Source organism: Roseivirga seohaensis subsp. aquiponti (genome assembly GCF_001267955.1).
Classification (GTDB): Bacteria; Bacteroidota; Bacteroidia; order Cytophagales; family Cyclobacteriaceae; genus Roseivirga; species Roseivirga seohaensis.
This window is the reverse complement of sequence record NZ_JSVA01000007.1, coordinates 227,273-273,456: the sequence shown is the minus strand read 5'-3', so window position 1 is coordinate 273,456 and position 46,184 is coordinate 227,273. Positions and strand designations below refer to the sequence as shown.

Annotated in this window: 38 protein-coding genes and 4 tRNA genes (1 of these 42 cut by a window edge); 27 read left to right on the top strand and 15 right to left on the bottom strand. The window is 38.6% G+C overall.

The window, feature by feature from the left end; genetic code table 11:
• The 4 genes from OB69_RS06915 to OB69_RS06900 form a co-directional block, all read right to left on the bottom strand.
• On the bottom strand, positions 1-491 hold a 491-nt coding region (locus OB69_RS06915; RefSeq protein WP_185096875.1), incomplete at its 3' end, for a RagB/SusD family nutrient uptake outer membrane protein.
• Positions 492-501: 10 nt separating this feature from the next.
• On the bottom strand, positions 502-3,660 hold the full coding sequence (locus OB69_RS06910) for a SusC/RagA family TonB-linked outer membrane protein (RefSeq protein ID WP_053222969.1): 3,159 nt from the start codon (positions 3,658-3,660) through the stop codon (positions 502-504).
• A gap of 453 nt (positions 3,661-4,113) precedes the next feature.
• Positions 4,114-6,798, bottom strand: coding sequence for a valine--tRNA ligase (locus OB69_RS06905; RefSeq protein ID WP_053222968.1), 2,685 nt, complete (start codon positions 6,796-6,798; stop codon positions 4,114-4,116).
• 296 nt (positions 6,799-7,094) lie between these two features.
• Positions 7,095-8,870 carry a hypothetical protein gene (locus OB69_RS06900; RefSeq protein WP_053222967.1) on the bottom strand — a complete coding sequence of 592 codons (1,776 nt, stop codon included), beginning with the start codon at positions 8,868-8,870 and terminating at the stop codon, positions 7,095-7,097.
• A 356-nt stretch (positions 8,871-9,226) separates the two neighbouring features.
• On the opposite strand from OB69_RS06900, the gene OB69_RS06895 reads away from it, so the two are divergent.
• A complete protein-coding gene (locus OB69_RS06895) occupies positions 9,227-9,460 on the top strand; it encodes a hypothetical protein (protein ID WP_053222982.1) in 234 nt (77 codons plus the stop codon).
• Positions 9,457-9,747: a type II toxin-antitoxin system RelE/ParE family toxin gene (locus tag OB69_RS06890; protein ID WP_053222966.1), complete on the top strand. Its 291-nt coding sequence runs from the start codon at positions 9,457-9,459 to the stop codon at positions 9,745-9,747. Before OB69_RS06895 ends, OB69_RS06890 begins: the two co-directional genes overlap by 4 nt.
• Positions 9,748-9,789: 42 nt before the next feature.
• On the opposite strand, the gene OB69_RS06885 is transcribed toward OB69_RS06890, so the two are convergent.
• Positions 9,790-10,182: a DUF4260 domain-containing protein gene (locus tag OB69_RS06885; RefSeq protein ID WP_053222965.1), complete on the bottom strand. Its 393-nt coding sequence runs from the start codon at positions 10,180-10,182 to the stop codon at positions 9,790-9,792.
• A 233-nt stretch (positions 10,183-10,415) separates the two neighbouring features.
• Between OB69_RS06885 and ccoN the strand changes: the two genes are divergently transcribed.
• From ccoN to OB69_RS06855, 6 genes are read left to right on the top strand one after another with little or no spacing between them, the layout of a single operon-like run.
• A complete protein-coding gene (gene ccoN / locus OB69_RS06880; protein ID WP_053222964.1) occupies positions 10,416-12,539 on the top strand; it encodes a cytochrome-c oxidase, cbb3-type subunit I in 2,124 nt (707 codons plus the stop codon).
• A gap of 3 nt (positions 12,540-12,542) precedes the next feature.
• A complete protein-coding gene (locus OB69_RS06875; RefSeq protein ID WP_053222963.1) occupies positions 12,543-12,743 on the top strand; it encodes a hypothetical protein in 201 nt (66 codons plus the stop codon).
• A 4-nt stretch (positions 12,744-12,747) separates the two neighbouring features.
• Positions 12,748-13,635 (top strand): cbb3-type cytochrome c oxidase N-terminal domain-containing protein, encoded by an 888-nt coding sequence (locus OB69_RS06870; protein WP_185096874.1) that lies wholly within the window; start codon positions 12,748-12,750, stop codon positions 13,633-13,635.
• A gap of 36 nt (positions 13,636-13,671) precedes the next feature.
• Positions 13,672-15,084, top strand: coding sequence for a cytochrome c oxidase accessory protein CcoG (ccoG, locus tag OB69_RS06865; RefSeq protein WP_053222961.1), 1,413 nt, complete (start codon positions 13,672-13,674; stop codon positions 15,082-15,084).
• Positions 15,084-15,524 (top strand): FixH family protein, encoded by a 441-nt coding sequence (locus tag OB69_RS06860; protein ID WP_053222960.1) that lies wholly within the window; start codon positions 15,084-15,086, stop codon positions 15,522-15,524. The genes ccoG and OB69_RS06860 overlap by 1 nt, the downstream gene beginning before the upstream one ends.
• Complete coding sequence (locus OB69_RS06855) at positions 15,524-16,225, top strand: sulfite exporter TauE/SafE family protein (RefSeq protein WP_053222959.1); 702 nt, start codon at positions 15,524-15,526, stop codon at positions 16,223-16,225. Before OB69_RS06860 ends, OB69_RS06855 begins: the two co-directional genes overlap by 1 nt.
• Positions 16,226-16,645: 420 nt before the next feature.
• Here OB69_RS06855 and OB69_RS06850 read toward each other — a convergent pair whose 3' ends face one another.
• The 7 genes from OB69_RS06850 to OB69_RS06820 form a co-directional block, all read right to left on the bottom strand.
• Complete coding sequence (locus tag OB69_RS06850) at positions 16,646-17,245, bottom strand: hypothetical protein (RefSeq protein WP_053222958.1); 600 nt, start codon at positions 17,243-17,245, stop codon at positions 16,646-16,648.
• Between the two features lie 495 nt (positions 17,246-17,740).
• Positions 17,741-20,362 carry an FtsX-like permease family protein gene (locus OB69_RS06845; protein WP_053222957.1) on the bottom strand — a complete coding sequence of 874 codons (2,622 nt, stop codon included), beginning with the start codon at positions 20,360-20,362 and terminating at the stop codon, positions 17,741-17,743.
• A 12-nt stretch (positions 20,363-20,374) separates the two neighbouring features.
• Positions 20,375-20,701 (bottom strand): PadR family transcriptional regulator, encoded by a 327-nt coding sequence (locus OB69_RS06840; protein WP_053222956.1) that lies wholly within the window; start codon positions 20,699-20,701, stop codon positions 20,375-20,377.
• A gap of 152 nt (positions 20,702-20,853) precedes the next feature.
• Positions 20,854-23,463, bottom strand: a complete 2,610-nt coding sequence (locus OB69_RS06835) for a permease prefix domain 2-containing transporter (RefSeq protein ID WP_053222955.1) — start codon at positions 23,461-23,463, stop codon at positions 20,854-20,856.
• A 3-nt stretch (positions 23,464-23,466) separates the two neighbouring features.
• A complete protein-coding gene (locus OB69_RS06830; protein ID WP_053222954.1) occupies positions 23,467-23,805 on the bottom strand; it encodes a PadR family transcriptional regulator in 339 nt (112 codons plus the stop codon).
• 138 nt (positions 23,806-23,943) lie between these two features.
• Positions 23,944-26,571: an ABC transporter permease gene (locus OB69_RS06825; RefSeq protein ID WP_053222953.1), complete on the bottom strand. Its 2,628-nt coding sequence runs from the start codon at positions 26,569-26,571 to the stop codon at positions 23,944-23,946.
• Complete coding sequence (locus OB69_RS06820) at positions 26,568-26,900, bottom strand: PadR family transcriptional regulator (protein ID WP_053222952.1); 333 nt, start codon at positions 26,898-26,900, stop codon at positions 26,568-26,570. Before OB69_RS06820 ends, OB69_RS06825 begins: the two co-directional genes overlap by 4 nt.
• A gap of 275 nt (positions 26,901-27,175) precedes the next feature.
• Between OB69_RS06820 and OB69_RS06815 the strand changes: the two genes are divergently transcribed.
• A complete protein-coding gene (locus OB69_RS06815; protein WP_053222951.1) occupies positions 27,176-27,424 on the top strand; it encodes a DUF6364 family protein in 249 nt (82 codons plus the stop codon).
• Complete coding sequence (locus tag OB69_RS06810) at positions 27,424-27,852, top strand: PIN domain-containing protein (protein WP_053222950.1); 429 nt, start codon at positions 27,424-27,426, stop codon at positions 27,850-27,852. Before OB69_RS06815 ends, OB69_RS06810 begins: the two co-directional genes overlap by 1 nt.
• 56 nt (positions 27,853-27,908) lie before the next feature.
• On the opposite strand, the gene frr is transcribed toward OB69_RS06810, so the two are convergent.
• The 3 genes from frr to OB69_RS06795 are packed head-to-tail and all read right to left on the bottom strand — an operon-like array spanning position 27,909 to position 29,697.
• A complete protein-coding gene (frr, locus tag OB69_RS06805) occupies positions 27,909-28,469 on the bottom strand; it encodes a ribosome recycling factor (protein ID WP_053222949.1) in 561 nt (186 codons plus the stop codon).
• 9 nt (positions 28,470-28,478) lie between these two features.
• A complete protein-coding gene (gene pyrH, locus OB69_RS06800) occupies positions 28,479-29,186 on the bottom strand; it encodes a UMP kinase (RefSeq protein ID WP_053222948.1) in 708 nt (235 codons plus the stop codon).
• A 13-nt stretch (positions 29,187-29,199) separates the two neighbouring features.
• A complete protein-coding gene (locus OB69_RS06795; protein WP_053222947.1) occupies positions 29,200-29,697 on the bottom strand; it encodes an acetyl-CoA carboxylase biotin carboxyl carrier protein subunit in 498 nt (165 codons plus the stop codon).
• 324 nt (positions 29,698-30,021) lie between these two features.
• Here OB69_RS06795 and OB69_RS06790 point away from each other — a divergent pair.
• From OB69_RS06790 to fusA, 17 genes are all read left to right on the top strand, one after another.
• Positions 30,022-30,104, top strand: a tRNA-Tyr gene (locus OB69_RS06790).
• Positions 30,105-30,182: 78 nt separating this feature from the next.
• Positions 30,183-30,255 (top strand) — tRNA-Gly (locus tag OB69_RS06785).
• A 74-nt stretch (positions 30,256-30,329) separates the two neighbouring features.
• Positions 30,330-30,401: transfer RNA gene (locus OB69_RS06780), tRNA-Thr, on the top strand.
• 76 nt (positions 30,402-30,477) lie between these two features.
• Positions 30,478-31,665, top strand: coding sequence for an elongation factor Tu (tuf, locus tag OB69_RS06775; RefSeq protein ID WP_053222946.1), 1,188 nt, complete (start codon positions 30,478-30,480; stop codon positions 31,663-31,665).
• 198 nt (positions 31,666-31,863) lie between these two features.
• Positions 31,864-31,936: transfer RNA gene (locus OB69_RS06770), tRNA-Trp, on the top strand.
• Between the two features lie 21 nt (positions 31,937-31,957).
• Complete coding sequence (gene secE / locus OB69_RS06765; RefSeq protein WP_053222981.1) at positions 31,958-32,152, top strand: preprotein translocase subunit SecE; 195 nt, start codon at positions 31,958-31,960, stop codon at positions 32,150-32,152.
• 8 nt (positions 32,153-32,160) lie between these two features.
• Positions 32,161-32,721, top strand: a complete 561-nt coding sequence (gene nusG, locus OB69_RS06760; RefSeq protein ID WP_053222945.1) for a transcription termination/antitermination protein NusG — start codon at positions 32,161-32,163, stop codon at positions 32,719-32,721.
• Positions 32,722-32,723: 2 nt separating this feature from the next.
• Complete coding sequence (gene rplK, locus OB69_RS06755) at positions 32,724-33,167, top strand: 50S ribosomal protein L11 (protein WP_053222944.1); 444 nt, start codon at positions 32,724-32,726, stop codon at positions 33,165-33,167.
• Between the two features lie 12 nt (positions 33,168-33,179).
• Positions 33,180-33,878 carry a 50S ribosomal protein L1 gene (gene rplA, locus OB69_RS06750; RefSeq protein ID WP_053222943.1) on the top strand — a complete coding sequence of 233 codons (699 nt, stop codon included), beginning with the start codon at positions 33,180-33,182 and terminating at the stop codon, positions 33,876-33,878.
• A 2-nt stretch (positions 33,879-33,880) separates the two neighbouring features.
• Positions 33,881-34,414, top strand: a complete 534-nt coding sequence (rplJ, locus tag OB69_RS06745) for a 50S ribosomal protein L10 (protein WP_053222942.1) — start codon at positions 33,881-33,883, stop codon at positions 34,412-34,414.
• 40 nt (positions 34,415-34,454) lie between these two features.
• Positions 34,455-34,835 (top strand): 50S ribosomal protein L7/L12, encoded by a 381-nt coding sequence (rplL, locus tag OB69_RS06740; RefSeq protein WP_053222941.1) that lies wholly within the window; start codon positions 34,455-34,457, stop codon positions 34,833-34,835.
• A gap of 176 nt (positions 34,836-35,011) precedes the next feature.
• Positions 35,012-38,884 (top strand): DNA-directed RNA polymerase subunit beta, encoded by a 3,873-nt coding sequence (gene rpoB / locus OB69_RS06735; RefSeq protein ID WP_053222940.1) that lies wholly within the window; start codon positions 35,012-35,014, stop codon positions 38,882-38,884.
• A 42-nt stretch (positions 38,885-38,926) separates the two neighbouring features.
• Positions 38,927-43,240, top strand: a complete 4,314-nt coding sequence (gene rpoC / locus OB69_RS06730; RefSeq protein WP_053222939.1) for a DNA-directed RNA polymerase subunit beta' — start codon at positions 38,927-38,929, stop codon at positions 43,238-43,240.
• 3 nt (positions 43,241-43,243) lie between these two features.
• Entirely contained in the window at positions 43,244-43,567 is a 324-nt protein-coding gene (locus tag OB69_RS06725) for a DUF3467 domain-containing protein (RefSeq protein WP_053222938.1), read from the top strand.
• A gap of 264 nt (positions 43,568-43,831) precedes the next feature.
• Positions 43,832-44,215: a 30S ribosomal protein S12 gene (rpsL, locus tag OB69_RS06720; protein ID WP_053222937.1), complete on the top strand. Its 384-nt coding sequence runs from the start codon at positions 43,832-43,834 to the stop codon at positions 44,213-44,215.
• A gap of 12 nt (positions 44,216-44,227) precedes the next feature.
• Positions 44,228-44,695, top strand: a complete 468-nt coding sequence (gene rpsG, locus OB69_RS06715) for a 30S ribosomal protein S7 (RefSeq protein WP_053222936.1) — start codon at positions 44,228-44,230, stop codon at positions 44,693-44,695.
• A 13-nt stretch (positions 44,696-44,708) separates the two neighbouring features.
• Positions 44,709-46,184: the 5' portion of an elongation factor G gene (gene fusA, locus OB69_RS06710; RefSeq protein ID WP_053222935.1), read on the top strand. It continues 624 nt past the right edge of the window; only the first 1,476 of its 2,100 coding nucleotides appear in the window; the start codon lies at positions 44,709-44,711; its stop codon lies off the right edge, out of view.

Here is a 46,184-nt window from a genome sequence, read left to right as displayed (position 1 = left end):
TCAGCATAAAGCTGAACAAGCATAAAGTGCCCGAAAGCTCTGTAGAAATAAGCCTGACCTTTGATGTTGTTTTTCTCATCAGCACTTCCTTCTACATTGTCAATTGAATTGATAATGTTGTTGGCATTAACAATAATTGTGTAGTAGAAATTGTAAGTCTGATTTACCAAAGAACTTGTGTTAGATCTGTGCTCAAGCCATTGGTGAACGGCAATAAACCAACCAGAACCCCTTTGTGGGTTAACTACATCTTGTCCTAAGAAATCGTAGTTGATCATGTGGTCGCCATAACCTCCTGCTTCATCTTGAGCTCCGCCAGATCCATACATATAGCGGTGAATTCCTTCCAAAGCAGCTCTTTGGTTAACAATAGTGCTCAGTACTTCATCAGCTCCAAGCTGATCAGTAGGGGCGGTTTCTAGGTATTCTTCATTACATGAGCTTATAGCCAGTACAATGAAGAGTAAAATTATTTTTGAAATGTATTTCATTGTCTTTGTTTTAGAAGTTTAGGTTAACGCCCAAGGTTAATACTCTTGAAGGAGGGTATAGACCTGCGTCCTGCGTTCCGTTGAATGTTTCCATAGGGTTCAAGCCTTTTCTTGCGCTTACGAAGAATAGGTTTTCAGCCGAAACATAAGTTCTAAGGCTAGAGATTCCTAGGCTCTGAAGAGAGGCTTTTTTGAACTCGTATCCTAAGTTGATGTTTCTAAGGTTTAAGAATGAAGCATCAGTCAACCATCTGTCAGAACCTGCTACGTTGTTTGTGTTGTTGTTGATAGAGATTCTAGGTACATCAGTGATGTCACCTGGCTTTTGCCATCTGTCAGCAATACCAACGCTTAGGGCTCCACCGTCAAGAGCGCCCATTAAACCTGCATAGTTACCGTCATAGATTTTACCACCTAGGCTGTAGGCAAACATTACAGAAAGGCTAAATCCTTTGTAGTTTAGGCTGTTTGTGAATGCGCCATAAACGTCAGGGATAGAAGAGCCGCTGTAGTGATAAATTGCATTGTTTTGGTTAGTAGTCACCTGAACACCATTGATTTCTCTCAAAAGGTTGTTAGGAGTAGACTCTGATTCAGGATCGTACACGTAAAGTGGGTTACCTGTGTCAGGATCAACACCGTACCAATCTTTCAACCAGAAGTCATAAATTGATCTGCCTTCTAAAAGCTTCTTAGTTCCAGAAATGATACCGTTTTCTCTTGAAGACTCAGGAAGTCTAGTGATTTCGTTTGTAAGCAGGGTTGCGTTTAAAGCAAAGTTCCACTCAAGTCCACCAGAAGATTTCAAGATGTCAACGTTAGCATCGAATTCTAAACCTCTGTTTACCATTTTACCAATGTTTCTGTTTTGAGAAGTATAGCCTGATTCACTTGGGATTGGCACAGAGAACAATAGGTTGTCAGAGTAACGGTTGAAGTATTCAACAGTACCTCTAACTCTTCCTAATACTTCGAAGTCAACAGCTACGTCAGCAGAGGTGTTTTTCTCCCACTGAAGGGCATTGTTTCCAACGCTATAGCTAAAGAAACCAGCGTTAGCACCGTTGTTTCTACCAGAAGAGTATAATGTTTGAGAAGGATAGTATCCGCCTACGTTGTCATTACCAGTTTGTCCGTATGATGCTCTAAGTTTTAATTCATCAATCCAGCTCATACCGCTCATGAAAGCTTCTTCGCTCATTCTCCAGCTACCGCCCACAGACCAGAAGTTACCCCATCTAGCATCTTTAGAGAATCTAGAAGTACCATCTCTTCTGAAAGAGAAAGAAGCGAAATATCTGTCGTTGTGGTTGTAGTTAATTCTTGAGAAATAACCTTCAGTCTTGTATCTGTCGATTTGTGAAGCAGCAGAAACAATAGTAGTATAGTTATCTAAAACTGGGTTGTCTAATACGATATAACCTGTTTTTGCAGCACTAAAGTCGTTGTTTTTAATGCCATAACTTTCGTGACCCAATAAGATGTCAAAACTATTTCTAGAGTCTAGATCGAATGAGTAATCAACCAATTGGTTAAAGTTTGTGGTAATATCAAAGTTGGCACTCTTAGTTGCTCTACCTACTCCAATGTAATCACCTACAAATGGGTTGCCATAGAATTGGCCATTTGCAGTTCCTATATCCACACTACCGTTGATTTTTACGCTAAGGTTTTTGATTGGAGTTAACTCCACATAACCTACAGTTCTAAAGAACAAGGCTTCAGTTAAGCTGTTGTTCAAAAGTGACTCTTCAGGAGCTTGTCTACCAGAAGTGTTGTTTGGTCTAGTTGGTAATCCAAATCTACCATCACCTCTATCGAAGGCTTTAGTGCCAAAATCAGGGTCAGTGATGTAGTTGCCTTGGTCATCAATAGCATAAACAGGGAAGATAGGTCCCATTCTTCTTGCATTATAGAAAGCGTTAGCGAAGCCAGTTCCTCCGCTTGTTACAGAGTTTGTCATTCTGATATCGCCAGAGTTGTTTACTCCAACTTTCAACCAATCAAGAACATCAACATTAACGTTTGTTCTTAGGGTATATCTCTCGAAATCAGAGTTTTTGAACACCCCTTTTTCATTCAAATAACCAATAGAAGCATAGTAATCTGCTCTGTCAGTCGCTCCTTTTGCGCTGAAGTTGTATTCTTGTCTGTAACCTAATCTTTCGATTGGAGCAAACCAGTCTAAATCGTCAGAAGAATATCTAACACTAGCGTTAGGGTTGATAGAACCATCGGTTCCAATAATTTGGTTTCCGGCAACATTAGTTGCGTTGTACTTAAGGAAAGTGATTAATTCCGCAGTAGCTTCTGCGGCAGCAACGTCAGGAGTTTTTCCTGCTGTTATTTTATCATTTCTAAGTGCTTCCCAATATGCTTGATAGTAAGCTAAAGGGTCAAGTCTATCATATTCTTGAATACCTCTAGCAGACACTCCTTGCTTTGTTGAGAAAGAGAAAGTTGGTGCAGAGTTTTTCTTACCTTGTTTGGTTGTAATGATAATTACACCGTTAGCCGCTCTAGCTCCATAAAGAGAAGTTGAAGCCGCATCTTTCAAAGTAGAAATTGACTCAATGTCATCAGGGTTAATCCTGTTAATGTTTCCGCTAAAAGGCACACCATCAACCACAATAAAAGGGCTGTTGTTACCATTAACAGAACCAATACCTCTTAATCTGATGGCAGGGCTATCACCTGGTTGTCCTGTAGCAGTTGTTACTTGAATACCTGGGCCAGAACCACCAAGCGCAGAAATTGCGTTTGAAATTGGTCTGTCTTTGATTTTCTCTGCTGAGAGCGAAGTTACTGAACCTGTGATACTCTTAGTATCTTGAGTTCCGTAAGCTACTACAACCACTTCTCCAGCATCAATAATGTCTGGAACCATGGTTACATTTACCGCAGTTCTGTTACCAACCGTTTCTTCTTTGGTTTTGTAACCTAAAAACCTGAATACAAGAACTGCATTATCAGCATTTACTGATAACGAGTATTTACCGTCCGATCCTGTGGTTATTCCAGAGGTTGTTCCTTTAATAGAAACAGTCACGCCTGGAAAGCTTGAACCGAATTCATCTAGCACAGTACCCTCCACGGTACGTTGCTGCCCCATTACACTGCTACTAATGAGTAGCAAAATGAGCATTAATTTTAGCCTAAATTTTTGCATTTATAAGTAATTCATTTGTTTGCGCGAATAACAACTAAACGGGTAGCAATGTTGCTTAATCGTATTTATGAGGCTACATGATTTTATGAAAGGCGATAAAATTATTTGAACGGAGAATTATTCAATTGTCATATTTGAATTTGAATTGTTTATTTATGAACAAATTTAGGTGATTTTAAAATTGTAAATATCTACGAGGTTATTGGTTTTATTAAATTATTGAGGTGTGTTTATGTGTATGTGGTTCACCTTCAAATAATTACATGAAATATTGCATGCCTGATATTTATAACATTGTCGCGAAAATTGTAATTTTTACGATCTGGCGCTTTAAGTGTATGAATTTGAAGGAGATGTAGCCGAAAAATGGGTTTGAGATGCTTCCGATTTTTAGGCATAAAAAAAGCAGCCTCAAAGAGGCTGCTTAAATTCGTAATTCTAGGTTCGTAAGTTTTAATTTAATCCGTTTAGCTTTTCTTCCAACACTTTAATTTTTGCTTCAGCATCGGCTTGTTTGGCTTTTTCTTTTGCTATCACTTGTTCCGGTGCTCCTGCCACAAAACGCTCGTTGCTCAGCTTTTTCATAACAGAGTTTAAGAAGCCTTTGGTGTATTCAAGCTCTTTTATAATCTCTGCTTTTTCTGCTTCTACATCAATGGCTCCTTCCTCCATAGGGATAAAGAACTCATCTGATTTGATCACAAAACCTAGTGTGCCATTCACCTTCTCATCTGTGTATGTCAGTTGGTCAATGTTCGCTAACTTCTTGATAATGTTTATAAAAGGCTCGTAAGCATCAGCGTTCTCCGATTTAATTGCTAAGTCGAGTGCCTTCTTTGGTGAAATTCCTTTTGATGAACGCAAGTTTCTAAGGTTAGAGACTAATTCAAATACAATTTCAGATTGCTTGTTCAGTGCTTCGTCTGCTCCACCAATAATTGGCCACATCGAAACAATAATGTCTTGTCCTTCGGCTCTTTCTCTTAAGTTACTCCAAATTTCCTCGGTTATAAATGGCATAAACGGATGAAGTACCTTCATGATTTTCTCGAAGAAGTTAAGTGTTATCTCGTAAGTAGCCCTGTCAATTGGCTCCCCAAATGCAGGCTTAATCATTTCTAAATACCACGAACAGAAGTCATTCCAAATGAGCTTATAGGTAGTCATAAGCGCATCAGAAATTCTAAACTTGCTGAAATGATCTTCGATTTCAGCAAGCGCTGCATTAAAGCGTGAATCGAACCAACGCACTGCGGTTTGGTTTTCTTGACCATTCGAGCTGCCACCAACTTCCCAACCTTTTACCAAACGGAAAGCATTCCAAATCTTGTTCGCAAAGTTTCTTCCTTGCTCAACAAGCTTTTCATCATAAAGTAGATCATTACCTGCTGGCGAAGAGAAAAGCATTCCAGTACGAACAGCATCAGCGCCTAACTCCTTAATTAAATCCAGTGGATCAGGTGAGTTGCCCAATGACTTGGACATTTTTCTACGCTGTTTGTCGCGTACAATTCCTGTAAGGTAAACGTGCTTAAACGGTTTCTCATCAGTATATTCATAACCTGCAATGATCATTCTGGCCACCCAAAAAAACAGAATTTCAGGAGCAGTCACCAAAGTAGAAGTAGGGTAGAAGTAGTCTAACTCAGCATTCTTGCCTTTGATTATTTTACCTGTCTCTCTGTCAAAACAAGAATCATCAAAACCGTTGAACACCGCCATAGGGAATAGCCATGAAGAAGCCCAAGTATCAAGTACATCTTCATCTTGCTTTAGGTCATTGGCAGTCAGTTGAGCATTGCCCGATTTCTCTTTCGCCAATGCTAAAGCTTCTTCTTCTGTTTCAGCTACTACAAAATCGTTTTCTCCCTCACCATAAAAATAAGCTGGGATTTGTTGCCCCCACCAAAGCTGACGCGAAATACACCAATCGCGTACATTTTCCATCCAGTGGTTGTAAATATTTTTGAATTTTGAAGGAAGAAGTTCTACCTCGTCATTCATTACTACCTCATGTGCTGTGCGAGAAATTTCTTTCATTTTGATGAACCACTGCAAAGAAAGCTTGGGCTCTATCACGGTATTTGTTCTTTCCGAACGGCCGATCCTGGTAGTGAACTCTTCGAAGCCGATGTAGTAACCAGCTTCTTCCAAGTCTTTCACCATTACTTTGCGGGCTTTAAAACGTTCCATGCCCACATATTTTGGTACACCACAGTTTTCGTTCAAATTACCATCAAAGCCGATGGTGTCAATTACTTCTAAATTGTGACGCAAACCAATTTCATAATCATTCGGATCGTGGGCAGGCGTTACTTTTAAACAACCTGTTCCGAATTCGATTTCTACATAATCATCCGCGATGATTGGGATTTCGCGGTTAACGAAAGGCACCAGAGCCGTTTTACCAATCAGGTGTTGGAAACGCTCATCTTTTGGGTTTACAGCAATGGCGGCATCACCTAAAATGGTTTCAGGGCGCTGCGTAGCAATAATTATCTTTTCGTCTGAATCTTTAATGCTGTACTGAAATTTGTAAAGCTTCGATACTTCATCTTGATCGGCATAAATCACCTCTTCATTAGATACCGTAGTTTGGGCTTCCACATCCCAGTTGACCATGCGCAAGTCACGGTAGATGTAACCTTTATTATAGAGGTCTACAAAAACACGAAGCACCGCCTTATGGTAACCTTCGTCCATGGTGAACGCAGTGCGTTCCCAGTCGCATGAGGCGCCAAGCTTCTTCAGTTGCTCAAGAATAATTCCACCGTATTTTTCTTTCCATTCCCAAGCATGGGTAAGGAATTCTTCTCTGCTGAGGTCTGATTTTTTAATGCCTTTTTCGCGAAGCATCTTCACTACTTTAGCTTCTGTGGCAATTGAAGCGTGGTCGGTACCAGGTACCCAGCAAGCTTCTTTGCCTTCCATTCGTGCTTTTCTGATCAGCACATCCTGGATGGTATTGTTCAACATGTGGCCCATGTGGAGCACGCCCGTTACGTTTGGTGGAGGGATGACAATAGAGTAAGGTTCTTTTTGTGGGTTTACCTTGCCATGGAAATATCCTTTATCCATCCAGTGGGCATACCATTTATCTTCTATCTCGTTCGGGTTATACTTCGTTGAAAGCGACATGTAATTGTTTGAATAAAATTAGGCTGCAAAAATAGGTGGAATAGTCGGAACACGGAAGTTAGAAGCCAGAAGAATGAAACTATGAGGAGGAAGTACTTACTAACTCTATGTTGGTTGGCTAATTGTGCTTAAAGATCTATTGAGTTTTGATTAGATTTAAAATGAGATAAGGGATGAATATGATTGAAGGTAACCCTAATAAAACATCTCCTCTGATAGAAGCCCCCACGCCATGTAAACGTCTTTTGATTCTATGTACATATTTTTTAAAAAAAAAGTCAAAGCGCTTTTGAAAATTACCTTCTGCCAAACCTTCTGAAAGCTTGAATTAGTTGATAAGTGATTGATATGACCACAATCTTACTTAATAAAAGGAAAAGTTTAATTTCCCACCTAATTGTCCCTCCTTCTAACTCGTATATAAAGTCCCAACGTTTCCAAATGAAAGAAGTAGGGTTAATGAAATCGAAATACTCGATTGTAAATAGCTCTAAATCTGTTTTACTCATTTCCCAAGGCCAAACAGGGCTAACCTCCTTCGTAAGCCATAACAATATTATATACATCGGAACAGTAACAAATACCAATGCTTTCACTGCCCTCGTCCAACTGATACCGAAGTTAGCAGTCCATTTATAGGCCCATAGAGTTGATTTATCCCAAAATTTTTTCCGCCAACGAAGTGTCTCATAATAAGCATCGAGTTCCTTGCTCTGATAAATTAAGGCTTCAGTTCGATTTCCTTGATTTTGATACATGGATTTTAACTGCTCATAGAAAAGTTTGACCTGTTTATAATGAGATATTTTGTCTATCTCGTGATTGGTCTCAATGTTTTTAGGGAAGGGTGAATTAGATATAAAGCTCTTACTTATTTGACTATTTTCAAAAAGTAAAGTTTTGAAAGAGTTGAATTTAAAATTGATAAATGAGGAATAACCAAAGTCACTTCTGATAAATTTAATTGATCCTTTTTTAGGCTCTAATGATGTTACATTCAAAAAACTTATTCCTGTATTTATTTTGAAATTGATAAATATAAATTCATTGAAACTTGAGTTTTCAAGTTGTATTCCGTTCTCAAACCTAGTATTTGAACCTTCGATTTTTATCGATTCAGTATATAAACTGAAAAACTTAATAAGACCTATGACTCCTCCATCAAGTTGAATATCAATTAGGTTCGATTTACCAGTAACAGAAATATTGTGACAATAGGCAAAATCTGTGATAATAAATTTTTTGAGGTTAGCTATCTTGGTAAGATTTATGATTTTGACTTTACAATCATCCTGAAGTCTAAGGATGTTTAATGTGGAGTTATTTGATAACTCTAATTTGACAAGACTAGACTCTTTAAGTAAAATAAGTGTGTTAAGGGTTGCATTCTCAATGGTTATCGTGCTTACATTGTGATTATTATTTATCTCTAGTTTTTCCAAATGAGCACTATCACTCACTATCAGCTCTTCCAAACTGTCTGAACTCAGAGTGATACTCTCTGTTTTTGAATTGCTCTGCACTGCTAAAAAATCGACTTTACAATGATCTAAAGTAGTGATTTGGTTTATTTCAGAATTTTCACGAAAAACTAGTGACCAAATTGTTGATTTTTTAGACAATTTTATTGTGCCAATTTTTGCAAAAAATGTCGATAGTATTGTGATCGAACCACTGTCATAAACTAATAACGTTCTTAGGTTACTGTTTGTCAAATCAATATTACTGACCTTGGATGATTCAGAAATATTAATGGAGAATTCAGCCGTTGAATTTTCAATTCGAAGATGATTCATTTTTGTATCACCCTTGAATGTTAAAGAAATATTGTGTTTTGAATTCACCTCAGTGAATATCAGTTTATTGATGATACAGTTATTTTCAAATAATAGACTATAATCTATATGACCCGAAATGACTATATCCTCTTTAACTTCAATATTATTGAACACTCTTGATCTATAATCAGGGTTTTTATGTACTGCGTTGAACGTACGGAACTTATCAATCTTAACATTTTCACCTGCAACCAATGAATAAAATTGTTGGGCACTTATTTTGTATCTCTTCATTGTAGCTAGAAACCAATAGTGTTCATCTAAAGTAATTATTATAGTTGCAATATTATCATAATTCTAAATCATTGGACTAATCTCTAATTCTAGATGTTTTTTAAGCTATGTGAATATTTCTAAGGGTAAAATGAGCAACTATGAAAAAATCGACTCACTATTATTGATTCTAGCGAAATGTGTAAAGAAATAAAGAAGATCAAGTCACAATATCGAATTTAATAGCCTAGCTCTTTAAAGAGCGAAAGGAGGCTCGATTAGGAGAGCTTTATATTGTTATTGGGCTTATGGTAAATTGGTTGGTGGCTGAATATTAGTTTTTAAATTTGTAAATTCGGATAAGAAATTTTATGGTTATGGGGACAATTGAGCTAAAATCTAACATTCATAAAATAGTTGATGGCATTCAAAACGAGCATCTTTTGAGAGTTATTTACGATTTCCTAAAACTAAAAGAATCGGAAAAGTCGGGAGGCTTTTGGGACTCTCTTACAGAAGAACAAAAGCAAGAGGTATTGTTAGCCTATGATGAGTCGGAGGATGATGATAATTTGATTGAGCGGGAAAAGGTATTTAAATCGAAGAAATGAAAATTCTCCTTACCAAACGGGCAGAGAGAAATTTCCATTCAATTAAGGAATATATAAAGAAGGAATGGGGGACTAGAGTTGCAGAGGCTTTCGAGCAGAAAGCAGTTGATTTTTTAGACTTACTGGAGGGTTTTCTCGAGATAGGAACTGTAGAAGTGGTTGAAAAAAAGATATACGGATTTCAACTTACCAAGCAGACACGTGTGTTTTACCGAATTAAAGGGAACTGTATATTAATTCTTACATTCTTTGACGTGAGACAAAGTCCAAGTAAAAGGCCTAAATGATGAATGTTATGTCACCAATAACTCATTTCCAATAACTAACCCCTAAACCTCTAGATTCTTATACTTGCTCTTTCCCATCCAACCCAAATGGGTATGGTCAAAGCTGTCGAAGTACTTTAAGCCGTAGCCCAGCATTCTATCGAAGCAAGAATGCGCCATAAAGATCAATCCAATTAGAATGAGCAATTCATTGGAGAGCAGGTAGCCAAGAATCATTAAAAGTGAAATCAAGCCTTTATGATGGGCAGCATTGTAAGCAATTGTAGCCACTTTTTTATTTACTATAATCGCCAGAAATGCCAGGTCAGGTGCGAAAAATAAGCTGGCAAAAAGTACCCATCCACCTTCATAGAATTCAAAATAGATTAGGTAAATAATTAATAAAAGCCCGATTTCTTCGAGCTTAAGTGCGGTTCTCATTTTTATGGTTTTCATAATTATAGAAAAATACAAAGCGTTTTTAAATACTTGCAGGCTGATTTTATTGAGGCAATTTACTGTAAATCATAATGTTAATTTTGGTAAATTCATGAGCCAGTTATTCAATAGAGAACTGGTAAACCAGAAAACCTGATTTATATCATCTTTTTGGCTAATACCTGTCAGGTAGAAACGGTGCTGCTGAATCTACCTTGCAATTGTTTAGGAATCACTACGCCTTATAAATTATGGAACTACAGCAATTTAAGTACGACAACAAAATTGTCAAATACTTCGTCATCGCCACGGTCGCTTTCGGCCTTATTGGCATGCTGGTGGGTATTCTCATGGCCACCCAACTTTTTTTACCCGAAGCCAACTTAGGTCTTCAATTCACAACTTTCGGTCGTATTCGTCCATTACACACCAATGCGGTAATTTTTGCATTTGTGGGTAACGCTATGTTTGCCGGAGTGTATTATTCTATGCAGCGTTTGTTAAAAACGCGTATGTTTAGCGATAGACTAAGCTGGATTCATTTCTGGGGATGGCAGCTCATTATTTTAGCAGCAGTAATCACGCTTCCTCTAGGAATGAACACCTCAAAGGAATATGCTGAGCTAGAATGGCCAATAGATATTGCCATTACGGTAATTTGGGTAGTGTTTGGTATCAACATGATTGGAACGATTCTGAAAAGAAGAGAGCGCCACATGTATGTAGCCATTTGGTTCTACATTGCCACATTCGTTACGGTAGCGGTATTGCACGTGGTAAATTCATTTGAAATTCCGGTAACCATGTTCAAGAGTTACTCTTGGTATGCTGGTGTGCAAGATGCTTTAGTACAGTGGTGGTATGGTCATAATGCGGTGGCATTCTTCCTTACTACGCCTTTCTTGGGGATTATGTACTACTACTTACCTAAGGCTGCCAACAGACCTGTTTACTCTTATAAACTGTCAATTATTCACTTCTGGTCGCTTATATTTATTTATATATGGGCAGGCCCTCACCACTTATTATATACTTCATTACCTAACTGGGCACAGTCTTTAGGAACTGTATTTTCAATTATGTTGATCGCTCCATCTTGGGGAGGTATGCTTAACGGACTTCTTACTTTAAGAGGAGCTTGGGATAGAGTTCGTGAAGATCCGGTTTTAAAATTTATGGTTGTAGCTGTTACGGCATATGGTATGGCTACACTAGAAGGTCCATTGCTTTCTATTAAAAATGTAAACGCTATTGCTCACTTTACCGACTGGATCGTTGCTCACGTTCACGTGGGTGGTTTAGGCTGGAATGGTTTCTTGATCTTCGGTATGTTGTACTGGATGATTCCTAGAATGTGGGGTACAAAACTATATTCTACAAAACTAGCCAATGTTCACTTTTGGATTGGTACACTAGGAATAATCGTTTATGCACTTCCGCTTTACACTGCGGGTGTAGTGCAAAGTTTAATGTGGAAAAACTTTAATGCTGAAGGCTTTTTAGAGTATCCTAACTTCTTAGAAACAGTAACTCAAATTGTACCAATGTACATGATGAGAGCGGTTGGTGGAGTGCTATACCTGACTGGCGCAATAATGATGGCCTATAACTTGGTGAAAACTGCTAAACAAGGAAGTTTCAAAGCAGAAGAAGCAGCCGAGGCACCAGCATTGGAGAAAAAGAAAATTGTTGGAGGTCACTGGCATGCAGTATTAGAAAGAAAGCCAGTGATTTTTACTGCCCTTACTTTGGTTGCTATTGTAATTGGAGGTGTGGTAGAGATGGTGCCTACTTTCTTAATCAAGTCTAATATTCCAACTATTGAAAGTGTTCAACCATATACTCCACTTGAACTTCATGGAAGAGACTTATACATTAAGGAAGGATGTAATAACTGCCATACGCAAATGGTGAGGCCGTTTAGGTCAGAAACTGAACGTTATGGCGAATATTCTAAAGCAGGTGAGTTTGTGTACGATCATCCATTCCTTTGGGGATCGAAACGTACCGGACCAGATTTGCATAGGGTAGGAGCTAAATACAATAATGTATGGCACTTCAACCATATGCTCGACCCTAAATCTACTTCGCCAGGCTCAATTATGCCTCCGTACCCTTGGTTGTTCACACAATCCATCGATTTAGACGAAACTGCCGGTAAGATTAAAGCCCTCAGAACAGTAGGGGTTCCTTATGCAGAAGGCTACGAAGAAATCGCAAATGAAGATTTGATGAGGCAAGCCAAGGAGATATCGGACGATTTAGCCGCTAATGATATCGAGATTTCTGAGCAGGCTGAAATTGTAGCACTGATTGCTTACCTACAAAGGCTGGGTACTGATATTAAAGTGAATTCAAACGATCAAAACCCTTAGGCCATGTTTAAGCACTATTTCGAAAAAATTCATAATGTGGAGGTTTGGCCAATTATTTCACTCACAATCTTCTTCATATTCTTTGTAGGGCTAATGCTCTATGTATGGCGAATGAAGAAAGACTACGTGGAGGAAATGAGTGACATTCCACTTACCGATGACGCGCCAATTATTGCATCTGATTTTAAAAATGAAAACCACTAAGCTCATGGAAAGGATAAAATCAAAAAATAAAAACCTGAGTTCAAAATACATGTTACTTCCATTCTTGTTTTTGACTACGCCTTTGGCTGCTCAAACCGAGAGTTCAACTGGAATTTCTCAGACTACGGCATTTTATGTGGTGATTGGCTTGCTTATCATCGTGTCGCTGTTAGTCATTCTTTTGGCCTTTAACATTGTGTCGCTGCTAAAAGCAGTTGTACAAAAAGAGATGTCGCCAGAGAAGAAAGCCAGTATGGAAAAAGAGCCTAGCTGGTTTGCTAAAACCTGGGCAAAATGGAACGACCTTAAGCCGTTGGAAGAAGAGCAAGATATTATGCTCGACCATGATTATGATGGCATTAAGGAGCTTGATAACCACTTGCCGCCTTGGTGGAAGGCACTCTTCTATTTGTCAATCGTTTATGCAGTAATTTACCTTATGGTATTCCATGTGTTCAAGTCGGCTCCTTTACAAGAGGAGGAATACGAAATTGAAATGGCCTTGGCACAGGCTGCCAAAAGCAATATGGAGCAAACCATTGTGGTAGACTTTGATGAAAGCAATGTGCCTTTTAATGATGACGCTGAAGCATTAGCAGATGGTAAGAAGTTTTTCGAAGCCCAGTGTGGAATGTGTCATAAAGCCGATGGTGGTGGTTTGGCTGGTCCAAATCTAACCGATGATTACTGGAAACATGGAGGAAGTATGACTGATATTTACAATGTGATCAAGAACGGAGTACCGAATACAGCCATGATTTCGTGGGAGAGTAAATTGAATCCTCTTCGTTTACAAAACGTGGCTTCATATGTAAAAAGCTTAAGAGGAACCAATCCTCCAGGAGCTTTGCCTCCTGATGGTGAGCTTTATGTAGAAGAATCGAATCAATAAAAGCAGTAGAGTGTGCGCTAATTAAAGAGGGTAGAAATGAAAGAGCTGTACGAATATGACGAAGAATACCGCGACAGTATAGCCACGGTAGATGAGCACGGAAAAAGAGTTTGGGTATACCCCAAAAAACCTAAAGGCAAATTTTTTAATGCCCGAAAGGTTGTATCTGTAATCTTACTTACCATTCTTTTTGCTGGTCCGTTTATTAAAATCAACGGGCAGCCCTTTTTAATGATGAATATTTTCGAACGCAAGTTCGTAATCTTGGGGACGGTTTTCTGGCCCCAAGATTTCTTTATTTTCGCTTTAGGGCTAATCACATTCTTCGTATTTATCATTCTTTTCACCGTGGTGTTCGGTAGGGTATGGTGTGGCTGGGCTTGTCCTCAAACCCTCTTTATGGAAATGGTTTTCCGTAGAATTGAGTACTTGATCGAAGGCGATGCCAACCAGCAGCGTAAACTGGCCAAAATGCCTTGGAATGGAGAGAAAATTAGGAAGCGAGTATTAAAGCATGGCATTTTCGCCTTCATTGCTGTATTGATAGGCCATACGGCCATGGCCTACTTAATAGGTATTGATAAAGTGAAGGAAATTGTAAGTCAGCCGCCTACTGAGAATTTAGCGGGCTTCATTGGTTTAATAGCTTTCAGTGCTGTTTTCTATGGCGTTTTTGCATACTTAAGAGAACAAGCTTGCATTGCTATTTGTCCTTATGGTAGACTTCAAGGAGTGCTTTTGGTGCGTGATTCAATGGCAGTAATGTACGACTGGATCAGAGGTGAACCGAGAGGTAAAATGAAGAAATCGGAGGTTCAAGCCGACAAAGGTGATTGTATTGATTGTAAGCTTTGTGTCCATGTTTGTCCTACCGGAATCGACATCAGAAACGGAACTCAACTAGAGTGCGTAAACTGTACTGCTTGTATTGATGCTTGTGATGATGTAATGACGAAAATTAATAAGCCAACTGGTTTAATTCGAGTTACGTCACATAGCGCAATTGCAGATGGTAAGAAAAAACTTTTTACTCCTAGGGTAGCTGGGTACACGGGCGTTTTGGTGGTACTTATTACTCTATTAACGGTTTTCGTTTCCAGTCGATCAGATATTCAGGCTACAATTTTAAGAGTGCCGGGTATGCTCTATCAGAAAGTAGAGAATGACCAAATTCAAAATATTTACAATATTCAATTGATAAATAAAACGGTTGACGATATGAACGTGAGCCTTCGATTGATCGATCACGAAAGTGGAGTGATTGAAGTGGTAGGAGGCAACGAAATTCAACTTTCAAATTCTGGAAAGGCAGATGCCGTGTTTACAGTGCGATTACCTGAATCAGAAATGGAGGGCAATAAGAATAGCATCACAGTGGGGATTTTCAATGGTGATGAATTGATTGATAAGGTAAAGACGAACTTCTTAGGACCAATAAAATTTAAATAATGAACTGGGGAACAAAAATCGTAATCAGTTTTGTGTGCTTTGTTGGGTTGCTGGTAACTATGGTTTACGTAAGTGTAAGCACCGATTTCTATTTGGTGGCCGATAACTACTATGAACAAGAGTTGGATTACGAAAGTCAGATTCAGCGCATGAAAAACGTAAATAGCTTGGCTGAAAAACCAAATTTTAAATTGGTTAGAAATGAAGGGAAAGCTGAGTTAAGATTTCCGATCTCGGTGATGAAGGCCATGGAAGAAGGTAAAATTTCTTTTTTCCGTTCGGCAAATGCTAGTCTTGACAAAGAGTTTGATTTGGTTTTTGATGAAACTGGTTTACAAACTTTCGATATGAAAAACCTTGCTTCTGGCGCATGGAAGGTTAAAATCGAATGGAAATCGAAAGGGACGGAATATTATCAAGAGCTTAATATTGTAATCTGATGTTGCTTTTAGGAACAGCGCTGGCATTTGGCTTTTTTGGTAGCCTGCACTGCTTAGGCATGTGTGCACCAATCGCTTGGGCAGTTCCTCAGAACGAAAAAAAGAAAAAGGTTTGGGTAGCTAACCGTTTAGCCTACAATAGCGGTCGTATGATTACCTATAGTTTTTTAGGTGCGATTGCAGGCCTTTTTGGCGAAATACTTTCGATGACCGGGGTGCAACAAGGCTTATCTGTTTTGGCTGGCGCAACAATCATCATTGGAGCCTTACTCTTAAACGGAAAACTATCAGGCAATATTAAAATCAAACCCCTTCAGAAGCTTTTCTTAAGCATTAAGGTGCGAATAGGCGGTTTACTCAAAACCAATAATTTCAAGTCGAACCTTAGTTTGGGTTTATTGAATGGCCTTTTACCCTGTGGTTTGGTTTATATGGCTTTAGTGGCTGCCATTTCAATGGGTACTTTTTACGGAGGAGCAGCCTATATGGCGCTGTTCGGTTTGGGTACTTTTCCTATGATGCTCGGTGCGGCTTATTTGGGCTTTTCTTTCAAAAGTAATTTCACTTCCGCATGGCTCAAGTTTGTGCCGAAGCTACTGGTGTTGGTGGGTCTAATTCTCATTCTTCGCGGACTGAACTTAGGCATTCCTTACGTAAGCCCAAAGCTCAATAGCGATATGCCGGGGATGATTTGTGATTAAAATCAATTCATATACTTTCTGATAATATTGAGTAAACTGTCTTAGGTACGTTTCGGCCAATATGCTGCTTCATTACTTCAATCATTTATCGAGACAACAAGTAGTATATACACTTTGTGGTGTAAGTACCAATCAAAACTCAATGGGCGAACTGAAAACTATGAAAATAATAGTTTTGACACTGCCATAATGATGAGAGTATAGATATGTCAATATAATTTATCTGAGATAACTGAAATGTCAAAGTGAGCATAAAAGAGAGGGCTATCTTCAGTTACAACTGTAGATAGCCATTTACTCCATAGTTCAATGGTTATTTATTCTTTTTCAATAAAAATTTAGATAACCAAACAATCCCTATGGCGACTACAGCTATAAGAATAACCTGCCATACAATAATTGAAATTCCCATAATTAATCTTATTGATTGTTAGATGAGCAACGTAATGATATATTATAACATACTTTCTCTCTATATACTGTACCTACACTTTCGAAAAATACATTATAATTAATAAAACCACAAACAGATCCTGAATTACATCCGAATTGAGTCCCGCCTTGAGTATAGCTAATGGCAAATGTAAAACCTGAAAAACCTCCTGTTATACCAGAAATACAGCCATCAGAGACTGAAACATCAAAATCTAATGAAGTGAGACCATTGTCAAAGGCGGTGCCAGTATAGACACCATCCGCACAATCAGACATTACCATCTTTGTACTGCCATCTAACCTCCCTAAAGAAAGTGTAGTATTGTCATTTACTTGATTCCTTATTTTAGAAATCAAATTTTCATACTCTTCTTTTGAATTAACTATAATTCCATTGGATTGATTTATGTTTTTGTTAATTGTTATATCAGCATCTAATTCTTTAGCGATTTGGTTTATTGTTGCGATTTTGGCCTGATTTTGATCAGTTGGACTTAAAGACTGGTCTTCGGTACAACCAAAAAAAAATAGAAATAAAAAGAATCCCAACGTGATTCTTAAGACTGCGTGTGTTTTAGGTTTCATGTTGTTTTATGTTTAAAAATTATGAATTCATTACTCAAGTCTGAAAAATTTGGATTGATGTGTTCATAGGCTGAACTTAGTAAGCTTTAACTATAAAGATTTTATGAAAGGCTTCTTTATAGCGCTTCAAGAATAATCCAGAAACTAAGGTGATTCTATTTCTTGTACTATTCAATTAGAATGAAAAGCCACAAACTATTCTCGTTTGATTATCGATCTATTGAGAATAAAATAGAAGAACCCTTTTTGAGTTAGCCAAGTCTAGTTCAAAACCTTATTCTATATGTTTCGATGTAGTAATCAATTACTTTTTAAAAGTAAAGAATAATTGTAGTAATAAAAAGAATAAAATAAAAATGATCAAAATTAATAACAAAGGACATGGCTGATAATTGTCAAAGTAAGTTCTTTTCATTATTTCCCATTACCGATTAGGTGAAGACTAAAAGCTTTGAAAGAGTAATTCTGTGGCCAGAAAATAGGTATTCAAATTCCCTACTCACTTCTGAGCGATTCTGAAGGATTGGCCTGTGCAACACGCCAAGTTTGTATAATCACAATGAGCACAACTAAGCTTCCCAATAGCAGAACACCTTGCGCCAAGACAAGCCCTTCATACTGTGGTTTTATAAGGGAAGAGAGCCAGAATGTTTCCTGTAAAAAAAGGTAGGCTAGAGGAGCTCCAATTAATGCCGCAATGACTAATGAGGTCAACGTTCCTTTCAATAAGAGTAGAATAATGCTTTTAACTCTAGCGCCAAGCACTTTTCTAATGCCAATCTCTTTGGTACGGGTTTCGGCATTATAAAGCGCAATTCCCAATTGACCCAAGAGCGAAATAGAAATAATGATGACAGAAAGGAATTTAAACGCCTTGACCACTTGGTTGATATTGTTATAACTTTCTTCAATAGAGTCATTTAGGAAGATAGGAGTAAAGGCTTGTTCAGCGTCCACTTCTTTGGTGGCTTTTTCAAGTTGATTTAAAGTTGATGCTATATTTTGATTTTCTATTTTAATGGCAAGCGACCTTTTATATAAGTCTATTTTCTCGTGAGTAACCATGATTGCTGCCATTTCAGGGGCATCAAGTCGTTCGAAGACATTGTCCTCTATAATCCCAATTATTTGGTATCGGCTAATGTTTTTAAAAAAGGAAAGGGTTTGACCAAACGCACTGTCTAATGGAATATTAAGGTCAGCTAATAGCTTTCTATTTACCCAAACTTCAGTAAGTGTTGAATCGGACGATACTCTTTTAAAATTATTACCAGCAAATAATCTAGGCTCAAAAACTTTGTCGAAATCGGAGTCTACTACGGAAAAATTGACCATCAGACTGTCAGTGCCATTAGAGCGTCTCACCATGGTCATACCCATCGTACCTACACCAGGAAGGGAAGAAACAGCAGAAACACCCACTACTCCAGAAACGCGCTCATATCGAGATTTTAATAGTTGTCTGTTTTTAGGAGCGACTTCTACGCTTACCACTCCCTCTTTGCTGAAATTCCAGTTGTTTTGAACTATGGAATAGTAGATGTCCGAGCCTGCAGTAACTACCATAATACAGAACATAGAGACAGTGAGCTGAAATACCACCAAGCCTTTTCGAATGTTCATGAGTGACATGGTTTTACTTTTGATATTCGATCGAAAAGCATTCAAAGGAGAAATGCGGGCAAAGTAGAGTGCGGGGAAAAGCCCAGCCACTAAGCCGATCAAAACGGAAAAACCTAGGAATACTAAGAGAAGGCCAAGACTTGTATTGGGGTTGAATAATAAATTACCAGTATCCATTAGGGCAACAAATTCAGGGACGAAAAAGCGGTAGAGTAAAAACCCTACCAGGGTTGCTGCTACTGAGAAAACAATGGTTTCCACTAAAATTTGACCAATAATTTGAGATTTTGTGCTCCCAGCTACTTTTCTAATGCCAATTTCTTTGGTACGTTGAATGGCTCTGGCGATAGATAGATTGGTGTAATTAAAACTCGCCAATAAAAGAAGAATAGTAATCAGTATGACAAGGACATAAAGTATATCCTTAGGTAAGCTAGACCCGATAGGGTTATACACTTCATCACTAAACATGATATCTCCGATTTTCTGGCTGCGATAATCAAAAGTGGATTCTGTACCTTTTTTTATAGTATTTACTTCTTCCGAGACTTGTTTCAGCTTATTGTTTAGCTGTTCTTGGCTTACGCCTTCAATGGTTCGAAAGTAGGTGTAGCCTTGATAAAAGTGATTCCACTTTTCTAAGTAGTTAGAGCTTTCTGTATTCACCAAATTTGGATTTTCTGAACTACTTGATATTATGTCGAAATTCAAATGTGAAAGACCTTTTGGACTTTCAATTATGGCATTAACGATCAGTCCTGAACCAAGAATTTTACCAATAGGGTTTTCATTTGGAAAGAAGCGTTCTGCTATGTCATCTGTAATTATACAACTCGATTTATTTTGTAATGCAGCATGTGGGTCACCATCGATTGCTTTGAATTGAAATACTTCAAAAAAATGGTCATCTACCATTAAGTTTACAAGGCTTACTGAATTGCCATTTATAACTTCTTTGAATTGGCTGGACGAGCTGAATTGTGTCAATACTTCAATTTCTGGTAGATCTGCTCGAAGTTTTTCTCCCAATACAGAAGGGGTAGAAGCTAGAATATAGGGAGTATTGTTAGTCTTCTCAACTTTTGTTAATACTCTATACAGTCTTTCAGTATGCGGGTGTTGTTTGTCAACAGACAGGCCAGTGTAGATAATATTCAGCGCAAACATACTTACCGTGATGGCGGCAGCTAGCCCGAAAATGTTGATGGCACTGAACACCTTATTACGCCACAAGTTGCGGAAGGCCAGCTTTAAATGGATTTGGAATAATGAAGCTCTGAACATGGTGACGATAATTTTAGGTTTTCTAATCACAGAAGGGCGAAGCATTTTAAGTACTTCTTTACGATAGATGGCTTTGGCCTTTTTCTCTCCCAATTCTTTTAGGTTGAAGTGGAATTCTTCTTCCAAATCGCCTTGAAGCTCTGGATAAAGAGTAGGCTTGCAGAAGGCTTTAAAGAGCCGGGAGTATAGTTTTGGAGGAATGATGCGCATGTTTTAAAGAGCTTATTGTAAATGAAAAGCTGGCACCTGACTCCATAATTGGTCGCGGACTTCTTTGGATTCCTGCAAAGCGGCCAAGCCCTTATTGGTTACTTCATAATAGCGCTTTGGTCTGCCGCCTCTGTCTTCGTTGCCCTGGCCTTGTCTCGAGGTCAAAAACCCTTTTTCTTCTAAGCGAGATAAAGCAGTGTGTAAAGCACCTCTGCTAATATTTCTCTTTCCCTGTTCATTGATTTCGCGCTTGATGCTTACTCCGTAGGCATCATCTTTTAAAACCAAAATGGTGAGTAAAGCTATTTCTTCAAATTCACCCAGATTTGTCCCTTTCATAGCATGTTCTAAAATGTAGACCAATGTATGAAATAAAATTCAAGTTCTAAAATGAAGACATGGAATTTGATTTGAAGATGGGTTGATTTGAGAATTTGGTGATTTGAAAATCCATCTTCAAATCACCAAATCAGCTTATTTTTAAATTGTAATTACTCGCTTCTGAGCGATTCAGATGGGTTGGCTTTTGCGGTTTTCCAAGTTTGGATTGTAACAATTCCGATAACAATCCCCCACAAACATAAAAGGCTGGCTATTAGCGTTAATGCTGAAATTTCTAACTGTATCGCAAAACTCGGAACAATCATTTCTCTAAAAACAAGATAGATTAAAGGGATAGCAATGAGCCCCGAAATGATTAATGACTTTAGGGTTCCTATAGAAAATAACCTTGCGATAGAATAAAAAGTAGCGCCCAGTACTTTCCGAATTCCTATTTCTTTCACTCTGCTTTCAGCATTGTAAAGCGCCATTCCAAACTGACCAAGTACCGCAATCACAATTACAGCGATTCCGGCTAAAGTAAGTAAGTTCATAAAGTTGAAAAAAGGAGCGTACACCTCTTCAATGGCATCATCTACATACATTGGTTCAAAGTCTTTGCCTTGCGCTACTGCATTCCATCCAGCTTCAATTTTACCCAAAGCTTCGTTCATATTTTTTGTGGCAATGTTGATGGTGATTAGATTGGTTAAGGCAGTGTCGCGCTGATTTCGAATGATCAAAGGCATCTGTGAGCTAGTTAATCCATCATTAATATAATTATCTAAAACCCCAACTACCTCAAGGCTTTCTTCTATATCGTATTGCATGAGGTGGATTATGCTGCCTATGGCGCTATCCAACGGAAGCTGAAATGCCTTGAGTATTCTATCGTCAACAATAATCTCGTTTTTTCCTTCAAGGCTAAACCCAAAACCAGCTGCTAATTGAGGTTTGTACACACTGTTGAATTTGAAATCAGCAACCCCATAAGCAGTGGCAATGGTGTCAGAATAATTTTCATTTGTAATGAACCGCCTAGCCAAACCTCCTGTTCCTGGCGTCATCGATGAGGTAGAGTAATTTGTGATTTCAGGAATTTTATCAAACTCAGCGGTAAGTAGGTCAATATCTACCTCTTTGATTGGAATGGTAATGAGGCCTTCGGAAATAAAACCGAGGTCGGCATTCATGATTTGTGTTTTTTGATTGGCAATGAGCGCAATGAAAAGAACAAAGAAAGTGGAAACGCCCAGTTGTAAACCCACTAATGTTTTTCTCATCGTTGACATCGAAAGAGCACCATTTTTCACTTGGTTCCTCATTGCGCTTAAGGGTGAAACTTGAGCGAAATGCAGTGCAGGTAAGATTCCTGCGACTAAGCCTACGACTAAACTAAAGGCAATGAACCAACCAATGATTTCAGCATTTAGACTTGATGTGTAGAGTGCTGAAAACTCTTGAATGTAGGCCCCAAAGCGTACGGAAAGGTATTGATAGGACAGACGCGCAATGACGAGTGCGAAAAGTGAAAATATCGTAGTCTCTAATAGAAACTGTGAGATAATATGAGCCTTTGAGCTACCAGTGATTTTTCGAATTCCTATTTCTTTCGATCGCTGAATTGCTCTTGCAATTGAGAGGTTCGTATAGTTGAAGGACGCGAGAGATATAAGTACTATGATGGGTACCACCAGTAATATCAATGTAATTTTTGGATACACATTTTGAAAATCCAAAATGAGCTCTGCCCCAAACATAATATTACTTAAGGCCTGGGCTTCCATGGCGTATTGTTTTCCATCATCCAGACTTGAGTTCATTTCTGAATTCAAAGAGGCCAGCTGAGCATTGAAGTCTTTTATAGAACTGTTTTGAGCAAGTTTGAAATAAGTAAAGCGACCATGTTCATAACTATCCCATCGGTTGAGTCTGGTATTGATCTCATCAGTGCTCATGCTACTTTCCATAACCTCTATGTTATGTAGAAAATCGAATTTTAAGTGAGACTTTTCATCGGGAGACTCAATTACTGCTCGAACAATATGCCCTCCGCTGTTTTGCTTTCCTATTGGACTTTCATCACCGAAAATGCGCTTTGCAGCTTTGTCGGTAATTATGATGGAGGAGAAATCATCGAAGATGTCATTTGGGTCTCCCTCCACTGTTTTGAAATCAAATACGGATAAGAAGTTTTTATCAACAGAATAGCCATGCGTGCTGATCTTTTCACCCTTGACATTAAACGAGTAGCCCAAACCGAATAGAAATGTAGTAGAGGTTTCCACTTGAGGAATGCTTGCCATCTTCCATTTTAAGGCAAATGGAGAAGAAGCAAAATGCATGGAACTGGTTGGACTTTCTACTTTGGTGGTAATTCTATAAATGCGGTCGGCATTCTTATGGTGAGAATCATACTGAAAACCAGTGTAAATCATATTTACACAAAACAGGCAAATGGTCAAAGCGGCACCTAAACCGAGAATATTGACCAAACTGAAGACTTTGTTGCGCTGAATATTCCTGAGCGTGAGTACAAAGTGTAGCTTGAATAAGGAAGTGTTGATCTTTGAGTTGAAGCCTTTTGGCTTTTTAATCACCGAAGGACGAAGCATTTTAAGCACTTCCTTGCGGTAAATAGTCTTAGCTTTTTTTAAACCCTTGGTTTCTATATTGATATAGAAGACTTCTTCCAAGTCGCCTTGCAGTTCTTCATAAAAACTCTCGTTACAGAAAAATTTGAGAACTCGCGTCCAAAATCGAGGTGTTTTTTGGTTCATGGCTTATCCTTGAATTTTCTGTAAAGCAATTTTGGGTACACTGCTCCAAAGGTCATCTCGAACGGCCTTGGCTTCTTCTAGAGCATTTTTACCAAGGTTTGTAACCTGATAGTATCGTTTTCTTCTGCCGCCACGCTCGGCAGTAGCGCCACCATATTCCGATTTAATAAATCCTTTTTCTTCGAGCCTAGTGAAGGCGGTGTGTAAAGCTCCACGACTTACTCCTCTGCCCGTTCTTTTCTCAATTTCTTCCTGTACACTTACACCGTAGGCATTTTCTTCTAATACAAGGATGGTCAAGAGTACAACTTCCTGAAATTCTCCGAGGTAAGTTCCTTTCATGATTTTCTATTTAATACTTAAATGAAGACCAAATCTAAGTATTAAATTCTTAAATGGAGAGGAAATGAGTAAAAAATGATTTGGTGATTTGAAAATCCATCTTCAAATCACCAAATCAGCTTATTTTTAAATTAGAAATTATTCGCTGCGCAGAGTTTGGGCAGGGTTAGCTTTTGCGGCTCTTCTTACTTGCGAACCTATGGTTAATATGCCTATACCGAATATTATGATTACCCCAGTGAAGAGTTCCGGCACTCCAATTGTAGCGCGGTTCTCAATGCCGTTTAGAATTTGTTGTTCAAATAATAAGTAGGTGAGGGGTATGGCCAAAGCTGCTGAGATTACCAGTAACCACATAAAACCTCGTGTTAATAAGCTAACGAGGCTTCCTTCTGTGGCTCCCAAAACTTTACGAATACTGATTTCTTTCATGCGGGTTTCGGCTGTGTAAACGGCCATACCTAACAAACCTAATGCGGCAATGGAAACGGTGAGTACGGCCAGAAAACCCACAATTGTACCCATTATAACATATTGTGAATAAGCCGATTCAATATTCTCATCGTAGAATTGGGCTTGAAGTTCATGAACAGGGTCTACCTCATTCCATGCATTTTCAATTTTAGCCATTGTAGCTGGTAAATCCGATGAGTTGAGTTTTAGGTTTAAATAGTAAAACGAATTGCTTCTATTTCTAAACCCGAAGCTTTTAATGCCTTGGTCAAGCTTATCATAATGGAAGTCACGCACCACACCTATAATTGTTAAGTTATTTTCGTCAATTTCAACCTGTTTACCGATAGCTTCATTTGGAGTGCCAAGATTAAAACGTTTTAGGGTTTCTTCGTTTAAAATAATCTCAGACTCCTCACCTTCAAATGACTTGTTGGTAAAGTTGGCTCCAGCAATAATTTCGTGATCCATCAGGTCAATGTAGTTTTCGTCAATGGTATTGTAGAAAAGTTCGGTAGAGTCATTATTGTATTTCATGTCTACTAAATAGGTGCTTCCTACACTTGGTATCATGGCAGATTTCGAAATCATTTGAACCTCTGGAATTGAAGCAAATGCTGTTTCAATTTTTTGCCAATCGTTATTTTGAAGTTCAACATTGAGTACATTTTCTGTTTTAAAACCTAAATCAAAGCTTAAGGCATATTTAAATTGAGTATAAGCAATACTGGCGGAAATGATAAAGGCCATTGACAAAGTGAACTGAATTACGATTAAAACTTTCCTCATATTCACTTTTGAAAAAAGCTTAGTTGATCCGGCATTTTTTAATGCTTGTACGGTCTTTAACTTTGATAAAAACATGGCTGGAACAAAGCCTGCTAACAGGCCGACTGCAAGCGCAAATATGAAAAAGTATAAAAAGAGAATTGGGGTAATTTCAAGTTGGAGGCTGCGCTCAATACTTGGATCCAAGCCAAGAAAATGAGGTTTTATAAACATGAAAATTAAGTAGGCAAATACCAATGCTATTACTGATATGATAGTGGCTTCAGTAATGAACTGGTTAAATACTTGTCGCTTTGTGGCACCAACAACTTTGCGTACTCCAACTTCTTTAGCTCTTTTTAATGACCGCGCAATAGAAAGATTAGTGTAATTAAAGCCAGCAGAAAGTAGTACCACTAACGTAAAGCCTGCCAATACCCAAATAACCGCCCCACCTATTGAAACCCCTATATTGTTGGATAAATCAGGGCCAGCCATCATACCGTATAAGGGCTGAAGCTCCGATGTAATTGTTAAATGCTCATACTTCTCACTTTCCTTTTCTCCTAAGGCAAGGAGTTTCTGATTTACATCATTAACATCCGTGTTTGGAGCTAACTTTACATACACATAGTTCATCCACATATTATTCCAAGCGTTATACCAGTTTTCGCCACGTTCACCTTGTCGATTTTGGTTTGTATAGGTAATGTATGAGCCTAGTGCTTGGAAGGTAAAATGCGAATTAAAGGGAGGTTTTTTAATAATACCCGTTACCGTATAAAGGTCTTCTTTACCAAGAATGAATGTTTGGTTCATAGGATCTGTTTCGCCAAATAATTTTTTTGCCGTCTCATCTGTCAGTACAATTGAGTTTGGTTCCGAAAGCATGGTTTCGGGGTTTCCTTGCAGTATTTCGAAAGAGAATACATCGTTAAAACCTTCGGTTGCCCATAGGCCGCTTATGGGTATAATTTTATCATCGAGTTTAGCATCTCCCCCAAAACCTCTTGTCATCAAAACCTGTGACTCTACCCCTGGAATAGACTCCTTGATTCTGTCTGCCATAATAATTGAGGTTGTGGCGAATGGTGTGGGGTCTTCTTGTTGTTCTTGGTAGATGTTGTTTACCCTATAAACTCTATCTCCATCTTTATGAAATTTATCGAAGCTGAAAACTTCGGAAATAAAAGTAATCATGAGGAGGCCAATGGACATGCTAACCGCCAGACCAATGACGTTTATGGCTGAAAAAAGCTTGTTTCTAGCGATGCTTCGCACGGAAGTTTTGAAATAATTTTTGAACATGATAAATGATGTTATGTTGTTGACTATTTTGAATTTCTTGATGGTGTAGGGGCGGAAAAACTTGATTACATCTAAGCAGTAAATTTGTCTTGCTTTCCTCTTTCCTTTGCTAATCGTGTTGCGTTCAAAGTGCTCATACAAATCACCCTGTAGGTCTTCAAGTATTTCAGAACGGCAATACCATTCCAAAAACCTATCGGCCCAGCGTGGAGGTTGATGTGCACTTTTTTTGCTCATATCATTTTTAAATTGAATTCAGGGATTAAGCTCCAGAGCTCATCACGCTGCGATTTGACCTTTTGCAGTGTGGCTTTTCCAGCATGAGTTACTTCAAAGAATCGCTTTCTTCTTCCGCCTCTAGCTTTAGTGGCTTCTCCTAATTGGGAGGTTACAAATCCTTTTTCTTCCAGACGATTAAGAACAGAATGTACAACACCTAATTTGACCTGTCTTTCGGTTATTCTTTCAATCTCATCGCAAATGGCAACGCTATAGGCTTCTGACATAAGACTTGCTATGGTTAGTAAAACCACTTCTTCAAACTCCCCTAGGTTAGTTCCTTTCATAGACTTTTTATTTATTCCTTAAATGTATAAAAAATGAATACAACTTAAATTCTTTTTTTATACAAATGATGAATATATAGCTTCACACTTCATGACGCTACATAAATAGCCTCTTTGCATTGAGTTTTAAAATGAATGGTAGTCAGGTGTAAAATTCATGTAGCCAACTGATGAATCAGCGAGTTAAGCTTTTTGTTGATGGAGTAATCAAACCACGAACTAAAATTTGTTTTATACGTAAAGAAAAAATAAGTTTGTCGTATAAATAGATTGTTATGGATGCCAAGGTGACTTTAAGTTTTGATCAAGAGGTGATTAAGTCGGCAAAAGCTTTTGCTGAGAAGAACAATATTAGTCTGTCTAGACTTACTGAATTTTTATATCGTCAGCTCATTTCTAAAGATTATCAATCCATAGAAAGCTTACCAATTTCCGATTGGGTTAATGCAGTAGCTGAGGGGCAAGCCGAATACTATACTAAGCCAAGAAAAATATCTAAGTCTGACTATTACGAGCGCAAGTAATGGTAAAGGCATTTGTTGACGCGAATGTATTGGTTTCTGCACTCAATAAGGAATATCCACTATTTACTTATTCTGCTCGTGTTCTTTCATTAGCTGAGCGAAATGGATTTGAGCTTTTTACTTCTTCCCTTTGTTTGGCCATTGGATTTTATTTTGCTTCTAAAAAATGTGGGGAAGTTGAAGCTAAGCGTAAAATTCAATTGTTATGCAGTCACCTATCAATTGCGCAAATTGATGAAAATGCAGTGAGGAATGCCTTAAACAATGCTAAGATTAACGATATAGAAGATGGTTTTCAGTATTATGCTGCCGTGGAGGCCGGGTGTAATTGTTTGATTACTGAAAATTTATCGGACTATCACTTTGCTGAAATTCCAGTTTATTCCTCTGAAGTGTTTTTGAAAACCCATGTATTTAACTCTAAATAATAAAAAAAGGCAGCCTTTCGGTTGCCTTTCAGTGTGTTTCTAATTTTTCAGGACTATTAAATGGTCATGATTTCTTGCTCTTTATGAGCCAGTAAATCGTCAAGTTTCTTATTGTATGTATTCGTAAGGTCTTGAACTTTGTCTTCAGCAGTTTTTACCAAGTCCTCAGCCAAACCATCTTTTTGAAGTTTTTTAAGCTCATCATTGGTTTCCTTTCTGGCGCTTCGAATACTGATTTTGCCATCTTCAGTAACGGCTTTAGATTGTTTTACTAAATCGCGTCTTCTTTCTTCTGTAAGCTGCGGAATATTAATAATGATCTGTTCACCGTCATTCTGAGGGTTTAAACCCAAGTCACTATTCATTATTGCCTTTTCAATAGCCGTGGTCATAGATTTCTCCCAAGGCTTTACAAAAAGTGTTCTTGCATCAGGGCTAGTTACCGAAGCTACTTGATTAAGGGGGGTAAGCGATCCGTAATAATCAACCTTAATCACATCAAGCATGCTTGGCATCGCCTTGCCTGCCCTAATCTTTGCTAGTTCTTGTTTTGTGTGGGAGATGGCTTTCTCCATCATCTCCTTGGCGGTATCCAAGTATAATTCCAGTTCTTCCATGATTGTAAATTAGCTTATCAATGTTCCGATATTTTCTTTTCCTTCCATTATGCCTAAGAGGTTGCCACTAGCGTTCATATCAAAAACAATAATCGGCACATTATTTTCTTGACAAAGCGTGAAGGCGGTCATGTCCATAATGTTGTATCCTTCTCTAATGGCTTGTTCAAAAGATAGGTTAGGTATTTTAGTTGCAGAAGAATCTTTTTCTGGGTCTGCGGTATAAACGCCATCTACACGAGTTCCTTTTAAAACAACATCCGCCTCAATTTCAATAGCTCTTAAACTTGCTGTAGAGTCAGTTGTAAAATAAGGGTTTCCTATTCCGGCACCAAAAATAACAATTCTTCCTTTTTCTAAATGCCGAACAGCTCTTCTTCTAATGAAAGGTTCGCAAACCGCTTCCATTTTTATCCCAGACATCAATCTTGTATACAAACCATGATTCTCAAGAGTGCTTTGAATTGCCATCGCATTAATGACGGTGGCCAGCATTCCCATGTAATCACCCTGAACTCTGTCGATGCCTGAAGCTTCAGCCTGAACCCCTCTATATATATTGCCTCCTCCTATAACAATCGCTACTTCAACACCACTTTCGTGCACTTTTTTAATTTCTTCAGCGTATTGATTTATTCGAACTGGGTCAATTCCATATTGTTGATTACCCATTAAGGCTTCTCCACTAAGCTTTAGAAGAATTCTTTTATACTTCATCCGTGTGATTATGTTAAAATTTTATCAGAATTTGATTTTTTTCTACGCTGTCACCTTTACTAACATCAATTGACGCAATAGTTCCAGCGCCCGGAGATTTCAAAACGTTTTCCATTTTCATGGCTTCCAAAATCATGAGTTGATCCCCTTTTTTTACCTCTTGCCCAGTCTCAACTAAAATATCATGTATTAGTCCAGGCATAGGAGCTTTAACATCCTTTATAGTTGAATTACTTAAATTGGTAATTCCCATTTTTTGAAGAAGCTGATCCATTTTATCTTTAACAGATACATTATAAATCTGATTGTTGATTTTTATTTCAACTACCTTGCTTTCTCTTTCATAGCCAATAACCTCGGCATTTAATTTTTTTCCGTCTTTTGTGATCTGAAATTTGTCCTTTGAAGTTTTTGAGATGTTCCAATCAAAATCAGAACCATTTAGAAGTATATTACTGTCTTTGAATTCGACTTCTGCTTCGATGTTTTTCTTAAGACTTACTTTGTACATCAGGCTAAATTAAGAGTAGGGCTCAATTCTGGATACTATAAAATTTAAGCTCCGTTGAGTTTTTTGTTTTAAACCCTGCAAATATAGAGAAGTATTTTGATTAGGAATAAGCAATAGTGGCGTACTTGAAAATCATTGTCAATAAAATAAATGATAACCATAAGTGCCAAAATGGGCTGTTTAAGCGTTGTTTTCAATCTTGAACAAAAACTCTTGATCTTTTTTTGGGATATGTTTGAATAATATAAAAAAGGGTCTAATTTTGCATTCCCTTTCGCTAAAAGCATGGTTGAAACAAGCATTTAGTCGGCAGGAAAACTAGTTGGGGGGATACCAAAGCGGCCAACTGGGACGGACTGTAAATCCGTTGACTTATGTCTTCGAAGGTTCGAATCCTTCTCCCCCCACAATTAATGAGAATTATCAATTTAGAACTCCAAACGGCAAGTTTGTTATTTGGAGTTTGATTGTTGATTCTTTTAAAAGCGGGTGTAGCTCAGTTGGTAGAGCGACAGCCTTCCAAGCTGTAGGTCGCCGGTTCGAACCTGGTCACCCGCTCAAAACTTTGAGTTATAAAGTGCGAAGTTTAATGTTTGTCGAACTGAAAAACTTCGAACGTTAAACTTAGTAAAGCCGATGTAGCTCAGGGGTAGAGTACTTCCTTGGTAAGGAAGGGGTCACGAGTTCAAATCTCGTCATTGGCTCAAGACGCTGAAAAAAAATCAGGTGTCTAAGATTAAATTAAATAATTGAATTTAAATATTAACTAATTTTCAAGTTATGGCTAAAGCAAACTTTGACCGTTCTAAGCCGCACGTTAATATTGGTACTATCGGTCACGTTGACCACGGTAAGACCACATTAACTGCTGCTATTACTAAAGTTTTGGCAGAACAAGGTCTTGCCGAAAACAGAGATTTCTCTTCTATTGATAATGCTCCTGAAGAGAAAGAAAGAGGTATTACTATTAACACTTCTCATGTTGAGTATCAAACTGCTAATCGTCACTATGCACACGTTGACTGTCCAGGTCACGCGGATTATGTGAAGAACATGGTAACTGGTGCTGCTCAAATGGACGGTGCAATTCTTGTTGTAGCTGCGACTGATGGTCCAATGCCACAGACAAGAGAGCACATTCTTTTGGCTCGTCAGGTAGGTGTACCTTCTCTAGTGGTGTTCATGAACAAAGTTGACTTAGTTGACGATGAAGAACTTCTTGAGCTAGTAGAAATGGAAATTAGAGAACTTCTTTCTTTCTATGATTATCCAGGTGATGACATTCCGGTAATCCAAGGTTCTGCTTTGGGTGGTTTGAATGGTGAGCCTGCTTGGGTAGAAAAAATCAATGAGCTTATGGCTGCTGTGGATGATTATATTCCACTTCCAGAGCGTGCTGTTGATAAAGAATTCTTAATGCCTGTTGAAGATGTGTTCTCGATCACTGGTCGTGGTACTGTTGCTACTGGTAGAATTGAAAGAGGTGTTACTAATACTGGAGATCCTGTTGATATCATCGGTATGGGTGCTGAAGGCCTAAAGTCTACAATTACTGGAGTAGAGATGTTCCGTAAGATTTTGGACAGAGGTGAAGCTGGAGATAACGTAGGTCTTCTTTTGAGAGGTATTGAAAAATCTCAAATCAAAAGAGGAATGATTATCTGTAAGCCAGGTTCTGTTAAGCCTCACTCTCACTTCAAAGCTGAAGTATACGTGCTTTCGAAAGAAGAAGGTGGACGTCACACTCCATTCTTTAACAAGTACCGTCCTCAGTTCTATTTAAGAACTACTGACGTAACTGGTGAAATTATGCTTCCTGCTGATATCGAAATGGTAATGCCAGGTGATAACGTAACTATTGAAGTGAACTTGATCAACGCTGTAGCGCTTGAGAAAGGTTTGAGATTTGCGATCAGAGAAGGTGGTAGAACAGTAGGTGCCGGTCAGGTAACTGAAATTCTTGACTAAAAACTTTCTAAGCTTATTAGATATTTCAAACGCGTTTTCGATTTTTCGGAAACGCGTTTGTTTCATATAGTATTTTTATCTACATTTGCAGCCCGTTTTGGGGCTGGATAGTGAAGTTTGAAATGTTGATTCTCTTTTTAAAAACAGATTTTAGTTCTTAAACGAGAGATTAATAAAGAAAGGACTTAATGAGTATACACGGGTGTAGCTCAGCTGGTAGAGCAGTGGTCTCCAAAACCAAAGGTCGTGAGTTCGATTCTTACCACCCGTGCAAATAAGTAAAGTAAAGCCGATGAGTAAACTGAAAACATTTATCGCTGAATCTTATCTCGAAATGAGACATAAGGTGAGCTGGCCTAAATATTCTGAGCTTCAAAGTAGCTCTGTGTTGGTGTTAGTGGCATCTTTAATCTTTGCTCTCTTTATTGGGATCATTGATTTAGGATTTAATAACATCATGGATTGGTTTTACACAATAGGAAGATAATTGATAGAATGGCAGAGCTGAAGTGGTATATGGTTCGGGCCGTGTCTGGTCAAGAAAGGAAATCGAAAGAGTATTTGGAGAATGAAGTGGAACGGGAGCAATTCCAAGACCATATTCCTCAAGTATTAATTCCTTCGGAAAAGGTGTATGAAATGCGTAACGGTAAAAAACGTTCACGCGATAAAAACATGTTTCCGGGCTATATCATGGTTCAGGCAGATCTTACTAATGGTGAGGTCATTCACATGATTAAAAATATTCCTGGTATCATAGGGTTCTTAGGTCAAAAGGGGGGGGATGCTTCCAACACTCCTCCTGTTCCGTTACGACAGATTGAAGTCGACCGTATTTTAGGTAAGGTTGAGGAAATCGATGAATTTGACGAACACATTGATACACCATATATAGTTGGAGAGTCCATTAAAGTAATGGATGGGCCTTTCAGTGGGTTTACAGGTACAATTGAGGAGGTTTTTGAGGAGAGAAGAAAACTTAATGTTATGGTTAAGATTTTCGGCCGAAATACCCCTGTTGAATTAAGTTACATGCAAGTCGAAAAACAAGATTAAAGATGGCTAAGGAAATATCTGGTTATCTGAAGTTGCAAGTTAAGGGAGGTCAAGCAAACCCTTCCCCTCCGGTTGGTCCTGCTTTAGGTTCGAAAGGACTTAACATCATGGAGTTTTGCAAGCAATTCAACGGACGTTCTCAGGACAAAATGGGACAGGTATTACCTGTATTAATTACCATTTATTCTGATAAGTCTTTTGATTTTGTTATCAAAACACCACCAGCACCGGTAATGTTAATGGAAGCATCGAAAATCAAGAAAGGTTCTAATGAATCAAATCGAGTAAAAGTCGGTTCGGTTACATGGGCTCAAGTGAAAGAGATTGCTGAAGTTAAGATGACGGATTTGAATGCTTTTACAGTTGAATCTGCTATGAAAATGGTAGCTGGTACTGCACGAAGCATGGGCATTAGAGTGACCGGTAAAGCACCTTGGGAAAACTAAAGATTTGTTGAAATGGCAAAGTTGACAAAAAAGCAAAAAGAAGCTTTAAGTAAATATGATCCACAAAAAGATTATTCTTTGACGGATGCATCATCAATTGTAAAGGAGATTTCCAATGCAAATTTCGATGCTTCTGTTGATATTGATATTCGTTTAGGAGTGGATCCGCGCAAGGCAGACCAGATGGTTAGAGGAGTGGTAGCACTTCCTCATGGTACTGGAAAAGAGGTGAGAGTATTGGTATTGTGTTCTCCTGACAAAGAGCAGGAAGCTAGAGATGCTGGTGCAGATCACGTTGGGTTAGATGACTACATCGCTAAAATTGAAGGTGGATGGACTGACATTGATGTCATTATCACTATGCCAACAGTTATGGCAAAAGTAGGTCGTTTAGGTCGAGTTCTAGGACCAAGAGGTTTGATGCCAAACCCAAAATCTGGTACAGTTACTTTGGAAGTTGGAAAAGCAGTGGAAGAAGTTAAGGGAGGTAAAATCGATTTCAAAGTCGATAAGTTTGGTATTATTCATACTAGTATTGGAAAAGCATCTTTCTCAGCAGAGAAGATCATTGAAAATGCAACTGAAGTAATTCAAACCATCTCAAGATTGAAACCTGCATCGGCAAAAGGTACTTATTTTAAAAGTATCAACTTGTCTTCGACTCAAAGTCCAGGTATTAAAATTGATAAAAACTCCATTTCGGGCATATAAACATGACTAGAGCAGAAAAAGGCGTATTAATTGAAGAATTGTTTCAGAAATTTTCTGTTAACAACAATTTCTACATAACTGATGCTTCCGGAATGTCGGTTGCACAAACCACGGCACTTAGAAGACTATGCTTTGAAAAGGGTATAGAGTATAGAGTGTTTAAAAATACTTTGATTCAGAAAGCTTTGGAAAAAATGGATGCAGATTACGCTCCATTTGATGAAAAAGTTTTGAAAGGTTTCTCAGGAATTATGTTCTCAGGAGAGGATGCAAATTCACCTGCAAAATTGATCAAAGAATTTAGAAAAAAATCAGGTTTAAAATCTCCAATGTTGAAAGGTGCTTCCATCGATACCGATCTTTTCATTGGGGAGGAGAATTTAGATATGTTGAGCAGTCTTAAGTCTAAGGCTGAACTTATCGGAGAGGTGATAGGATTGTTACAATCACCAGCTAAGAATGTTATTTCAGGCCTTAAAGGTGCTGGTGGCAAATTGGCAGGAATTCTTCAGACATTATCTGAGCGTGAAAATTAGTAATTAATCAAGATTTAGAATTTAATAAACAAAATCAAAAATGGCAGATTTAAAAGATTTCGCAGAGCAGTTGGTAAACTTAACTGTAAAGGAAGTTAACGAATTAGCTGATATCCTTAAAAACGAATACGGTATTGAGCCTGCTGCTGCAGCGGTAGCAGTTGCTGCTGGTCCTGCTGGTGGTGATGGTGAAGGTGCTGCTGAAGAAAAGTCGGCTTTTGACGTAGTGTTGACTGCTGCTGGTGCTTCAAAGCTAGCCGTTGTTAAACTAGTTAAAGAATTGACTGGTTTAGGATTGAAAGAAGCTAAAGAAATCGTAGACAGCGCTCCTAAAGCAATTAAAGAAGGTGTAGCTAAAGACGAAGCTGAAGCACTTAAAAAGCAGCTTGAAGAAGCTGGTGCTGAAGTAGAGCTGAAGTAATTTGACTGGCCATAGCTAACTATGGCAAAGGAACAGGCCCTGATCCCTTCCCGAATTTCGGGATCGGTATCATGGGTCTTTTCCTGTTTGTATACAGTAAAGAGGTTTTTCTCTACAAGCCTTTGTACGCTTTAAGTGCAAAAATTATTCTTGGTTTAAACTAAAATATTACGGCCTTGGCTAACGCAATTCAAACAGAAAGAATAAGTTTTTCTTCAATTAAATCAGTTCTTGATTATCCTGATTTTCTTGACATACAAGTGAAGTCTTTCGAAGATTTTTTTCAGCTTGAAACTCCTGCTGAAAAAAGGACTCAAGATGGCCTTTTCAAAGTATTTTCAGAAAATTTCCCCATTTCTGATTCACGAGATAACTTTGTATTAGAGTTCATTGATTACTTGGTTGACCCTCCAAAATACTCTGTTGAAGAGTGTATCGATAGAGGACTTACCTATTCAGTTCCATTAAAAGCAAAGCTTCGTCTGACATGTAATGATGCAGATCATGAAGATTTTGAAACCATCGAACAAGAAGTATTCTTAGGGAATATTCCTTACATGACTGTAAAGGGCTCGTTCGTGGTAAATGGTGCTGAAAGAGTAATTGTTTCTCAATTACATAGATCTCCTGGTGTGTTCTTTGCACAGAGCAAACATACTAACGGTACCGCTTTATATTCTGCCAGAATTATTCCTTTTAAAGGTTCTTGGATTGAATTTGCGACAGACGTTAACAGCGTAATGTACGCTTACATTGACCGTAAGAAGAAGTTTCCAGTAACCACGCTTTTAAGAGCCATCGGTTACGGAACAGATAAAGATATTCTTGACCTATTCGGCTTGTCTGAAGAGGTTAAAGCCAATAAAGCCCAGCTTAAGAAGGGTGTAGGCAGAAAACTTGCAGCAAGAGTTCTTAAGACATGGATAGAAGATTTCGTAGATGAAGATACTGGAGAAGTAGTATCTATCGATAGAAACGAAGTGTTATTAGAGCGTGACTCTGTTTTAAGCGAGGAAGATGTAGAAATGATCCTTGAGTCTGGTGTTGATTCTATCATTCTTCATAGAGAAGACATCAACATTGCAGATTACACTATTATTTATAATACACTATCTAAAGATAACTCCAACTCTGAGAAAGAGGCTGTAGAGCAAATCTATCGTCAGTTGAGAAATACTGAAGCGCCAGATGAGCAAACTGCAAGAGATATTATCCAAAGCCTTTTCTTCTCAGATAAGAGATATGATCTTGGAGAAGTAGGTAGATACAGAATTAATAAGAAACTCGGCTTAGATATCTCTTTTGATAAGAGAGTATTAACAACTCAGGATATTATTTCAATTGTGAAATATTTGATCGGGTTGATTAACTCTAAAGCTGTAGTGGATGATATTGACCACTTATCTAACAGAAGAGTTAGAACAGTAGGTGAGCAATTATACGCTCAGTTTGGTGTTGGTTTGGCTAGAATGGCCAGAACGATCAAAGAAAGAATGAATGTTCGTGATAATGAGGACTTCAAACCTGTGGATCTTATTAACGCAAGAACACTTTCTTCTGTGATTAACTCGTTCTTCGGAACAAACCAACTTTCTCAGTTTATGGATCAAACCAATCCATTGGCAGAGATTACTCACAAAAGAAGATTGTCAGCCTTAGGACCAGGTGGTCTTTCAAGAGAAAGAGCAGGTTTTGAGGTTCGAGATGTTCACTATACTCACTACGGACGTCTTTGTACAATTGAAACTCCAGAGGGACCAAACATTGGTTTGATTTCATCTCTATGTGTTCATGCTAAGATTAACAGCATGGGATTCATTGAGACTCCATATAGAAAAGTAAAAGAAAGTAAAGTAAACATGTCTGAAGATGTGGTTTACCTTACTGCTGAAGAAGAAGATACCCACAACATTGCACAGGCCAATGCGCCTTTGGATGATAAGGGTACTTTCGTAAACGACAGAGTAAAAGCAAGATTTGAAGGAGATTTCCCTGTAGTAGAGCCGAATGAGCTTACTTATATGGATGTAGCTCCTAACCAAATTGTATCTGTTGCAGCTTCATTGATTCCTTTCCTTGAGCACGATGATGCAAACAGGGCATTGATGGGATCGAACATGCAGCGTCAAGCAGTGCCTTTATTGAAACCAGAAGCTCCAATCGTGGGAACTGGTTTGGAAGGTAGAGCAGCGAGAGATTCTAGAATGCTAGTAATAGCTGAAGGAACGGGAGTTGTACACTATGTTGATGCTGAAAAAATTATTATAAAGTACGAACAAAGTGCTGAGGATGAGTTAGTGAACTTCTACAATGAGTACAAAACGTACAAATTAATTAAGTTCAGAAGAACCAACCAAGACACTTCTATCAACCTTACACCAATCGTATTGAAAGGTGACAAGGTTGTGAAGGGACAAGTACTTTGTGAGGGATATTCCACCCAAAATGGAGAGTTAGCCTTAGGTAAAAACCTAAGAGTAGCCTACATGCCTTGGCAAGGATATAACTTCGAGGATGCGATTGTAATTTCAGAGAGAGTAGTTAGAGATGACGTGTTCACCTCAATTCATATCGATGAATACGAACTTGAAGTAAGAGATACAAAAAGAGGTGAAGAAGAATTAACTTCTGAGATTCCGAACGTAAGTGAGGAAGCAGTGAAAAACCTTGATGAGAATGGTATCATCAGAGTAGGAGCTGAAATCAAAGAAGGTGATATTCTGATTGGTAAAATTACCCCTAAAGGTGAAACTGACCCAACTCCAGAAGAAAAGCTTTTAAGAGCCATCTTCGGAGATAAAGCTGGTGATGTGAAAGATGCATCATTGAAAGCATCTCCTTCGCTTCAAGGTGTGGTTATTGACACTAAGTTGTTCTCAAGACCTAAAAAAGATAAAGACCTTAGAGCAAAATCAAAGAAAGAGGTTGAAGCATTGAAAGCTCAGTACAGCAAAGATTTGACTGCGGTGAGAAATGAAATGATTGACAAAATCTTCTCTTTGCTACAAGGAAAAACTTCTCAAGGAGTAAAACATAAATTTGGTGATGAAGTCATTTCGAAAGGAGTGAAATTCAACAAAACCAATATTACAGAAAACATCTTCCCTGAGAAAAACATATACAGAGACGAAAGTAACTACAACGTTCAGGAAGAAGTTAACTTAATTTCTGACTTGAACCTTGATAACTGGACTACTGACGATAAGACTAACCAGATTATCGTTCGTATGGTTAAAAATTACCAACTGAAAAGAAACGAAATTGCGGGCGAATTCAAACGTAAGCGTTTCACAATCGAAGTAGGTGATGAATTGCCAACAGGTATCGTGCAATTGGCCAAAGTTTATATTGCTAAAAAGCGTAAGCTTAAAGTAGGTGATAAAATGGCGGGTCGTCACGGTAACAAGGGTGTTGTAGCCAGAATTGTTAGAGAAGAAGATATGCCATTCCTAGAAGATGGAACTCCAATGGATATTGTATTGAATCCACTTGGTGTACCTTCGAGGATGAACATTGGTCAGATATACGAAACCGTATTGGCATGGGCTGGATTAGAGTTGGGTAGAAAATATGCTACTCCAATTTTTGACGGTGCTACTATGGAAGAAGTTCAAGCTGAATTGGCTGAGGCTGGATTGCCAGATGCTGGTCGTGCTTATCTATATGATGGTTTGTCTGGTGTTAAATTTGACCAGCCTGTTACAGTAGGTATTGCATACATGCTGAAACTAGGTCACTTGGTTGATGATAAAATGCACGCGCGTTCTATCGGACCTTACTCTCTCATTACTCAGCAGCCATTGGGTGGTAAAGCCCAGTTTGGTGGTCAGCGTTTTGGTGAGATGGAGGTTTGGGCTCTTGAGGCCTTTGGCGCATCTCATGTGTTGCAGGAAATTCTAACGGTAAAATCCGATGACGTGATTGGTAGAGCGAAAGCCTACGAAGCCATCGTGAAAGGTGAGAATATTCCTAAACCAAATATTCCTGAATCATTCAACGTATTGGTTCACGAACTAAGAGGTTTGGCACTTGAAATTACACTTGACTAATTCTTAAACAGGCTTCGGCCAATAAATTAGAATACAAAAGCTATGGCATTTAAAAAGAATAGAAAACTTAACAATGACTTTGATAAAGTCACTATCAGCTTAGCTTCTCCGGAATCAATCCTTGAGAGTTCTCATGGTGAGGTTACTCAACCGGAAACGATAAACTATAGAACATACAAACCAGAAATGGGCGGTTTATTCTGTGAAAGAATATTCGGACCTGTTAAGGATTGGGAATGTCATTGTGGGAAATATAAAAGAATCAGATATAAAGGTATTATCTGCGATAGATGTGGTGTTGAAGTTACCGAGAAAAAGGTAAGAAGAGAACGCATGGGGCATATCGAATTGGTAGTGCCTGTAGCTCATATCTGGTACTTCAAATCATTGCCTAACAAGATTGGTTACCTTCTAGGTCTTCCTACCAAAAAACTTGATCAGATTATTTACTACGAGCGTTATGTAGTAATTCAAGCTGGTATGAAAGAAGAGGACGGAATCGCCTACATGGATTTCTTGACTGAAGATGAATATCTAGACATTCTAGATAAACTTCCAAGAGAGAACCAAATGTTAGATGATGAAGACCCTCAGAAATTCATCGCTAAAATGGGAGCGGATGCATTAGAGATGCTTTTGGCAAGAATTGATCTTGACGAACTTTCTTATGCACTTCGTCACCAAGCAGCAACAGATACTTCTCAACAAAGAAAAGCAGAAGCTTTAAAAAGGTTGAAAGTTGTTGAAGCTTTCCGTGATGCAAGAACAAGAATAGAGAACCGTCCAGAGTGGATGATCATTAAAATGGTTCCTGTAATTCCACCAGAATTACGTCCATTGGTGCCATTGGATGGCGGGCGTTTCGCAACTTCAGATTTGAATGATCTTTACAGAAGGGTAATTATTAGAAATAACCGTCTTAAGAGATTAATTGATATTAAAGCACCAGAGGTAATCCTTCGTAACGAAAAAAGGATGCTTCAGGAAGCAGTAGATTCTCTTTTCGATAACTCGAGAAAAGTAAATGCTGTACGTTCAGATGGTAATAGAGCTTTGAAATCTTTGAGTGATATGCTTAAAGGTAAGCAAGGTCGTTTCCGTCAGAACTTGCTAGGAAAAAGGGTGGATTACTCAGGTCGTTCTGTAATTGTAGTAGGACCAGAGTTGAAGCTTCACGAATGCGGTTTGCCAAAGAATATGGCTGCCGAGCTTTTCAAACCATTCATTATCAGAAAACTGATTGAAAGAGGTATTGTTAAGACAGTGAAGTCTGCCAAAAAAATAGTGGATCGTAAAGACCCTGTGGTTTGGGATATCCTTGAAAACGTATTGAAAGGACACCCTGTATTGCTTAACCGTGCCCCTACATTGCACAGGTTGGGTATCCAGGCTTTCCAACCAAAGTTAATTGAAGGAAAAGCAATTCAATTGCACCCATTAGTATGTACAGCATTTAACGCTGACTTTGACGGTGACCAAATGGCTGTTCACGTACCACTAGGGCACGAAGCAGTTTTGGAAGCCTCAACACTAATGCTTTCTTCACACAACATTCTTAACCCAGCCAACGGAGCTCCGGTAACTGTACCTTCTCAAGACATGGTTTTGGGTCTGTATTATGTAACCAAAGGCAGAAGATCTACTGAAGATTTTAAAGTAGATGGTGAAGGAATGCGTTTCTATAGTGCCGAAGAGGTGATTATAGCAATGAACGAAGGTAAAGTTTCTAAGCATGCTTACATTTATGTTAAAACGAAAGTAAGAGAAGGTGATGCTTTAGTTGATAAAGTAATCGAAACTGTTGCCGGTCGTATTCTATTTAACCAAGCCGTACCTGCTGAAGTAGGATATGTAAATGAGTTATTGACGAAGAAGAAACTTCAGAAAATTATTGCTAATGTATTTGCCATCTCTGGTGTAGCTAGAACGGCTCAGTTCCTTGATGATATCAAAGAACTAGGTTTCCAAATGGCATACAAAGGCGGTCTATCAATGGGATTGAATGATATTCACATTCCAGAACATAAAGAAGAATTGGTATCAGGAGCCAAAGAGGAAGTTGATGCTGTATGGCAAAACTACCTTATGGGTCTGATTACTGATAACGAACGTTACAACCAAGTTATCGACATCTGGACAAGGGTTAACACTAAGTTGACCAATGACTTGATGAACGAGATGGAAGAGGATAATCAAGGTTTCAACTCTATTTATATGATGATGCACTCTGGAGCCAGGGGTTCAAGAGAGCAAATTCGTCAGCTAGGTGGAATGAGAGGCTTGATGGCGAAACCACAAAAGAACCTTGCGGGGTCTGTGGGAGCCATTATCGAAAACCCAATTCTATCTAACTTTAAAGAAGGGCTAGATGTACTTGAGTACTTTATCTCTACTCACGGTGCTCGTAAAGGTTTGGCCGATACAGCCCTTAAAACTGCCGATGCTGGTTACTTGACTAGACGTTTGGTAGATGTTGCTCAAGATGCTGTTGTTAACGAAGAAGACTGTGGAACTTTAAGAGGTTTAACAGTATCTGCTTTGAAAGACAACGAAGATGTAGTTGAATCTTTATCTGAGAGAATTTTAGGTAGAGTTTCTGTACACGATATTTTCGATCCAATCTCTGAGGAACTGATAATTTCAGCCGGAGAAGAGTTCACGGAAGAAATTGCAGCTCGTATTGATGAAACTGCGATTGATGAAGTAGAGATAAGATCGGTGTTGACTTGTGAAACCAAGCGCGGAATTTGTGCCAAATGTTACGGTAGAAACTTATCTACCTCTAATATGGTCGAAAAAGGCGAGGCTGTTGGTGTAATTGCAGCACAGTCGATTGGTGAGCCAGGAACGCAGCTTACTTTGAGAACGTTCCACGTTGGGGGTACAGCTTCTAACATTGCAGTTGATGCAACAGTTAAGGCCAAGTTTGAAGGTGTAATTAAGTTCGAAGAACTTAGATCACTTCCAACTACCGACAACGATGGTAATAAAATAGAAATGGTAATGGGACGTACTGGAGAAATTCAGATCGTTGACCCTAAGTCTAATAAAGTATTGATCTCTAACCACGTACCTTACGGAGCAACTCTTGATGTTAAAGAAGGAGATAAGGTTGAAAAAGGACAACAACTTTGTAAGTGGGATCCATATAACGCTGTAATTCTTTCAGAATTCGATGGTAAAGTAGAATTCGATGCCATAGAAGAAGGTGTTACATATAAAGAAGAGTTTGATGAGCAAACAGGCCACAGAGAAAAAGTTATCACTGACACCAGAGATAAAACTAAAAACCCTGCGGTTATTGTAAACTCTAAAAACGATACTAAAGCTTATAACATTCCAGTAGGAGCTCACTTAGCTGTTGAAGCAGGTGATAAAGTTAAAGTGGGTCAACCACTTGCTAAAATCCCTAGAACAATGGGTAAATCTCGAGATATTACTGGAGGTCTTCCAAGAGTAACGGAATTGTTTGAAGCTAGAAACCCATCTAACCCAGCAGTAGTGTCAGAAATTGACGGTGTTGTTACTTACGGTGGAATTAAGAGAGGTAACCGAGAAATCTTCATCGAATCTAAAGATGGTGTGAAGAAGAAATACATGGTGCCATTGTCTAAGCACATTCTTGTACAAGACAATGACTTTGTAAGAGCAGGTTATTCTTTATCTGATGGTGCTATTACTCCAAATGACATTTTGAATATTCAAGGCCCAACTGCGGTTCAAGAATATTTAGTAAATGAAATTCAGGAAGTATACCGACTACAAGGTGTGAAAATCAATGATAAGCACATCGAAGTAATCGTGAAGCAAATGATGCAGAAGGTAGAAATCATGGATGCTGGTGATACTAGCTTCCTTCCAGGTCAAGTGGTTGATAAATTCCTCTTTAGAGAAGAGAACGATGCAATGCTTGATATGAAAGTGGTTTCAGATGCAGGTGACTCTACAAACCTAAAACCAGGTCAGATTGTTACTCCTCGTCAATTAAGAGATGAAAACTCTTCGTTGAGAAGAAAAGACATGAAGCTTGTAGAAGTTAGAGATGCACAACCAGCAGTTTCACAACCGAAACTTCAAGGTATCACGCAAGCTTCATTAGGAACTGAAAGTTTCATTTCTGCAGCGTCATTCCAAGAAACAACTAAAGTGCTAAGTGAAGCCTCAATTAGAGGTAAAGCAGATCATTTGAAAGGTTTGAAGGAAAACGTAATCGTGGGTCACTTGATTCCAGCAGGTACAGGTTTGAGAGAATACGAAGACCTTATCGTAGGAAACAAAGAAGCTTACGAAAGATTGCAAGCAGCGAAAGCCGCCTACAATAGATCAGAATCAGAAGAACAAGAAGTAGAGTACTAAGCCATGGCTGAGGATAAAAATCAAAAAAATCAGAACCAAATCAATATTGAGCTTTCCGAAGAAATTGCGGAAGGTCAATATGTGAACTTGGCTATGATCGCACATTCAAACAGTGAATTTGTGATTGATTTTATCAAAATGATGCCAGGCGTACCAAAGGCGAAAGTAAAATCGAGAATTATCATTACGCCAGAGCATGCCAAAAGGCTACTGATGGCATTAAAGGATAATATCGATAAATTCGAAAGTCATTTTGGTACCATTACCCAGTCCGATGAAGCTCCAAAATTCCCAATGAATTTCGGAGGAACAATAGGAGAGGCTTAATGGGCTCGTACTTATAAATATTTTTAGAAAGCCCCTTTCGAAAGATTGGGGCTTTTTAGGTGTAAAAATGGTAGAAAGGAGCGGTTCTAAAATCATCTTTTAGACGTTCTGAAACAGGATTAGCAAGAAGGGTTTTATGGTGGAAGTAAGGAAGTTACATGTTTGATTTATTTAATCTGATGTGTTTGTTCTGAAAACTTCTTTTGTTACCTTTGCAGTCCTAAATTTGTACATAGGGAAATAAAATCTAAAAAATAACTGTAAATGCCTACTATACAACAATTAGTAAGAAAGGGCAGAAAGAAATTGACTTCTAAGTCAAAATCTCCTGCTCTGGATAGCTGCCCGCAAAGAAGAGGGGTTTGTACAAGGGTTTACACTACTACGCCTAAGAAGCCAAACTCAGCTATGAGAAAAGTAGCCAGAGTAAGGTTGACTAACGGTAAGGAGGTAAACGCGTACATCCCAGGTGAAGGTCACAATCTTCAAGAACACTCAATCGTATTGATTAGAGGAGGAAGAGTAAAAGATCTTCCAGGTGTAAGATACCACATCATTAGAGGTGCATTAGATACCGCTGGTGTTAATGGTCGTACGCAACGTAGATCAAAATATGGCGCAAAACGCCCTAAAGCAGCTAAAAAATAGAATTTTTATAAAATGAGAAAAGCTAAACCAAAGAAGAGATATATTCTTCCTGATCCTAAGTTCCATGATACTTTGGTGACAAAGTTTGTGAACTACTTAATGGTAGATGGGAAGAAGAGTATTGCCTACAACATTTTCTATGATGCGATCGAGATCGTTGAAAAGAAAAGTGGTGAGAATGGTCTTGAGACTTGGAAGAAAGCATTGAGTAACATCATGCCTTCAGTCGAAGTAAAAAGCCGTAGAGTAGGCGGAGCAACATTTCAGGTACCAACTGAAGTGAGGCCGGCTAGAAAAACTTCACTGGGGATCAAGTGGATGATTTCTTTTTCTAGAAAAAGAGGTGAGAAGACAATGAGGGACCGATTGGCTGCCGAAATTCTTGCTGCATCAAAAGGAGAAGGAGCTGCCGTGAAGAAAAAGGACGACACTCATAGAATGGCCGATGCAAACAAGGCATTCTCTCACTTTAGATTTTAATTCCTAGATAGAAATGGCAAGAGATTTAAGATTAACAAGAAATATAGGTATCGCAGCCCACATTGATGCGGGTAAAACAACGACTACCGAAAGAGTTTTGTACTACACTGGTGTTTCTCACAAACTTGGTGAGGTTCATGATGGTGCGGCTACAATGGACTGGATGGAGCAAGAGCAAGAAAGAGGGATTACAATTACCTCTGCTGCAACTACTGTATTCTGGCCTTACAAAGACGAACAATACCATATCAACATTATTGATACTCCTGGTCACGTAGATTTTACTGTAGAGGTAAACCGTTCGCTAAGAGTTCTTGATGGATTGGTGTTTTTGTTTTCTGCTGTTGATGGTGTTGAGCCACAATCAGAAACCAACTGGAGACTTGCGGACAACTATAAGGTTGCTCGTTTAGGCTTCGTAAACAAAATGGACAGGTCTGGTGCTGACTTCTTGAACGTGTGTAAGCAAGTGAAAGAAATGTTAGGAACTAAAGCTGTTCCACTTCAATTACCTATCGGAGCTGAAGATACCTTTAAAGGTGTTGTTGACTTGGTAGAGAATAAGGCCATTGTTTGGAACGAAGAAGATATGGGGATGACCTATAACGAAATCGAAATTCCGGCTGACATGGTTGATGAAGTAGCTGAATATAGAGAACATCTATTAGAGGCTGTTGCGGAGTATGACGAATCACTATTAGAAAAGTATTTCGAAGATCCAGAGTCAATCTCTAGAGAAGAGATTATCAAAGCTTTAAGAGCTGCAACTATAGATTTAGCTTTTGTTCCAATGTTGTGTGGTTCTGCCTTTAAAAATAAAGGTGTTCAGTCAATGTTGAACTATGTTATGGAATTGCTTCCATCTCCTCTTGATAGAGAAAGTGTTGAGGGAATTGATCCTGATACTGAAGAGCCTACGTTTAGAAAGCCATCTGCATCAGAGCCATTCACAGCTCTAGCATTTAAGATCGCTACTGACCCATTTGTAGGTCGTTTGTGTTTTGTTAGATCATATGCAGGTATGCTAGATTCAGGTTCTTATGTATTCAATACAAGAACTGGTAAGAAAGAGCGTATCTCTAGAATCTTCCAAATGCATGCGAACAAACAAAACGCTATTGATCAGCTTCATGCTGGAGATATCGCTGCGGTTGTAGGATTTAAGGATATTAAAACTGGAGATACTCTTTGTGACGAGAAACATAAAATTGTTCTTGAATCAATGGATTTCCCTGAGCCAGTAATTGGTTACGCTATTGAGCCAAAAACTCAGGCTGATGTAGATAAGCTAGGTATGGCAATTGCCAAGCTAGTAGAAGAAGATCCTACATTGACAGTAAACACTGACGAAGAAACTGGTCAAACGATTCTTAGAGGTATGGGTGAGCTTCACCTTGATATCATCATGGATCGTATGAGAAGAGAATTCAAAGTGGAAGTGAATCAAGGAGCACCTCAGGTGGCTTATAAAGAAGCACTTACGAAGTCA

What these genes read in the sequence shown, in the direction of transcription:
- OB69_RS06870 (WP_185096874.1), top strand. Translation starts at nt 12,748, where the DNA reads ATGGAAAGGATAAAATCAAAAAATAAAAACCTGAGTTCAAAATACATG.
- rpsG (WP_053222936.1), top strand. Translation starts at nt 44,228, where the DNA reads ATGAGAAAAGCTAAACCAAAGAAGAGATATATTCTTCCTGATCCTAAG.
- rplK (WP_053222944.1), top strand. Translation starts at nt 32,724, where the DNA reads ATGGCTAAGGAAATATCTGGTTATCTGAAGTTGCAAGTTAAGGGAGGT.
- OB69_RS06725 (WP_053222938.1), top strand. Translation starts at nt 43,244, where the DNA reads ATGGCTGAGGATAAAAATCAAAAAAATCAGAACCAAATCAATATTGAG.
- OB69_RS06845 (WP_053222957.1), bottom strand. Translation starts at nt 20,362, where the DNA reads ATGCGCATCATTCCTCCAAAACTATACTCCCGGCTCTTTAAAGCCTTC.
- OB69_RS06910 (WP_053222969.1), bottom strand. Translation starts at nt 3,660, where the DNA reads ATGCAAAAATTTAGGCTAAAATTAATGCTCATTTTGCTACTCATTAGT.
- OB69_RS06900 (WP_053222967.1), bottom strand. Translation starts at nt 8,870, where the DNA reads ATGAAGAGATACAAAATAAGTGCCCAACAATTTTATTCATTGGTTGCA.
- OB69_RS06855 (WP_053222959.1), top strand. Translation starts at nt 15,524, where the DNA reads ATGTTGCTTTTAGGAACAGCGCTGGCATTTGGCTTTTTTGGTAGCCTG.
- nusG (WP_053222945.1), top strand. Translation starts at nt 32,161, where the DNA reads ATGGCAGAGCTGAAGTGGTATATGGTTCGGGCCGTGTCTGGTCAAGAA.
- OB69_RS06885 (WP_053222965.1), bottom strand. Translation starts at nt 10,182, where the DNA reads ATGAAAACCATAAAAATGAGAACCGCACTTAAGCTCGAAGAAATCGGG.
- tuf (WP_053222946.1), top strand. Translation starts at nt 30,478, where the DNA reads ATGGCTAAAGCAAACTTTGACCGTTCTAAGCCGCACGTTAATATTGGT.
- frr (WP_053222949.1), bottom strand. Translation starts at nt 28,469, where the DNA reads ATGGAAGAACTGGAATTATACTTGGATACCGCCAAGGAGATGATGGAG.
- rplA (WP_053222943.1), top strand. Translation starts at nt 33,180, where the DNA reads ATGGCAAAGTTGACAAAAAAGCAAAAAGAAGCTTTAAGTAAATATGAT.
- rplJ (WP_053222942.1), top strand. Translation starts at nt 33,881, where the DNA reads ATGACTAGAGCAGAAAAAGGCGTATTAATTGAAGAATTGTTTCAGAAA.
- OB69_RS06815 (WP_053222951.1), top strand. Translation starts at nt 27,176, where the DNA reads ATGGATGCCAAGGTGACTTTAAGTTTTGATCAAGAGGTGATTAAGTCG.
- OB69_RS06820 (WP_053222952.1), bottom strand. Translation starts at nt 26,900, where the DNA reads ATGAAAGGAACTAACCTAGGGGAGTTTGAAGAAGTGGTTTTACTAACC.
- ccoG (WP_053222961.1), top strand. Translation starts at nt 13,672, where the DNA reads ATGAAAGAGCTGTACGAATATGACGAAGAATACCGCGACAGTATAGCC.
- pyrH (WP_053222948.1), bottom strand. Translation starts at nt 29,186, where the DNA reads ATGAAGTATAAAAGAATTCTTCTAAAGCTTAGTGGAGAAGCCTTAATG.
- OB69_RS06905 (WP_053222968.1), bottom strand. Translation starts at nt 6,798, where the DNA reads ATGTCGCTTTCAACGAAGTATAACCCGAACGAGATAGAAGATAAATGG.
- OB69_RS06875 (WP_053222963.1), top strand. Translation starts at nt 12,543, where the DNA reads ATGTTTAAGCACTATTTCGAAAAAATTCATAATGTGGAGGTTTGGCCA.
- OB69_RS06835 (WP_053222955.1), bottom strand. Translation starts at nt 23,463, where the DNA reads ATGAACCAAAAAACACCTCGATTTTGGACGCGAGTTCTCAAATTTTTC.
- OB69_RS06795 (WP_053222947.1), bottom strand. Translation starts at nt 29,697, where the DNA reads ATGTACAAAGTAAGTCTTAAGAAAAACATCGAAGCAGAAGTCGAATTC.
- rplL (WP_053222941.1), top strand. Translation starts at nt 34,455, where the DNA reads ATGGCAGATTTAAAAGATTTCGCAGAGCAGTTGGTAAACTTAACTGTA.
- OB69_RS06830 (WP_053222954.1), bottom strand. Translation starts at nt 23,805, where the DNA reads ATGAAAGGAACTTACCTCGGAGAATTTCAGGAAGTTGTACTCTTGACC.
- OB69_RS06890 (WP_053222966.1), top strand. Translation starts at nt 9,457, where the DNA reads ATGAAAATTCTCCTTACCAAACGGGCAGAGAGAAATTTCCATTCAATT.
- OB69_RS06850 (WP_053222958.1), bottom strand. Translation starts at nt 17,245, where the DNA reads ATGAAACCTAAAACACACGCAGTCTTAAGAATCACGTTGGGATTCTTT.
- rpoC (WP_053222939.1), top strand. Translation starts at nt 38,927, where the DNA reads ATGGCATTTAAAAAGAATAGAAAACTTAACAATGACTTTGATAAAGTC.
- OB69_RS06860 (WP_053222960.1), top strand. Translation starts at nt 15,084, where the DNA reads ATGAACTGGGGAACAAAAATCGTAATCAGTTTTGTGTGCTTTGTTGGG.
- OB69_RS06840 (WP_053222956.1), bottom strand. Translation starts at nt 20,701, where the DNA reads ATGAAAGGGACAAATCTGGGTGAATTTGAAGAAATAGCTTTACTCACC.
- OB69_RS06825 (WP_053222953.1), bottom strand. Translation starts at nt 26,571, where the DNA reads ATGAGCAAAAAAAGTGCACATCAACCTCCACGCTGGGCCGATAGGTTT.
- OB69_RS06895 (WP_053222982.1), top strand. Translation starts at nt 9,227, where the DNA reads ATGGGGACAATTGAGCTAAAATCTAACATTCATAAAATAGTTGATGGC.
- OB69_RS06810 (WP_053222950.1), top strand. Translation starts at nt 27,424, where the DNA reads ATGGTAAAGGCATTTGTTGACGCGAATGTATTGGTTTCTGCACTCAAT.
- secE (WP_053222981.1), top strand. Translation starts at nt 31,958, where the DNA reads ATGAGTAAACTGAAAACATTTATCGCTGAATCTTATCTCGAAATGAGA.
- ccoN (WP_053222964.1), top strand. Translation starts at nt 10,416, where the DNA reads ATGGAACTACAGCAATTTAAGTACGACAACAAAATTGTCAAATACTTC.
- rpsL (WP_053222937.1), top strand. Translation starts at nt 43,832, where the DNA reads ATGCCTACTATACAACAATTAGTAAGAAAGGGCAGAAAGAAATTGACT.